Genomic DNA, 48387 nt, shown 5'->3' with positions numbered 1-48387 from the left:
CGCCAAGCCCAAGCGCAAGGCGTCCAAGAAGTCCGGCTCCGCCGCCTCCGGCGACGCCCTCGCCTCCCCCATGCAGGGCACCATCGTCAAGATCGCGGTCGAGGAGGGCCAGGAGGTCAAGGAAGGCGACCTCGTCGTCGTCCTGGAGGCCATGAAGATGGAACAGCCGCTGAACGCGCACCGCTCCGGCACCATCAAGGGCCTGTCCGCCGAGATCGGCGCCTCCCTCACCGCCGGCGCCGTCATCTGCGAAATCAAGGACTGACGCACGGTTCACAGGAGCGCCGCGCGGTCGACTTCCGCCGGTACGAGGGGCTGCTCGGCCCACATGGCCTTGCCGTGCCCCCGTACCGGCCGCGGCCGGCGCATTCAGCGCCCTCGGCTGCGAGCGAATGGCGTCAGGAAGCGGCGTCAGGAAGCAGCAAGGAGCAGATCGGAAGCCTTTTCGCCGATCATGATCGACGGGGCGTTGGTGTTGCCGGAGGGGACGGACGGCATGATCGAGGCGTCCGCCACGCGCAAACCCTGCACGCCGTGAACGCGCAGCTCGGGGTCCACGACGGCGAGGTTGTCCTGGCCCATCCTGCAGGTGCCGACCTGATGGTGGTACGTGCCGACCGCGCGCCGTACGTACTCCCGCAGGTCGTCCCGGGTGCGGGCCTCGGGGCCCGGTGCCACTTCCGCCTTGCGCCAGGCGTCGAAGGCCCGCTGGCCCCCGATCTCCCGGCACAACTCCACGGCGTCGACCAGCGCTTCGAGGTCGTACCGCTCAGCGAGGACGTTCGGGTCCAGCAGCGGCGCGGCCTCCGGGTCGGCCGAGGCGAGCCGCAGCGTGCCGCGGGACAGCGGCCTGACGATGCCCGGGGCGATGGTGTAGCCGTGCTCCGGCACGGGGTACGACTCGGCGGGGTAGACCAGGTGCAGGAACAGCGGCTGCAGGTCGGGGCCGGGGCGGCGCGGGTCGGTGGAGGTGAAGAGCTGGCTTTCGAGCAGGTTCGCCTTTCCGGGCGGCAGCGGACGGGACGCCTCGTACACGTTGCTGACGAGCAGATGGTCGTGCAGGTTCTCGCCGACGCCCGGCAGGTCAACGGCGATGTCGACGCCGACCTCGCGCAGGTGCGCGGCGGGGCCGATGCCGGACAGCAGCAGGGCCTGCGCCGAGCCGATGACACCGCCGCTGAGTACCACCTCGGCGGCGGCATGGGCGCGGTGCAGGCGTCCCTCCGCGGCGTACTCCACTCCGACCGCCCGGCCGTCTTCGAGCAGGACCCGGTGTACGCGGGCACCGGTGGTCACGGTCAGGGAAGGGCTGTCCCGCACCGGGACGACGAAGCTCTGCCAGGCGCTCATGCGGCGCCCGTCACGGACGGTCGCGTGGTTGAAACCGACGCCGACCATGTCGTCGCCGTTGAAGTCGTCCGTCCGCTCGTGCCCGAGGGCGATTGCGGCCTCGACGAAGGCGGTCGCGGTCGGGTGCGGTTCGGTGATCCTGCTGACGGGTAAGGGACCGCCCTTGCCGTGCCACGCGCTCTCGCCGTCGACATGGTCCTCCGACCGCTTGAACAGGGGCAGCACGCTGTCCCAGTCCCAGCCGGTGCACCCCTCGTACGCCCACGCGTCGTAGTCGCTGCGGTGCCCGCGTATGTAGATCATTCCGTTGAGCGAACTCGATCCGCCCAGCACCTTGCCTCGCGGCCAGAACAGCGACCGGTTGTTGGCATGTTTCTGAGGCACCGTCATGGCTGCCCAGTCCAAGGGTGATTGCAGCAGCAGCGGCCAGCCCTGCGGGCTGTGCACCCGCTCGTCGTCGTCGACCGGTCCGGCCTCCAGAACGTGGACCGAGTGGCCCGCGTCCAGCAAACGCCGGACGATCACACTGCCGGCCGACCCGGCCCCCACCACCACGAAGTCGTGCTCAGCGCGCGGCTCCACCATGACGATCCCCTCCCACAACGTCGTACCACTGCGGGAAACAGTAGAAGCGCTGGGGATCACCCGTCTCGCCAACGGCCGTACTCCGTGAGTCCGGCCGTTGGCGGGATGGGCGGTGCGTCAGCCCAGCGCCAGGGACGCGATCTCAGCGGCGGTCAGCGTCTTTCCGTACACACGGAAGTCGTCGACCGCCGCCTTGAGGTACGGGTCGGAGTACTGCGACTTGCCGATGTACGCGGCGGGGATGTGGTTGCCGAACCAACCGGGCTCGACGGTGACCTTGTCGTTGCGGCCCGCCTCGCGGCCGTCCACGTACAGCACGGCCGTGCCGTCCCCGTACGCCACGGCGACGTGCACCCACTCCCCCGTCGGCAGCGGATCGGCGTCGATGCGCTGCTCGGACCCGCCCCCTCCGGCGGTGATGGCGTACCGGAGTTTCCCGTCATCGCTGAGCGGGGTCAGGAACATGTTCGCCGTCACGCCGGTGCCGAAGTCGAAGATCCGGGACCAGGCCGCCGGCTGCCCGTCGAGCCTGACCCAGGTCGCGACGGTGTACGCGGAGGCGCCCGCGAGGAGGTCCGCCGCGAGCTTCACGTGCCCGTCCGCCCCGTTCAGGGACACCGCACTCCCGGTCTTCCCCGTGGTCCACGAGGCGCCGCCCGCCAACTGGGCGGTCCTGCCGTTGCCTGTGGCGTCGGCGGCCGTTGTCCCGGATGTCTCGTCGAAGCGGTGCCAGGCCGCGAACACCGGGGGCGGGGACGGCGGTTCGCCCGTCAGCCAGTAGACGGTGTAGTGCTGGTGGTGCGTCCGCGCGACCGGCAGGAGTGTGACGGTTTCACCGTCGGCGCGGGCGGTGAACCGCATCGGGTCGGCCGCCTGCCTTTTCACGGACTTCGTGTCCAGCCGCGGCATGCGCATCGCGTCGCGGTCGCCGTACCCCCCGGCCAGTACCACCGGTCCGTACAGCACTGCCTGCACGTCCGGGTCGTCCGGCGTCGGCTCGATCCGCAGGCGCATCGGCAGCGCCACCTCGACCCGGTCTCCCGTACGCCATGAGCGGTTCAGCACCAGCCAGGTGCCGGGTCGGGGGCGGTCCGGGAGCGTACGGCCGTTCAACTTGACCCGCGCGTCGGAGGCCCAGGCCGGGATACGGATGTGCAGCCGGTGTTCCGCCGCGCCGGAGGCGACGGTGAGGGTGGTCGAGGGTCGGTCGGGGAAGCCGGTCGTCTGGCGCCAGGTGATGCCCTTCTCCTCCCAATGCACCTCGGAGGGGAGGAAGAGGTTGACCAGCAGGGTGTCGGCGCTGTGCGTGTAGATGGTGTCCGCGAACTTGGCGTGCGTCTCCATGCCGCTGCCGTGGTCGCAGGAGAAGTTGTCGTAGTCCGTGGAGTAGGCGTTGGGGTCCTTGCCCATGAAGGACGGCTGCTGCTTGAACGCCCCCGGCGCCAGACCGGTGTAGTAGATGTTGAAGCCGTGCTCGGAATCCGGGTCCTGCTCGCCGAGCATCTGGTTGAACAGGGTGCGCTCGTAGTAGTCGAGCAGGTTCGTGCGCTCCGGCGAGTGGAAGTGCATCAGCCGGGTGAGCTTGAGCATGTTGTAGCTGTTGCAGTTCTCGCACGTGTTGTTGGACAGCTGGGAGGCGATGGCGTCCGGTTCGTGGAACGCCTCGCCGTTGCTGTTGCCGCCGATGACGTAGGTGTGATGGTCGGTGACGAGCTGCCAGAAGTTCTCGGCGATGGTGCGGTACCGGTCGTCCAGGCCCTCCTCCCACAGCCGGATGGCGCCGACCATCTTCGGGATCTGGGTGTTGGCGTGCAGGCCGGCGAGCCGGTCCTCGTTCTTCGCGAGCGGGTCGAAGACGCGGGCGTGGGTGAACCGATCGGCGACCTCCAGCCACTTCGCGTCCCCGGTGATTTCGTGCAGATCGGCCAGGACGTCGTTCATGCCACCGAACTCGGTCTCCAGCACGCGCTGCATGTGTTCGTGGCTCAGCCCGGCCGTGCGCGCGTCCACCCATGCGGCCTTGCGCAGTACGACCTCGAGGGCCTGCTCGTTGCCCGCCAGCCGGTACTGGTCGACGAGCCCGGCCATGATCTTGTGGATGGTGTAGTACGGCGCCCATACCGCGGTACCGGCCTCGAGCCGGTCGAAGAAGCTCTCCGGGAACGCCGACAGGTACCCCTTGCCGTATCCGGACTTCGGCGAGGCGGCCTGACACTCGGCGAGCGTTGCGACCAGCTTCCGTCCCTTGTCGCGCAGCGCTTCGTCCCCGGTGTTGGCACAGGTGAGGGCGAGTCCGGACAGCAGGTGGCCGGTGCTGTGGCCACGCAGCTCGCAGTCGGGGGCCTCCCATCCCCCGCACGGCTGCGCGCTGCTCGGCAGGCCGACGTTGCGGCGGAAGGTGTGCAGCATCCGGTCGATGTCGACGAAGTGCAGGTAGGCGGTGTTGCGCGCCTGGTTGTCCTGGAACGCGCCGGGAAGCAGCTTCACCGCGCCGAGAGAGAAGGGCCGTACGGGCCCGGCCAGGACCCGCTGCCCGCTCGCGGCGCCGCCCGGGGCGCTCGCGTGAGCCGTACCGCTGCTCGTCGTACTGATCACCACCGCCGCGGCGCTTCCGGCTGCCGTCGCAATGAAGTGCCGTCTGTCCAGGGAGGACTGTATGAGTCTCCGCAACGCACCTTCTCCTCACGCATCCGTCTCACGGTTCCCGCGACCTCACGTCCGAAATATCGAACGCCGTACGTGACTTCGGACTGGAAGATAGGGTCGACACGTAGAGGCGTCAACGCCCCGCGCAGGTCCTCTTTCTGGCGGGGCGTGTGCGACGTGAGTGAGGCCGGAGGACAGTCGATGGTCAGGCCCGGCCGCGGGCCCTCTGGGAGCGGCGTGTGAGTGAGTCGAGGACGACGGCTGCGAGGAGCACTCCGCCGGTGATCATGAACTGGACGGCGGCCTGGATGCCCAGGAGGGCCATGCCGGAGGCGATCGACTGGATGACCAGGATGCCCAGCAGGGCGGACCAGGTCCTGCCCCGCCCGCCGTAGAGGCTGGTGCCGCCGATGACGGCCGCGGCGATGGCGTTCAGCAGCAGGTTGCCGGAGCCGGAGGTCTGGCTCGCCGAGGTGATGCGCGAGGCGAGGAAGAGGCCGCCGATCGCGGCCATCGTCCCGGACACCATGAAGACCGAGATCCGTACCCACACCACGTTGATGCCGGCGCGGCGGGCCGCCTCGATGCCGCCGCCGAGGGAGAAGACCTGCCGCCCGTACGGTGTCCGGCGCAGGGCGAAGTCCAGGCAGACGATGATCAGGAGGAAGATCAGGAGGGCGAGCGGCAGGCCCTGGAACTGGTTCAGCACGGCGGCCGCGGCGAATGCGATCACCGCGAGCAGCGCCGTGCGCACGGCGATCTCCCTGAGCGGCCGGGACGGTACTCCGGCGGTCTTACGGCGCCGCGCCTCCTGGTAGGAGGCCAGGAAGAACACGATCGAGCCGACCGCCGCCAGGCCGTAGGCGGCCGCCGCATGACTGAAGTAGTAACTGGTCAGCGTGGCGACCAGCCCCTGGTCGTCGAGGTTGACGGTGCCGCTCGCGCCCAGGACGTAGAGCATCAGTCCGTTCCAGGCGAGCAGTCCCGCGAGGGTGACGACGAAGGACGGCACCCCCACCCTGGCGACGAAGAACCCATGGACCGCCCCGATGGCCGCCCCCGTGAGCACCGCGATGAGGAGTGCCAGCCATTCCGGCATGCCGTTGCGCACGCTCAGCACGGCAAACACGGCCGCCGCGAGTCCGCTGACCGAACCGACCGACAGATCGAGCTCCGCGATCAGCAGCACGAAGACGATGCCCACCGCGATCAGGCCCGTGCCGACGATGTCCAAGCTGAGATTGGACAGATTGCGCGGCGAGAGGAAGGCACCGTTGAGGGCTTGGAAGATGATCCAGATGACGACGAGCCCCAGGACGACCGGGACGGCGCCGAGTTCGCCGGCGCTCAGCCGGTTCCTGACGTCCTCGAGGAAGGTCCTGCAGCCCTGTGCGAGGTCGGCCGGGCGCGGCCTGCGGGCAGTGGACTTCTCGCCGTCGGCGCCCGTGGGCGCGCGCCGGTTCTTCGATGTCCCTCTCACTGCCACAGCTCGTCCTCCTCCGCCTCGCTCTTCCGCTGGCTCACGGCATGCTCCGTGGTGCCGGTGATGGAGGAGATGATCTGTTCCTGGGATGTGGTCCGCACATCGAAGACGCCGTTGTTACGGCCCAGGCGCAACACCGTGACCTGGTCCGCGACGGCCTTGATGTCGCCCATGTTGTGACTGATGAGCAGGACGCCGAGACCGCGTTCCCGCAGCCGCTCAATGATGTCGAGGACCTCGATGGTCTGCTTGACGGCCAGCGACGCCGTGGGCTCGTCGAGCAGGACGACGCTGGGGTCGCCGAGGAGCGAGCGGGCGATCGCGACGGTCTGCCGCTGACCGCCGGAGAGCGAGGCGACGGGGGCACGCAGGCTGGGCAGCCGGATGGAGAGCGTGCCCAGCAACGTGCGGGTACGGCGTTCCATCTCCACCTCGTCGAGGACACCGACCTTACTGATCTCCCGGCCGAGGAAGACATTGGCGACGACATCGAGGTTGTCGCACAGCGCGAGGTCCTGATAGACGGTCGCGATGCCCAGGTCCTGTGCTTGGTGCGGCTTTTTGATGTGCACCGCCCGGCCCTGCCACTCGATCACGCCCTCGTCGGCCGCTCCCACTCCCGCTATCACCTTGACGAGCGTCGACTTCCCGGCGCCGTTGTCGCCGACCAGGGCGACCACCTCGCCCGCGCGGATATCGAGATCGACGCGCGTGAGCGCCTGGACGGCGCCGAACCGCTTGGAGATTCCGCGCAACCTCAGCAGCGGAGCCGCCATCTGGACCATCTCCGTTCCTTCCGCGGTGAGTCCGGCCCTCTCAGCCAGTGGCTGCCAAGGCACCGCCACCACCGTCGGTGGCCTCCTGCCGGGGTGGCAGAGCGATCTCACCCCACACCTGCTTGCCGCCGCTGACCGGTACCGAGCCCCAGGACTCGGTCATCGCCTCGACGAGGAGAAGGCCGCGGCCGCCGGTCGACTCCCAGCCGACCGTCACCGGTTTGGCCGGGGCCCGCGCGGACGTGTCGGTGACGGCCACCCGCAGGCGCTCCGCGGTGAGCGTCAGGTCCAGGCGCACCTCTCCCTGGGTGTGCACCACGGCGTTGGTGACCAGTTCGGACACGACCAGCAGGACCACGTCCAGTTCGTCCTCGGCCTTCCAGGAACGCAACGTGCGCGCGGTGAAGCGGCGTGCGTGCATGACCGCGTCGGGCAGCCGCCACACCGCCCAGTTCGCCCGGATCGGCCGGACCTTCATTCCGTCGTAGCGCAGGAGCAGCAGCGCCACGTCGTCCGTTCGGCGTTCAGCGCCCCCGAGCAGTTCGTCGGCCAGCCGGCCGGCATGGGAGGGGTCGGCTGCCGAGAGGACGTCGCGGACGCGGCGCATGCCGTCCGCCACGTCGAGGCCGGACGATTCCACGAGACCGTCCGTCACCAGTGCGAGGACCGAGCCGGGAGCCAGGCCGACCATGGCCATGGGGAACTCGCTGTCCGCCAGCACGCCCAGCGGAAGGCCGCCCTCGATCTCGATCTCCTCGGTGCTGCCGTCCGGGTGGCGCACGAGCGGCGGCAGATGCCCGGCCCGGACGCACCAGCCGTTGCCCTCCTCCATGTCCAGCTCGACATAAGTGCAGGTGGCGAAGAGGTCGGTCTCCATGCCGGCGAGGAGCCGGTTGGCGTGGGAGATCACCACGTCGGGCGGGTGGCCCTCCACTGCGTATGCCTTGATCGCCGTACGAATCTGGCCCATGATCGTCGCCGCTGCGGCACTGTGTCCCTGTACGTCCCCGATGACCAGCGCCACATGGCCCTCCCCCAGCGGGATGACGTCGTACCAGTCGCCCCCTACCTCCAGGCCGACCGTGGCCGGCAGATAGCGGGCTTCGGCCACCCCGCCGACCAGCGCGGGAAGCGTCCTCGGCAGCAGGCTGCGCTGGAGCATCGTGGCCAGCTCGTGCTCGGCGTCGAGGGCGTGGGCGCGTACCAGCGCCTGCCCGACCAGGCACGCGGCGGCGGTCAGCAGGGTGCGCTCCTCGGGTCCGAACGTGTGCGGCTCGTCCCAGCCGATCAGGCACACGCCCACCACCCGTCCGTCGGCGGGCAGCGGCAGGATGGCCAGGCCGCCGGGCCCGATCTCCGCCAGGCCCGGCTCCACGGAGCTGCCCGCGGGCCGCAGGGCCGCATGCCCTTCGCGCAGCGCAGCCCGCAGCGTCGGGAGCGCCGCGATCGGGGCGTCGGACCGCTCCGAACGCCCTTCGGACCGCCATGCCTCCGGCCAGGCAGCGGAGTCCGACGGGTCGAGGGTGCTGATCACCAGCCGGTCCGCCTCCAGCACGGCCAGCGCAAGCCGGTCGGCCCGCAGCGGATGCCGCAGGGCCGTCACCACCGCCCGGCTCACCTCCCGGATGGTCGTGGCGCCCTCCAGGGTCGCCGACAGCCGGTGCACATCGGAGGCATCGTCCGCGCCGGGCCGCAGATAGGAGACTTCGGCGACCACCCCCAGCACCCGCTTCGGTCCGCCGGCCGCGTCCACCGGCGCCCGGCAGCGCAGCCGCAGCCAGCGCAGCTCACCGCCGGGCCGACGGACGCGGAACTCCAGCTCCCGGCCTCCGAAGATCATTTGTCCTGGTCCGGCCAGGGACATCAGCGCGGGGAGGTCGTCCGGAAGGGTGTGCTCGAGCAGGGTCTCCCACTGGCCGTCGAAGGCTTCGGAAGGGATGTCCAGGAGCTCCAGCGCCTGTGTGTCCGCGTCGATCCGCCCGGTGCTCGGGACCAGGGTGAAGCATCCGACACCGAGTCGGCCGAGGGCCGGGTCCGGTGCAAACCGCTGCGCCGCACGGCCCGCTTCCGTACCGGCGGCGCCCGGCTCTTCGTTGGCCTCCAGTTGTACGGCGACCTGGTCGGCGTACAGCTCCAGGAACTGCCGCCGTTCGGTGTCGAAGGCGTCCTCGGCCTCCTCCACGACGAGCAGACAGCCCAGCCGCCGGCCGCGCGCGCTCAGCGGCAGCACGCCGAGCGAGACGTCCTCCGCCGACAGCATTCCCGGGCCGCCTTCCCGGTGGCCGGCGAGCTCCGCGGCGTCGCACCACACGGGACGGCCCGTCCGGACGGCGTTGGCGAGCGGGAAGTCGCTGGTCAGCGGGAGGCTGCGGGGCAGTCCGTGCAGGGCACCGGCGCTGCCGGCCGTCTCGGCGAGCCACAACTCTTCGGTCGCATCGTCCACGAGATGGACGGCTGCGGCAGTGGCCCCGGCGAAGACCAGGGCCCACTCCGACACGGACGGCAGCGACTCCGCGTGCAGGACCCCAGCCTCCCGCGCCACGGGGGCCTCCCATGGGCGTGGGCCACCGAGCCCCGGAGTGTTCTGCGCCGGCCGATTCGTCACGCTTCACATCCTGGTCCTGCTGCAACGTGCCGACACCTGGACACGTTCCCGGTGTAGGCCAAACGTGCGCTTGAAGCCGGCAGGCCGCAGGCGGACAGGATGCTGATGCCCTTACGAGCGCGGAGTCGGGCGTCGTGCGCGTACGGCCTGTGCCACAGGGACCCATGCGCCACAGGGGCCCGGGAGCGTCATCCGACTCGCCGGTCGCTGCGCCCCCGGCGATCGGCGCGGATATCAACGGCAGCCCGGCACCCACCATGCCGCCGGTCCAGCGGCCCAGAGGCGGGAGGGCCCGCACAACATCAGGATGGCACGGCCCGGGGCGCGTCGCCCTGTTACGGCACCCCGCCGCCGGGGCGGCGGCGCGCCTGGCTGCGGGTCTCGCCCCGTGCGACATGGCCGGCGAGGCAGGCGCCGCCCGCGGGAGAGCCGGTCGGCGGCCCGATCGACGAGCTGCCAGGCAGACTCTCCCCAGCGCCTGGTGTGCGTGGCTGTGCCATTCTGACCGTGTAGGAATCACCCCTTTCCGGGTACTTACGGGAGAAAACGCCTGCCGGCGTTGCCGCCCTCGGCATCCACCAGGACGCACCGGGACACACCGGTGCAGTGCCCACCCCACTTCGAACCGCTGCGGCGCCCGGCCGGCGCGGAAGGAGGCCCGGCCAGTGACCTCGTATCGATGCGGAGCCGCCGTCGTCGCCGGCGCGGCGTGCCTGGCCCTCGGCCTCGGCGCCTGCGGGCAGCCGGGCGAGTCGAGCGGCAGCGGCCCCGGCAAGGGCGGACTGAGGATCGGCCTGCTGCTCGTGGAGAACCAGACCGCCCGCTACGAGGGGTACGACCGGCCCCTGATCGAGAAGAAGATCAAGGAGCTGTGCCACACGTGCACGATGGAGTACGCCAACGCGCACGATGATGCGGCCATCCAGCGGCAGCAGCTCGACTCCATGATCACCAAGGGGGTCGACGTCCTGATTCTCGACGCCGTCGACGTCCAGGGGATTCGCTCCTCGGTCACGGAGGCGAAGAGGGCGGGCGTCCCGGTGGTCGCCTACGACCGGGACGCCCAGGGCCCCATCTCGGCGTACGTCACGCACGACGTCGAAACCATCGGCACGCTCCAGGGTGAGGCGCTGCTCAAGGCCATGGCTGCCAAGCGCCACGGTGGCCTGGTCATCAGGCTGGAGGGTCCCTCGAAGTCGTCCAGGCTGCGCAGCCCGTACACCCAGGGCACGAAGTCCGTCCTCGAGGGCAAGGTGAAGACCAGCAGGATGTACCGCGCCGCGGAATGGGACGGCGGCAGCGCGCAGATCGCGATGTCCGCCGCCATCGCCGCCGAGGGCGTCGACCACGTCAACGGCGTCTGGACCGGAAACGACGTCCTCGCCGGTGGCGCCATCGCCGCCCTCAAGCAAGCGCACATCACGCCACTGCCGCCCGTCGTCGGCCAGGACGCCGAGCTGGCGGCCGTACAGCGCCTCGTCAGCGGCGAGCAGTACATGACCGTCTACAAGCCCTACAAGCCCGAGGCGGACGCGGCGGCCCGGATCGCCGTCGCCCTCGGCCGCGGCGAACGGATCGACCACATCGCCGAGGACAAGGTCGACACACCCACCACCGAAGATGTCCCGGCCGCGCTGTTGCCTTCGATCCCCATGACCAGGGCCAACATCAAGGACACCGTCGTCAAGGACGGCGTGTACACGATCGACCAGATCTGCATCCCCAAGTACCGGGCCGCGTGCGACAGGGCCGGCCTCACCGGATGAGGACCGGCCGCACCGGATGAGGACGTGACGAAGGCGGACGGCCGAGGGAGGTCCTTGCAGATGAAGATCCGTCTGCGGGTCACCGCTGCCGCCATGGCGGCAGGCCCCCTGGCCTTCGGTCTGGCCGGCTGCGGAGAGACCGGGCAGCCCAGCGGCCCGAGCGGGCCCGCCACCGGCAAGGGCGGCATGAAGATCGGTCTGCTGCTCCCGGACAATCACACCCCCCGCTGGGAGACGTTCGACCGGCCGCTGATCGAGAAGAAGATCAAGGAGCTGTGCGGCAACTGCACGGTGGAGTACGCCAACGCCGAGGGCGACGTGGCCACCCAGCAGCACCAGGTGGACGCCATGATCAGCAGGGGCGTCGACGTCCTGGTCCTCAGCTCCGTCGACGCGACATCGTCCGCCTCCTCGGTCGAGGAGGCGAAGGAGGCGAACATCCCCGTCGTCTCCTACGACCACCTCTCCCGCGGCCCGATCTCCGGCTACGTCTCCTTCGACGGCAGGCAGGTCGGCCGGCTCCAGGCGCACGCGCTCCTCGAAGCCATGGGCCGCGAGGCGGCCAACGGCGGACAGATCGTCATGATGAACGGCGACCCCTCCGACCCGAATACGGTCCAGTTCAAGAAAGGCGCGCTGTCCGTCCTCAAGGGCAAGGTGAGGATCGGCAAGGCGTACGACACCGTCGGGTGGCGGCCGGAGAACGCGAACGTCAACATGTCCGGCGCGATCGCGGCTCTGGGGGCGGACAGCATCGACGGCGTCTACGCCGCCAACGACGGCCTGGCCAGGGGCGTCATCTCCGCGCTCAAGGCCGCCAAGATCAAGCCGCTGCCGCCCGTCACAGGACAGGACGCCGAGCTGGCGGCCGTACAGCGCATCGTCAGCGGCGAGCAGTACATGACCGTCTACAAGCCTTTCCGGCCCGAGGCGGACGCCGCCGCCGAAATGGCCGTCGCCCTGGGCCGCGGCGAAAAGCTTGACCGCATCGCCACGAGCAAGGTCAGCGGCCCCTCGGGCGAGAACGTCCCCGCCGTCCTGCTCACCCCGGTCTCCGCGACCCTCGCCCACATCAAGGACACGGTCGTCAAGGACGGGATGTACACAATCAAGCAGATCTGTACGGACAAGTACAAGGCCGCTTGCGACCGGGCCGGGCTCACGCCCTAGCCGAGTCGTATCGGCACGTGGACTCCCGCCGCACGGACAGCGGCACCATGGGACCTTCACGAAGTTCACACATGCTCTTCGTTGTGCGCCGATAGTGTTACTGACCGCGCTCGATCCGACGCACAAAGGCAAGATCATCGCCGAGTCCCTTCCGGCGTCCGTACAGAAAGTTCGCAGATGGATTACTGCTCCTCGTGCCGTCGGCACCTCAACGGGGCCTTGATATGCCCGGGGTGCGGCGACTACGCGCCGGACATCGCCCAGTCCGCTCAGCGCTCCCGCGACGCGGCTGCCACGACCGTGACGGCAGCGGCGGCGTACGCCGACGAGGAGTTCTCACCCTGGGAGCCCCGCTCCGGCCGGATACGGCCCGAGACCGCGGCGGCGGCCGGCGTCGTATCCGCGGAAGCGGCGAACGCATCGAGCGCGGACCCGGCCGCCGACGAGGCGCACGCCGCTGCCGCCTGGCAGGGTCGCGCGGCCCGGCGCCGACAACTGGCGCGCTGGAAGAAGAACCGCCGCCGGGCAGCGGCCGTGACGGCGCTCGCGCTCGTGGGCGGCGGTCTGGCCCTCAGCGCGATGTCGAACGGATCGCCCAAGCCCCACTCGGACGCCGCCGCATCGCCGGCCACTCACCGGGAGACCACCAGGCCGGACTCCCGCGAATCCGCTCCGGCCGAGCCCGGCGAGCACACTTCGCGGCACCGTGAGTCGCGCCCTGCCGAGACCGGCACCCCGCGGAAGAAGACCGCTGGCCCCGCGCCCTCCACCACAAGCGCGCCGCGTCACACCCCGGCCGCCACGCCGTCGAGTCCGGCACCGCGCAACTCGGCCCCGGCGCCCCGTCAGACGCACACCGCCCCCTCCGGGACGAACGCCGCCCCCTCCGGCACGGACGCCGACTCCGAGGACACCACGGCCCCGCGAACCGCCACCCCGACGGCCGCCCCCACGAGCACGCCCACCTCCGCGCCGACGGACAGCTCCGGCGACACACCGGCGACAAGCCCGGAGAACGGCGGTACGGATGCGGGTACCGGCGACACGAGCACCGGGGACACGACCCCCACGCCCGCGAAGTCATCCCCGGTCGAGGTGTGCCTGATCGGCTTGTGCATCGGCTGACCCTGCACTGGCAGGCCACGGACGCCGGCTGTTCGGTCAGCTTGCCTTCGGCGATGTCGACCGCGAGCCGGAGGTACTGGGTGTGCGCCATGGCGGCGAGCTGTCACGCGCCCCGACGGTGTCGTCGGCGACCAGGGCTGTCGGGCTGCCGCCCCGGTCTGTAGGCCAGAACGGCCCACGACCGGCTACGGGTTGCAGTTCGTCAGGACGTCACCGCCATTGAAGTCGCCGGTGAGCGGGTCAGTGCAGCGTCCCAGGCACTCGGCCACGTCACCGCTCTTCCTTCACGCCCACAGCTGCGCCTTCATCAGCAAGTGGCCGTGGAACAGCGCGAGGTCGGGCCGGGACAGCTCACCTTGGCGGACCGCGAGGTAGAAGGTATTGAGGGGCGGGATCTCGGGTTCGAGGAGCGGGACGACCTCGCCCGCGGCGAGCTCCTCCACGCACAGGTACGTCGGCAGGACGGAGATGCCGGCCGACGACTTCACCGCGGCGAGCGCGCCCCGCAGGTCGGGGACGACGAGGGCGGGCCTCACGGTAGGCAGGGTGCCGAACACGGCGAGCCAGTAGCGGCGAATGATGGGCAGGGCCTCGGCGTAACTGAGCAGCGGGTACTTCTCCAGGACCGTCGGTCCTTCCGCCGCAAGCCGGTGCCGGGGAATGCGCTCGGCGAGTTCCTCGGAGGCGAGGAGCACGAACTCCTCGTCGACGAGCGGCGTGGCGGCGATGCCCCGAGCCCGCGGCCGTACGGTCGACAGGACCATGTCGAGCTGTCGGTCCATCAGAGAGGCGAGGAGGTCATCCGCAAGGCCGAAACAAAGCCGGACCTGCATGCCGTCCGCGATGAGGTCGCTGATTGCGGGGATCACCCGGCTGGTCATCAGCTCGACGGGCCCGCCGATCTGCACCGGCCTGCCCGCCGGCTCGTCCCCGAAGTGCCGTTCGATGGCGTGCCCGAGGGCGTCGATCGGGCCCTGCACCTCGCGGATGAGGGCCTCGGCGGCGGCAGTGGGCTGTACGCCCTGCGGGAGCCGTTCGAAGAGCGGCCGTCCCAGTTCCTTCTCCAGGTTGCGCACCTGGTGGGTGACGGCCGGCTGGGAGAGTTCCAGGATCTGGGCCGCTTTGGTGAACGACCCGAGACGGTAGACGGTGACGAACGTGCGCAGCCAGCCCAGTTGAATCGCCATGGCATTTCCCCCCGTACCCCGGCCCGGTCGCCGAGGGCGACCGGACATGTACCGGGTCTACTCTGCCATCGTGGGGTCCCCGGAGTGCCAACCCCGGGGCGCCTGGATCCGGACGCGAACGGGATCAGGCGGTCTCGAGTTCGGCGAGGGCGAGCTCGGCGACCTTGACGGCCGACGCCGGGTTCTGGCCGGTCACCAGGCGCTGATCGGCGACGACGTGCTCGGCGAAGACGGCCGCCTTGGTGTGCTTGGCGCCGCGCTCCACGAGCTTGCTCTCCAGCAGGAAGGGAACGACGTCGGCGAGGCCGACGGCCGCCTCCTCCTCGTTGGTGAAGGACGAGACCTGCTTGCCGTCGACAAGGTACGAGCCGTCGCTCAGCTTGATGTTCACCAGGCCGGCCGGGCCGTGGCAGACGGCTGCGACGACACCACCACGCTCGTAGATGACAGCCGCCAGGCCGGCCAGCTCGGACGCCTCGGGGAAGTCCCACATGGTGCCGTGGCCGCCCGCGTAGTAGATGATGTCGTAGTCCTCGGCATTGACGTCGGCCACGGTGCGCGTCGACTTGAGAGCGGCCTTGTTGGCGGCGTCCGCGAGGAAGTCGGTGACGACCTTGTCGTCCGGGTTGACGCCGTCCTGCGGGGCCACGCCGCCCTTCACGGACACGAAGTCGATGTCGTAACCGGCCGCGCGGAACACCGCCGCGGGGTAGGCGACCTCCGGGACGTAGAAACCGGTCTTGCGGCCAGTGCCGCCCAGCTCACTGTGACTGGTGAGGGCGAATAGAACTTTTTTGGCCATGATGCGTTTCTCCAGAACAGGTGATGTGCCGTGTGTGTTTCCGGCGAGAAATTTAGACGCGCGCCGAGCCGGCATCAAATAGCGCTCTTCATTCCCCGGATAGGGATTGCTATAGGCTGTCTCCGGACCGAGCCGGGGTTGATGCGTCAGGGCGGGGATATGTTCTTCCCAGCTTCTTCCTCTCCCGCTGAAGGCGAAAGTGAGGCAACAATGCCCACACACCACCGCAAAGGTCTCATTGTGCTGAGCGCGGTTGAGCGCCTTTCCAACGGCCGCCTGGCCGGGTACTGGCTGCCGGAGGCGGCTTATCCCTGGCGTGCACTGCGGGCCCTGGGCTGGGACTTCGAGTTCGTCAGCACAAGTCCGGGCGTGCCGCCGGTAGGCGGGGTGGACCGCTCGGACCCGCCGCAGCGTATGTTCCTGGGCGACCCCGTGGTGAACGCCCGGCTCGCGCAGACGACGACCGCGGACCACAAGGATCCGGCCGGTTTCGATGTGGTGTTCGTGGCGGGCGGGCACGGCGCGGTCCTCGACCTGCCGGGCGACAAGCGGCTGAGCGACTTCCTCGCCGCCTTCCACCTGCGTGGCGGGGTCATCGCCGCTGTCTGCCACGGCGTGGCTGCGCTGCTGGAGGTGGAACTGCCCGGCGGGGTGCCGCTGGTCGCGGGGCGCCGGGTGACCGCGTTCTCGGCGTGCGAGGAACGGGCCGTGGGCCTCGCGGACGTGGTGCCGTTCTTCCTGGACGAGGCGCTCATTGCAAAGGGCGCCCGGTACGAGGCGGGGGAACGACTCAAGCGGCATGTGGTGCGGGACGGGACCCTGGTCACTGGCCAGAATCCGGCGTCCGCGCCCGAGGTCACGGAAATCGGCATGGCGCTCGCCAGTGGCCGGGAGGACCTTCCCGCGAACTGGCTGCGGCGCGCGGCCTGACCAACCGGATCACGGAGAGAGGAGTTCCACGATCCTGACGCCCAGCTCACGTGCTGACGCCGGGTTCTGAGCGGTCACGAGCCGCCCGCTGACCACCACGTGCGGCATCTTGTCGGGGGCGTGACTGAAGACGGCGCCGCGCTCCTCCAGTGTGCGCTGGAGCGGGAACGGCACCAGACCGTCCAGGCCGCGCGCCTGCTCGTGCGCGTCCGCGAAGGAGGTCAGCGCCCGGCCCGCCACAAGATGGCTCCCGTCCGAGAGCCGTACGTCGACGAGCGCGGCGGGACCGTGGCAGATCGCGGACACGACCCCGCCGGATTCGTGGAGCCGACGGGCGAGGGATTCGAGCGCCGGATGCCCGCGGAAATCCCACATGGTGCCGTGGCCGCCGACGAAATACACCGCGCTGTAGTCGTCCGGATCCACTTCTTCCGGTGTACCCGCAGTATCGAGGAGCAGCCCGCCCGCCGGGTCCTTGAGAAAGGCGTCGTGCGCGGGATCGTCGGGGTCATATCCGATCATCGGCGACCGCCCGCCCCGTACGGAGACGAAGTCGATCTGGTGTCGGGCGTCCCGGATGATCTGCCACGGCTCGATCGTCTCCCCGAGGTGGAAGCCGGTCGGCCGTCCGCTGTCGCCGAGTTCGCCGTGGCTGGTGAGGACGAAAAGAACTTTTTTCATGTCAGGTCCAGTGCGATGCGTCGGGTGCGGAAAGCACGGTTTCGAATACCGGGTCAGCAGACAGGTACCGCAGCTTCTCCCGCAGGGCCTCCACGACTCCCCTGCGGGGCAGGACGATCCTCCGAGGGCGTCGTAGGCATTCTCCTCGTCGGTGGCGATGACGAGGGTGAGGACCATGCCGACGGCCGGGGAGCCGATGGCGCGCCGGCCCTGCACCAGCGCCGCGTTGATCCTGCATGATGTGGTGTCCGTCGGATCGATCTTCATGGCCGACGCCGGCTCCGTCCGTCTCGTGCCGGCATCTCGTCCGGCTGCACACGGATCACCACCGCGATCTCGGTGACGCGGCGGCCGAGCCGCTTGCCGGTGCGCAGGAGAACGGCACCCCGGCCCAGCGCCGGTTGTCGATCTGTGGCCTGATCGCCGTGGCGGTGCCGGTCTTCGACGTGGCGTCGATGCCCTCTTCCCCGAGGTAGCCGACGACTTTCTCGCCGCCCTGCCTGCCGACCAGGCCGCGAGCGGCCGGATGGTCCCGGCCGGTCACCGCGCGGCAGCCGGCCGGGTGAGGGCAGCCGTCGCGCACGCAGCCGCCAGCGTCGCGACCGCCAGTGCGGCCAGCAACGGCCGGTAGCCGGTGTGCGCGGCCGCCAACTGCCCCAGAGACGACCCGACGAAGAGCATGAACGTGTTCAACGAGACCGCCGCGCCCGACGCCTGCGGCGCGAGCGTGTGCAGGAGCCCCACCAAGCCCGGTACGACCAGGCTGATCCCGCCGACGAACACCACGGTCCCCGCCAGCAGTACCGCGGGCACCGCCGTCACCTGCGCCAGCAGCAACCCCGCCGACGCCACGGAGAACCCCACCACTGTCAGCGGGCGCGGCCCGCGCGTCCCTGCGAGCCGGTTCACCACCGGAGCGGTCATCAGGCCCAGCGCGCCCAGCGCCTGGACACCCAGCAGGTCCTCAGCGTCATATCCGGCTGCCGATCGCAGGTGCGCGTTCAGCGCCGCGTAGAGCGCCACAAAGCTCCCGAACACCGTGAGCGCCGACACGAACACCGCTGCCGCGCCCCGATTCCGTACCAGCCCTCCCATCGCGGCGACCACGCCGCGCATGGACGTCGACGGGCGGCCCCCGGCGGGCGGCAACAGCAGCCAGAAGGCAGCCGCCGCGACCGCGTACACCAGCGCAGCCGGCCAAAACGCCAGGCGCCACCGGTCCGCGACCGCCTGCCCGAAGACCTGCCCGGCCACCCCGGCGCCCAGCAGCCCGGTGGTGAGGAACGACAGGGCCAACGCGCGGCGCGCCGCCGGGGCGTACTCCGCGACATGGGCGAGGGCAACGGGCGCGAAACTCGCCGCCGCCAGGCCCTGCACCACGCGGAAGGCGAGGAACCAGCCGAAGCCCGGGCTCAGCGCCACCGCCCCGGTCGCGACCGCCGTCGCCAGCGTGCCGAACGCCAGGACCGGACGCCGGCCCACCCTGTCCGACAGCGGCCCGAAGACGAGGAAACCGACGGCGTACGCCAGCGAGAACGCGCTGCCCGTCCACGCCGCCGAACCCGCGCTCACTTCGAACGCGTCCTGGATACCGCCCGCCACCGGAATCGCCAGATACAGCTGCGCCGGAATCGCGAACGCCATCACCACCAGCGCGGCGAGCTGCACGGTGAACCCCGTCCGCGCCTCCACCCGGCTGGGCAAGGGCGCGACGGACTGTGTAGTGCCCATGAGCATCCGCTCCTGCTCAGATCTGAAGGACTCCGGAAATACAACGGGGTGGGACAGGCGAGAGCTCACCTGCCCCACCCCACCGTGTTGGCAGTGCCGTCACACGGCCACGGGAGCGAGGCGCACCACCTCGGACAGGTCCAGCGCGGCCACCGCGAAACGCTCTGCCTCGGCCCGGTGTTCGGGCGTCCCGTACCCCCACAGGGCCCACCGGGCCCGGGCACCGGTCTCGGCCACCTTGCGCACGTTGGTGAGGTTGTCGTCGATGAACGTGATGTGCTCGACCGGCACTCCCCACCGCGCGCTGACGTCCAGAACCGCTTCGGCCTTGCGCCCGCACTCGCCGAACACCTCGCGCACACTGTGCTTGAGGCCATGCCGGACCAGGATGGCGCGGACGGACCCCTCGTCCTTGGCCGTGACGACGACCACCGAACCGCTGTAGCGGTGCAGCAGGTCTGCCATGCCCGGGTAGAGCGTGTGGAGGTCCAGCCAGAAGTCCGGCTCACTTGTCCGCAGCCACTCCCGGGCCGCGGTGGCCCGGGCGGTGAAGTCACGGACGTACTCCGGCTCCAGTCCGGACAACAGGACGTCGAACTCGGCCTGCGAGTCGACCGTCGCAGCCATGGGCAGATGCGCCACCACGAAGTGTTCGAGCAGGCGCGAGTAGTTCCGGATGTGCCGGAACCGCTCGATGAACTCACCTGGTACCCGCTTCAGTTGCTCGGCGCCGGGGACGGACGTGTCCAGTCCGCGCACACCGAGCCACGTGACAAGCGCGCACTCTTCCAGCCCGTCGGCGATGACTCCGTCGAAGTCGATCGCCAGCGCACCCTTTGGCTGTGCCATCAGGCGGCCTGCTTGTCGCCGGTGAACTTCTCGGCGGTCTCGAAGACCGCGCGCATGAAGGCGCCCATGTAGCCGTAGTACGAGCAGGTGATGATGTTGCCGTCGACGATGACGTCGCTGTCCACTACGTCGGCACCCGCGTTGATCACGTCGTCGCGCAGACCGATGTACGCGCACGCCTTGCGGCCCTTGAGGACGCCGGCGCTGATCATGATCCATGGGCCGTGGCACAGACCTGCCACGACCTTGCCGGCCTTGTCCATGCCCGCGACAAAGTCCAGCACCTTACGGTCCTGCCGAACTCGGTCCGGGGCCTCGTGGCCGCCGGTAAGGATGACGACGTCGTAGTCCTCGACGGCGAGGTCCTCGAAGGAGATCAGCGGACGGGCGGTCTTGTCCATCGGCAGCGGCACTCCGTATTTGCCGGTGACCGGGTCGGCGTTCTTCGTCGCTACGTCGACGTTCCAGCCCTCCTCCAGGAGGCGGTAGTACGTGAAGACGACGTCGTGGTCCTGGAAACCGGGACCGGTGATAATGACGGCATTGCGAGACATGCTTCCCCCCGCGATTTCTTACTTTTGGACTTTCAGAGGTTGCGACTGACGGACAGGTACTGCCTTTCTGTCTGCGGACGCTGGATTTCGGCCGGGCGCCCGGTCAGGATCTCGACGTCGGACTCCACCACACCCGAGACGCACAGCGGAATGTGGAAGAGGTCCTCCTTGCGCCGCCGGTAGAAAATGTCTGTCCCGGTCCTGAGTTCGAAGCGGAACCGACGGTCCGGGCTCTGCCTGCGCATACGGGCGTTCGGGAAAGAGCGAACGACCCGCATGGCGTTCTGCGGCTGCTCCACCGATTCCGACTCGTATGCGGTACCGACGCGGTTGTAGTCGTCCTGCAGCCGGATGAGGTCGAATTTGTTCCTCGGGACCTCGACCTCGATCAGCTCCAGCGGCTCGTCTCCCGCGTTCCGCGTCCCGTGGAACGCGCCCGGCGCGATGCGCAGGATCGAACCCGCGCCGATGCGGATGTCTTCCCGGCGCAACCCCGAAGTGACCCCCTGCCCGCCGAGGCAGAGGAGGTACGTCAGCTTCCTGGGGTGCACGTGAACCGAGGTGCCGTGAGGGGCATCGATGCGCAGCGACCACAGGTCGAAGAAGTCATCGACATACGCCCGGTACTCGTAACCCCATGGCTTCGGAATTATCCGGTCCAGGTGTGATTCCTCTTCGAACTGCTCGTTGAAGATCCTGGAGCCGGAGCGCACCAGCTTCTTGAGCTGCGCGATGTCGGACTTTCCCGCGTCCATGCGGATGATTCCGGTTTCGGTTGCGACCCCGGCATTGTGCGTGACGGTCATTACTCCCCCGTGTTCTACAGTTACCGCATCACTTAACCATTCCGTTCGCCGGGCTTCAAATAAACAGACCTAGGGGGGGTATAGGGTATTTAATTCGAGGACTGGAATCCTCCGCTCGGACACTTTATCGTTGAATTCTCATCATTTACGTTGAAGAACTTGGGGAGGCTGGACGCAGCACTCCTCAGGAGTAAGGAATGTACGAATCCGCCGTGGCGGCGGGGCGGCACCACAAGGCCGCGGGTGATTTTCTCGCTGGTGTACCAGCCAATGCGGAAGCTGCTCTCACGAGAACGCGATGCTGCGCAGGCAGCTCGTGCGTCCGGTGTGGTGCCGATGGTCTGGTCACACCACGGGCCGCTCCGAACACCCCGCGACGACTACTGCACACTCGCGTCCTCTGCGGCCTGATCAACGAGTGCAGACATGCGGCCTGACCGGCCGCGATGGGCTTCTGAACGGCACAGGTTCTTACGGCGGTGGAGCGACGGGAGCACGGGGTGGGAGCAGTAGAGCCCTGCCCACTTGCCTTGAACACGTCTCAGGGGCCATCCGTAGATAGCCCCTGAGGTGCGGAAACATCCGACATCGCTGTCGGGACGACAGGATTTGAACCTGCGACCCCTTGACCCCCAGTCAAGTGCGCTACCAAGCTGCGCCACGTCCCGGTGCTGGGCCGGCTCGGGGATCCCCGGGCGGCCGTGCACGAGAACAATACCCCATGTCAGAGGGTGCGCGCTGCGGAATGGCGGGAGGGGTGGGTGAGGTGAGTGGGATGGCCGGGGCGGGGTGAGTAGCTCTACTCATGTTGCGCGGGTCACCGGGCGGCACGCTGCTTCTCATGAGCACACCATCCATTCAGCGTCCGACGACGACCGCCTTCTTCGTGCAGGCGGCACTGTCCTTCGGGCTGTCGCTCGTGGCCCTGGTCATCGGGATCGCCAAGCTGCCCGTCGGGGCGTGGGAGCGCGGCTTCCTCGGGCTCGGGCTGGTCTTCGTGGTGTCGTCGGCCTTCACGCTGGCGAAGTGCATCCGTGACCGGCAGGAGGTCGTGGAGGTGACCAACCGGGTGGACAAGGCCCGGATCGACAAGCTGCTGATCGAGCAGGATGTGTTCAAGCCCGGTGTTTGATCGATTGAGCTTGAGCGCACGATTGACGTCCATCGGCCCGGCCGCCTCACGGATGACGCCCATCGGCCCGGACTGCCTTGCGGACGATGCCCACCGCCCTTGACCCATCGGCCTCGAGCGACCGTCCGTAACCCATCGCCTTGACCTCAAGTTTGGTTGAGGTTGCAGGGTGGGCGGCATGACGGATGTGATGAGCGACCTCATGAGGGAGCGGGGCGGGTACGTGCCGCTTTCGTACGACCGGTTTCCGTACCTCATGGGGCTGATGACCGGGGACGAGAAGCACGACCCCGCGGCGACCTCCACGCTCGACGCGCTCTGGGTGCTGTACGACCGGGTGCTGAGGGTCTCGCCGGAGACCACCGACGCGCCGGACCGGGACCGGTTCCTGTTGTCCAAGGGGCACGGGCCGATGGCGTACTACGCGGTGCTCGCCGCGAAGGGGTTCTTCCCGGTGGAGTGGCTGCCGGGGTTCGGCGGGTACGACTCGCCGCTCGGGCACCATCCGGACCGGCGGCTCGTGCCGGGCGTGGAGATCGGCAGCGGGTCGCTCGGGCACGGGCTGCCGCTCGCGGTGGGTACCACGCTCGGGCTGCGGGCACAGGGGCTGACCGGGGCCGCGGTATGGGTGCTGATCGGCGACGCCGAGCTGGATGAAGGCAGTAACCACGAGGCGATTGCTTATGCGGGGCCGGCGGGACTGGACAGGTTGCACACCGTCGTCCTCGACAACGGGTCGGCGTCGTACCCGAGGGACGGTGGGATCGCCGCGCGGTTCGAGGCGGCGGGGTGGTCCACGCGCACGGTCGACGGGCGGGACCACGATGCGCTGTACGCGGCGTACACCGCGCCGCACCCGGGACGGCCGCACGCCGTCGTCGCCCGCGTCGAGCCGAAGGAGGCATGAGCCATGGACACCATGCGGGAACGCTTCGCCACGGTCGCCTCGCGGCTGCTGGACGACGATCCGCGGCTGGCCGTCGTGCTCGCCGAGATCGGCGTGGACGGCTTCCGGGCGGCGATGGACCGGCACCCGGACCGCGTCCTGAACGTCGGTATCCGGGAGCAGTTGCTCGTCGGCGTGGGCGGCGGGCTGGCGCTGACCGGGATGCGCCCGATCTTGCACACCTTCGCCAGCTTCCTGGTCGAGCGGCCCTTCGAGCAGGTGAAGCTGGACTTCGGGCATCAGGGGGTGGGCGGCGTGCTGGTCAGTGCCGGTGGGTCGTACGACTGGCCTGCGGGAGGCTTCACCCATATGGCGCCGGGGGATGTGGCACTGATGGACACGCTGGACGGGTGGACCGTGCATGTGCCAGGGCATCCGGACGAGGCGGAGGCGCTGTTGCGGCACGCCGCGGCGGCCGGCGACGACAAGGTGTACGTACGGCTGTCCCTGCAGACCAACGAGGCGGCGCGGGCGGTGGACGGCCGGCGGTTCCTGACGGTGCGTGAGGGGCGGGCGGGGACCGTCGTCGCGGTCGGGCCGATGCTCGACGGTGTGCTGGCGGCGACCGAGGGGCTGGACGTCACGGTGCTGTACGCCACGACCGTACGGCCCTTCGACGGCGCGGCGCTGCGGGCCGCGGCCGGGGCGGCGGACGCCGCCGACGTCGTACTGGTCGAGCCGTACCTGACGGGTACGTCGGCGGCGGCCGCGGGCGAGGCACTGCAGGACACCCCGCACCGCGTGCTGGGCCTCGGCGTACGGCGCGAGGAGCTGCGGCGCTACGGGGACATGGCGGCACATCTGGCTGCGCAGGGGCTGGACGCGGCGTCGCTGCGGGGGCGGATCGCGGGGTTCTTCGGGGGGTGATCGGGCCGGCACGCGTGTTCTTGGGCAGGGCCCCTCCCTCTCCCCATTCAGTGACGAGGCCCCTCCCCCACCGCCGCCACACACTCGTCAAGCTAGCGGCCGCCACTGACAATGTGCTTGTCCAGCCACCCCACCAAATCCCGCTGCACCTCCTCCCGGTTCGTCTCATTCAGGATCTCGTGGCGGGCGTTCGGGTACGCCTTCCAGGTCAGGTCCTCGGTGCCCAAGTAGCGGAAGTCCTCCAGGAGTTCGTAGACCAGTGTCATCCGCTGGTTGCAGGGGTCCTGGTCGCCGACCGCGAGGTGGACGGGCAGATCGCGGGGCGTGCGGGCCAGGTTGGCCGGGTCGTTGACCTTGCGGGCGGCGCGTACCCAGTCCAGCGCGAGCCCGGCGCAGAAGGGGAAGCCGCAGTCCTCGTCGGCCACGTAGGCGTCGACCTCGGCCTCGTCCCGGGAGAGCCATTCGAAGCCGGTGCGGTGCGGATAAGGATCGTTGAACGAGCCGAAGAGGCGCGGTATGAAGTCGGAGAGCGCGGTGCGGCCGCGCTCCGCCGCCTCGGCCTCCAATGCGCCGATCGAGCCCTCGATCTCGGCGCCGGGCAGCGTACGGAAGGTGCCCGAGAGGATCAGTCCGGCCAGTCCGTCGGCGTACTCCTGGGCGTAGTCGCGGGCGAGCATCGAGCCCATGCTGTGGCCGAGCAGCACGAAGGGCACGCCGGGGTGCAGTCCGCGCGCCGTGTCGCCGATGGCCTTGAGGTCGTCGACGATGCGGCGCCAGGCGTCCTCGCCGACGACGCCGCGGCCGCCGGTGGACGCGGCGGTGGCGCCGTGCCCGCGGTGGTCGGAGGCGAGCACGCCGTATCCGTGTGCGGTCAGGAAGCGGGCGAAGCGGTCGTAGCGGCGGGCGTGTTCGGCGGCGCCGTGCGCGATCTGTACGAGGGCGTGCGGGCGACCCGACTCGGGGAGCCAGGTGTAGGTGGCCACTCGGGTGCCGTCGGGCGCCTCGTGGAAGTCCTGCTGCATGGCGTCGTCTCCTGACTGCTGACGCGGGTGGGCGGACCAGGACACCTTCTCCTCCGGTGGCCGGGCGCGCCAAGGGGCGGTGTGCGCGGTGTTGACCTGTCCGGTCCGGTGCGTGGAAAGATCAGCGGGTTCCTGACCGGTTGTGCACCACACGTATCCCCTGTCGTAGGAGGACCGTTGGACACCACGGACAGCTCCCCGGGCGCCACCGCCGCCCCCTCCCCCTTCTCCCGCCGCCGCTTCCTGCAGGGCACCGCGACGGCCGCGGCTGCCGTGGGTCTGGTGGGCGTGCCGGTGCCGGCCGCCGCCCGGGCCGCCGACACCCTCTCCTTCACCGCCGCCACCAATGGCGCGGCCACCCTCGCCCCCGATGGCGGGCGGCTGATCGCGGAGATCCAGAACGTGCTGTGGTCCGTGCCGCGCGCGGGCGGTACGGCGACGGCGCTCACCCCGCCCCTCCTGGAGCCGACCCGCCCGGTCTTCTCCCCCGACGGCTCGCGGCTGGCGGTCTGCGCGTACCAGGGCGGCGGCTTCCATATCTGGACGCTGGCCCCGGACGGCTCGGCGCTGCGCCAGGTCACCGACGGTCCGTGGGACGACCGGGGGCCCGCCTGGTCGCCGGACGGCACGCGGATCGCGTTCGCCTCGGAGCGCGGCGGCGATCCGGTGGCGGGCAGCCCGTACCGGATCTGGGTGCTGGAGCTCGCGAGCGGGAAGCTGACGCGGGTCACGGGGGTGCCGGACCAGGACGGTCCGCATCAGGGCGGCGCGTGGGAGGACTTCGACCCGGTGTGGGCGCCGGACGGTGCGCGCATCTGGTTCGTGCGGGGCCGGATGGCGGGAGCCTTACTGGAGTCCCGTACGGTCGCGTCCGTGCCGGCGGACGGCCGCGGGCCGGTGGTCACCGAGCACACCGAGACGGCGAAGGCGCAGGTCATGGTGCCCGCACTGTCACCCGCCGGACGGCTCGCCTACGTGCGTACCACCGCGGCCCCGGGACCCACGTGCACGCTCGTCGTGGACGGCGCCGCGGTGCCGGTCGAGGGCGATGTGATGCCCGTACCGCCGCGCTGGGTCTCGCGCGAGGAGCTGCTGGTGACCGTGAGCGGGCGATTCACGCTCGTACGGCCGGAGCGGCCGGACGCCGCCGAGGCCATCCCGTTCACCGCGGCGATGCCGGTGGAGCGGCCGCGGTACCGGGTCAAGGACTACGGCTTCGAGCGGGACGGCGCGCGCCCGGTGCGCGGCGTGCACCTGCCCGCGCTCTCCCCCGACGGCCGCCACTTCGCCTTCGCCGCGCTCAACGGGCTGTGGGTGGCGCCCACTTCGGGTGGCGCGCCGCGCCGCATCGTGAAGAGCGGCCCGACGCGTTATCTCCTGGCGCCGTCCTGGACCCGGGACGGCCGGGCGCTGGTGTACGCGGACGACCGGGACGGGCTGTACGCGGTGCGCCGCTGTGATGTGGCGACGGGCGAGGAGAGCGTGCTCGCGGAGGGCGGCCGGGTGCATCCGGCGCTCTCCCCCGACGGGCGGCGGCTAGCAGCGCTGGACATGTCGGGCAATCTCGTGGTGCGGGACCTCGACGCCGGTACGGAGCGGAAGCTGGCGGCGCCGCTCGGTGCGGGCGGGCTGCCGGGGCGGCCCAGTTGGTCGCCGGACTGCCGGTACCTCGCGCTGTGCGACCGCAACCGGCTCAACCAGCGCTTCCGCGAGGGCTACAACCTCATCCGGGTGCTGGACACGACGACGGGCGCGAGCCGGCTGCACGCGGCCGGGGAGCATGTGTCGCTCTCCGACCGGTACGACTCGGGGCCTGTGTGGTCGCCGGACGGGCGGTGGCTGGCGCTGGTCGCCGAGTCCGCGCTGTGGCTGCTGCCGGTGCGGCCCGACGGCACTCCGGACGGCGCGCCACGGCAGCTCACGGAGGAGCCGGCGGACCATCCGTCCTGGTCGGGCGATTCCCGTACGCTGCTCTACCTTTCGGCCGGGCGGCTGCGGGTCATCGACGCGGCCGGCGGTGCGCCGCGTACGGTACCGCTGCGGCTGGACCACCGGCGCGCGCCGACGGCGGACACGGTCGTCCATGCGGGCCGGTTCTGGGACGGCGTGGGCGAAGGCGTACGGGACGACGTGGACGTGGTGATCCGGGACGGGCGGATCGCGGCCGTCGCGCCGCACCGCGCCGGGCGCCGCGCGGCGAGCCGGGTGGACGCTTCCGAGCGCACGGTGATCCCCGGCCTGTGGGATTCGCATACACATCCGTGGCAGTTGACGTACGGCGGGCGGCAGACGGCGCTGCAGCTCGCGTACGGGATCACCACGGCGGTGTCGTTCGGCGGCTTCTCGTATGAGCAGGCGCGGCTGCGGGAGGCGGTCGCCGCCGGGGTGCTCGCCGGGCCGCGGCTGCTGAGCTGCGGGGAGCTGCTGGACGGGGCGCGGGTGGCGTACAGCATGGGGCGCGCCCACCGGACGCGCGCGGGGCTGCGCCGGTCGCTGGCCCGGGGCGCGGCGCTGGACTGGGACTTCGTGAAGACGTATGTCCGGGCGCCGGGCTGGATCATGCAGGAGGCGGCGGAGTTCGCGCACGAGCGGCTGGGGGTGCGGTCCGGCAGCCATCTGCTGACGCCGGGCGTGCAGTTGGGCCAGGATCTGACGACCCATCTGCAGGCGACGCAGCGGCTGGAGTTCGGGCACGCGACGTCGGCGGCGGCCCGTACGTACAGCGATGTCGCCGAGGTTTACACCGGGACAAATTTCCATCTGGTCGCCACTCCCTTCACGGCGGGGGCGCTGCTCGGTGTCGATCCGGGGCTCGCGGAGGACCCGCGGGTGACGACGCTGATGCCGCCGTGGGACGTGGCGCTGGTCGAGGAGGACGCGGCGCACCGGCCGACCGAGACGGAGCTGGCGGACGTCGCCCGGGAGACGGCGTTCTACCGGCGGGTTCTGGCGCAGGGCGGGCTGGTCGCGCTGGGCACGGACGCGCCACTGATGCCGATCGGGCTCTCGCTGCACCTGGCGCTGCGCGCGCTGCACGGCTCCGGGCTGACCGTCGCGCAGACGCTCCGCACGGCGACGGCGCTGCCGGCCCGGGTGTTCGGCGCCGAGCGGGACCTGGGGACGCTGGAGGAAGGCAAGCTCGCCGACCTGGCTCTCGTGGACGGCGATCCGTTCCACGACTTCGACACGCTGGTCCGTACGACGGGAGTGCTGCGCGGCGGGCGGCTGTACGAACAGGCGGACCTGGTGGGCGCGTTCGCGGCGGATCGGCCGCGCGCGGCGCGGGCGGCCGGGGCTGAGGACTGGCGGGCGGTGGGGCGGCAGCTCCGGCGGGACTCCTGCTGCGGGCCCGACCACTGACCGTACGCAGGACCATCGGGCGTACGTGGGGGGAGGCGTCGGGTGGCGCGGACGGCGTGCACGGGTGTACGGCACCGGCAGACCGTCGCCCGCCGCCACCTGACGCGCTCTCGATCCCCCTGGGCGAGTGGCGTACGTGCGTGCGCTACGCCTTCAGGGGGTGACGAGACCACGATGAAATTCAGTCACACGTACCCATTCGGCGAGCAACTCTGATCACTCCTGCCTCAGTTCTGCATTTCCGCATGTGGCACCCCCACAGGGTGGTGAAGGATCAATGCGCACTCCAATGTCTTCGCATAAATGCGGCGAGTAGAGGTTTTATGCGTCCTGCACCAGGTATGCCAACGGGTATTGCACTCCGGGTAACCGCAGAACAACTGTCCGGATTCGATCGAGGAATGGCACGTACCTGATGACACAGAGCAACTAGCGCAGACGCATCGCGGAGGAGGGCTCGTCTTGCATCGCTACTTCACCGACCAGCGGCATGAGGCACTCCGGAACAGGGTGCGCGACTTCGCCGAGCGCGAAGTACGCCCCCGCATAGCCGATATGGAGGCAAGTCGTTCCGTTTGCCATGCCCTGTCGCGCCGGATCGCCCGCCAGGGGTGGATCGGCGCGACCGTTGAGCGCGGTTACGGCGGCATGGGGGCCGGCCACCTGGCCAAGACAGTGATCATTGAGGAGCTGTCCCGGGTCAGCGCCGCCATGGGCGCGATGGTGCAGGCATCCCAGCTCGGCGTCGCGAAGATCATCCACTTCGGCAGCGAGGAGCAGAAGAAGACCTGGCTGCCCGCCATCGCCGCGGGCGAGTGCCTGCCGACCATCGCGGTCACCGAGCCGCACTCCGGCGGTCATGTGCTCGGCATGAACAGCAGCGCAATCCGCGACGGCGACGACTACATCCTCAACGGCCGCAAAATATACGTCGGCAACAGCCACGTCGGTGACCTGCACGGCGTCGTCGTGCGCACCGGCGAGGGATCGCACGGCCTCTCCGCCTTCCTCGTGGAGCACGACCGCCCCGGCTTCCGGGTCGGCCCGCAGGCGGCCACGATGGGTCTGCACGGCTTCAGCTTCGGCGAGCTCTTCTTCGACAACTGCCGGGTCCCGGCGGCGAATCTCCTCGGCCGGGAGGGCGACGGGCTGGCCGTCGCCTACTCCTCCAGCGTGCTGTACGGCCGGCCGAACCTCACCGCCGTCTCCCTCGGCATCCACCAGGCGGTCCTGGAGGAGACCGCACGGTTCTGCGCGGAGCGGCACCGCTACGGCAAGCCGCTGCACGCACTGACCAACATCAAGCTCAAGCTGGGCCGGATCCAGTCCCGGCTGCTGACCGCGCGGCTCGCGGCGTACCACGCGGTGCATCTGCTGGACCGGGGCGAGAGCTGCGACGCGGAGCTGATGAACGCCAAGCTCGTCAACGTCGAGTCGGCGATCGAGTCGGCGCGCGACGCGATGGACATCCACGCCGCGTGCGGGCTCTTCACCGACCGCCCGGTGGAGCGCTATCTGCGGGACGCGCACCACATCTTCGCGCCGGCCGGCACCTCCGACGTCCAGCTGCTGCGGCTGGGCGAGCTGGCCCTGGGCACGGCGCACGGCGAATGGTCCGGCCGGCTCGCGGACCGGGTCCGCACGGAGGACCGGACGGAGGAGTACGACCACCACCACGCGTACGCGGGAGCGGGCCTGCTCACGGGGTGACCTCACAAGGCTTACTGCGGGAGAGCACGCACAACGGGCCGGTGGGGCCTCGCTGTCACAGCGAGGCCCCACCGGCCCGTCGGTCCAGGAGCACGGGCGGGCTCACAGCCCTTCCGTCCGCTCCTGCTCCATCAGGTGGATCTGGTCGACCAGCCGGGACGCCATCGACTTGATGGTGGCCAGGCCCTCACGGCCCCACGGGCGCGGTTCGAGGTCCACGACGCACACGGTGCCCAGCGCCATGCCCGTACGGTCGATCAGCGGCGCGCCGAGGTAGGAGCGGATGCCGATCTCGTCGACGACCGGGTTGCCGGCGAACCGCGGGTAGTCACAGACGTCCTCCAGGACCAGGGCCTTGCGGCGGACGATGACGTGCGGGCAGTAGCCGTGGTCGCGGGCCATCACCCGGCCCGGCTGCGCGCTGGCCGGCGCGGGCCCCAGCTCGACCGGCGCCTGCTCCTCGGCGGGGGTGTAGAGCCCGGCGAAGTACTGCCGGTGCTCGTCGATGAAGTTGACCATGGCGTACGGGGCCTGGGTGGTCCGGGCGAGGTTCCGGGCGAAGTCGTCGAAGGCGGGCAGCGGCGCCTCGCCGATGCCGAGGGTGCGCAGCCGGGCGACCCGCGCCGGCGCCTCGTCGTCCTGGGGCGTCAGCAGCAGGTGCCGGGTGGGGTCATAGGTGGGGGCGGGCAGGCGGGACGCGGGCCGGTTCATGGCAGCTCCGTAGCGAAGGCAGGGGTCAGAAGGTGCTGGACGAGGGAGACCAGGACGTTGGTCGCGGAACTGCAGTGCCGGGCGTCGCACAGCACGACCGGGGTGCTGGGTGAGAGGTCTATGGCGGCACGCACCTCGTCCGGTTCGTAGTGGAAGGAGCCGTCGAACTGGTTGACCGCGACGATGAATTCAATGCCGCGGCGCTCGAAGAAGTCGACGGCGGAGAAGCAGTCCTCCAGGCGCCGGGTGTCGGCGAGGACCACGGCGCCGAGCGCGCCGGCCGACAGCTCGTCCCACATGAACCAGAAGCGCTGCTGGCCCGGCGTGCCGAAGAGGTACAGCACGTGGTCGGTGCTGACGGTGATCCGCCCGAAGTCCATCGCGACGGTGGTGGTGGTCTTCTGCTCGACCCCGTCCAGGCAGTCGGTGCCGATGCTGACCTGGGTGAGGAGTTCTTCCGTGCACAGCGGTTCGATCTCGCTGACGGCGCCGACGAAGGTCGTCTTGCCGACCCCGAAGCCGCCCGCGACAAGGATCTTCAGGGCGGAGGGAAAGGGGTCGCCATTGGGTGTGGTGTCCGGAGCATACGGTTCAAAAGTACTGGGCGCTTCAAAGGCGCTGTCGGAGTCCATGCAGCACCGCCTCCAGGAGTGCTCGGTCGGTACGGGGCGACGCGCCGTGCGGAGTCTGCGCGGGGGCCCGGGCGGTGAGGGCTCCGCAGTCCACGAGGTCGGCGAGGAGCACCTTGGTGACCACCGCCGGCAGCCGTATGTGGGCGGCGACCTCGGCCACCGAGACCGGGCCGCCGCACAGACCGAGGACCTGCATGTAGTCCGGGCCCTGGCACGTCACCGGCGGCTTGCCGGTGGCGATCACCATCGTCAGCAGGTCGAAGTGCGCGGTCGGGCGGGTCCGTCCGTTGCTGACCGTGTACGGACGGACCAGGCGGCCGGCCTCGTCGTCGAGCCAGAGCGGCTCCGACCCCTGCCGTCTCCGGCGACGTACCGCCATGTTCAGCGCCCGCCCGCCTGCACGTGATGCCGCGCGGGCGTGGCGAGGTAGGGCCGTACGCTCTTGACCAGCATGCCCATCTCGTAGCCGAGGACGGCGACGTCGGCCTCGCGGGAGGCGAGTACGGCGAGGTTGGCGCCGGAGCCGGCGGTGGAGACGAAGAGCAGGGTGGACTCCAGCTCGACGACGACCTGGAGGACGTCGTCGCCGTCGCCGAAGCGGACGCCGGCGCTGCGGGCCAGGCTGTACAGGCCGGAGGCGAGCGCCGCCATGTGGTCGGCGCTGTCGGGCTCGAAGCCGTGTGCGGCCTTGACCAGCCCGTCGGAGGAGAGCAGCAGGGCGCTGCGGGCGTGCGGTACGCGCTGGACGAGTCCGGTCAGCAGCCAGGACAGGTCCGTCGTCGGCCGGGCGCCATGTCGCTGGGACTGTACGTGAACGTCACTCACCATGGTTTTGGTCGTCTCCTCGGGAGCGGCCCGGGGAAGGGCCGGTGCCGGTGTTGTCGTACGGGGCGCCGCCTTCGTAGGCGGCACTGTCGTAGGCGCTGTTGCTGTCGTAGGCGGTGCCCCGGTCCACTGCCGCGTCGTAGGCGTCGTCGGCGCGGGTGATGCCGCGCCGGAAGGCGGCCATCAGGTCCGGGTCGTGCTCGGGCTCGGGGCGCCCCGCGGTGCGGGTGCCGCCGGGCGGGGTGGGATCGGCACGCAGTTCGGGGACGAGGTGCTCCTGCTTGCGGCGGCGCGGCAGCCGGGGCCGGTCGCCGGTGGTCACGGGCGGGGCCGGGGGCAGGACGACGGGGCCGGGGCCGGCCTCGGGCCCGGGGGCCGCGGCGGCGGTGGGAGCGTCCGCCGCCGCGGTCCGGCCGCTGCCGGGGGCGCGCGCATCGGCGTGAGCGGCGTCCCGGCGCGGTTCGGTGGGCCCCGCTGCGGCGCCTTCCGGGGCGCCCGTCGCGGTGTGGGCGCCCGTCGCGGTGCGCGCGCCGATCGTGGCGGGGCGGGCTGCCGGTGCGGGCGGGGCGGCGGGCGGTGCCGGGCGGTCCGGCCGCGGCGGGGCTGCTGCGGGCGGCAGCAGGCCGGCGTCGGCGTCGGTGTGGCCGTTGGCGGTCCGTACGACGCGGCGGCGCGGGGGCTCGGCGGGCGGCGCGGCGGCGACGGCGGGCCGGGCGGCACTGTCGGCCACGTCGTCCTCCTCCCCGGCCTGCTCGTCGCCCAACAGGCCCTGCGGCAGGATGAGTACGGCCTGTACGCCGCCGTAGATGTTGCTCTGCAGGCGGACGACGACGCCGTGCCGGCGGGCCAGCGAGGAGACCACGAACAGGCCGATGCGGCCGTCGTTGAGCAGCTCGGCGACGTCGACGTGGTCGGGGTCGGCGAGCAGCGCGTTCATTCGGTCCTGCTCCTCGATGTCCATGCCCAGTCCCCGGTCCTCCACCTCGACGGCGAGGCCGGCGGTGACCAGTTGGGCGCGGAGCAGGATGTGGGTGTGCGGGGCCGAGTAGACGGTGGCGTTCTCGACGAGTTCGGCGAGGAGGTGGATGACGTCGGCGACGGCGTGGCCGCGGAGCGTGCCCTCGATGGGCGGTACGAGCTTGACGCGCGGGTACTGCTCGACCTCCGCGATGGAGGAGCGCATGACCTCGGTCATGGTGACCGGGCGGGACCACTGGCGGCGGGAGATGGCACCGCCGAGGACGGCGAGGTTCTCGGCGTGCCGGCGGATGCGGGTCGCGAGGTGGTCCACGTGGAAGAGACCTTTGAGCAGGTCGGGGTCCTCCACCCGGTTCTCCAGCTCGTCCAGCAGCTCGATCTCGCGGTGGACCAGGGACTGCAGGCGCCGGGCGAGGTTCACGAAGACCTCGACCTTCTGCTCGCTGCCGCTGGCGTTGCCGCGGGCGATGGCGACCGCGTCGATGACCGCGGTCTCCGCGGCGCGGCCGGCGGCGGCGACGTCGTGGACGAGGAGGTCGAGGGTGTCGCCGGCCGGCCGGGACAGCGGCTCGGGGGCGCGCTGCTGGAGCCATTCGCCCTGGCGTACGCGGTGCACGAGGGCGTACAGGTCGGACTGGCTGCGGGCGCACACCTCCCGCAGCCGGGCGTAGCGCTGGATGGTGGCGCGGGCCTCGGAGGTGGCGGCGGCGCAGGCGACCGCGGTGATGCCGCACACGAGGGCGAAGCCGCAGCCGAGGACGGTCCAGGCGGCCCCGCTGAGCGGCTGGTCGCCGGACCGGGCGATGAAGGCGGTCACGGCCGAGCAGGTCGCGGCGACGAGCAGGCAGGGCACGGCCGCGAGGCGGACGAGGCGGACGCGTATGACGGAGTCGGCGGCCGTCTCGCGGAGCGGTGCACGGCCGTGCCGGGCGCCTTCGCGGTCCCGCCGCCGCCCGGGCAGCGGTGCGGGAACCATTCCCCTCGTCCCCCCGGTCCCATGGGATTCGGGGGAGTCATGGGACACATCGGTCCCCGTCCCCTGGGGAAATGCAGCAGGCATCGGCGCCCTCCGGATCGGCCGTCGGCGGTTCGCGGAGCACGCACGCTAGTTGTTGCGGAGGGGCCGATCAGACGGACTTCGAGGTTTCGCTACCCCGCGCCACCTCCGTGAGTTACCGTCCCTCGCACGACAGTACGAAGTGGTACGAACTGCCGTTCGCTGCCCGGGTGTTCATTCCTTCCGGCTCCGCTTCCGCCGCAGCTCACTCCCCGGCGGCCGGCGCGCTGCCCGCCCCGCTCGCCATCGCCGCGGGCCCCTTCGGCGGCCAGGCCGGCCAGCCGTGCACCGGCGGCACGGCGGCGGCCCGCCACCACGGCTCCACGGTCAGCTCATCGGCGGGCTCGAACGGCTTGCCCGGAATCGGCGCCGCGAGCTTCGCGCCGGCCGCCATGGCCGCCGCTGCCGTGCGCTCCGCCGGCTCCGCCCACGGGTGCGGCGCGAGATTGAAGGTGCCCCAGTGGATCGGCAGCAGGACGCCCGCGGGGCGGCCGCCGCCGAGGTCGAGGTGAGCACGCAGGCCCTCTTCGGGCGTCATGTGGATGTCGGGCCAGAACTCCTCGCTGTACGCGCCGATCTGGATCATGGTGAGGTCGAACGGGCCGTGCGTCTTCCCGATCTCCGCGAAGCCGCCGAAGTAGCCGGTGTCACCGCTGTGGTACACGCGGTGCTCGGGCCCCGCGATCACCCAGGACGCCCACAGCGTGTGCTGCGGGCCGCGCAGCCCGCGCCCGCAGAAGTGCTGGGCCGGGGTGGCGGTCAGCGTCAGCTCGCCCACGCGCGTCGATTCGTGCCAGTCCAGTTCGGTGATCTGCTCGGCCGGTACGCCCCAGTACTCCAGGTCGGCGCCGATGCCGAGCGGCACGACGAAGGCGGTGCCGGTGGCGATCAGGCCCTGGATGGTGGGCATGTCGAGGTGGTCGTAGTGGTCGTGCGAGATGACGACGGCGTCGACCGGCGCCAGCTCCGTCAGCGGCAGCGGCACCGGGTGCAGCCGCCGCGGCCCGACCCAGGTGAACGGCGAGCAGCGCTCACCCCAGACCGGGTCGAACAGCACCCGCTGCCCGTCGATCTCCGCCAGCACGCTCGAATGGCCCATCCAGGTGATGCGCAGCCCCGAGGCGGGCGGCCGGGCCCAGTCGGCCGCGGTGGGGTGGTGCACGGGGATCTCGCCCACGGGTGCCCTGCGCAGCCGGCCGTCCCTGTTGAGCTGCGTACGGACCATGGGCAGCGTGGAGCCGTGGAGCAGCTGCCGGGTGGCGACCGGGTTGCGGAACTGCCCGTCCACGAACTGCGGGGAGCGGCGGATCCTGGCCAGGCGCTCTCCTGTGGGCACGGCGCCGAATGCGGCGGTGCGCCACGAGCCAGTACTCATGCGCCAAGAGCGGGGAGCGGTCACGACACCTCCAGGTTCGGGACGGTCGGCGGTCTGCGGGCCCGGCGGCCGGCCGGCTGCCGGCCCCTGGGGACCGGGCGGTCGGCCACGACCGCGGTGTCGCACCGCCCGGACACAACACCATCACCCTCAACGGGCAACCGCGCGACCGGCCCGGGCATTCCGCGTACCGCCGGACGGGGGACGGCTACCCAGCCGGACGGCGGAGAACTCGCGGCACGCGGTGCCCGGTGTGTCGCCCGCGCCACATGAAGAGACCACCGCGACCGCCATCTGCAGCGCCCGGCCGTTACGCGAAGTCGTAGCGGCGGTGGTCGCCGACGGGCCGATAGCCGAGCCGCTCGTACAGAGCCGTGCTGGTGGGATTGGCGGTGTCCGCGAAGAGGAGCACCTGCTCGGCGCCGTCCGCGAGCGCGCCGCGCGTCACCGCGGCCGTGGCGCCCGCCGCGTAGCCGTTACGGCGCAGCGCGGGCGGGGTGTAGACGGGGCCGACCCTGGCCATGCCGCCGACCGTACGGGTGAGGCCGGCGAGGGATGCCGGGCGCCCGTCGGCCTCCCAGAGCGTGAGCCCGCCGTAGGACAGCCGGTCGTCGACCGCGCGGTCGTGTCCGTACGGCTCGCCGCCGCTCTCGCGCGCGAACGCGCCCCACCAGTCCACGAGGAGGCCGCGGTCGGCGGCGGTGGCGGCACGGGCGCTGCCGCGCGGCGCCGGGTCCGGCGGGGCCGGCTCCTCCAGGCGGTAGAGCCGGAGGTGCGTCCGGAGCCGCGCGGCGCGGCCCGTGCGGCGCTCCCAGGCGGCGGTGAACGCGTCGGCGGCGGGCCGCGCGCCGTTGACCCCGCCGACCGGCAGCGGCCCGGCGGCGAGGACGTCCAGGAGCTCGGCGGCGGCCCGGTCCGGCATCGGCGAGAGCACCGGCGGGCGCGGCGCGGTCCACAGAAACGCGCCCGCGGTCCGGCCGTCCGGGCCGCACCACCAGCCGTACCGGGGCGGCTCGTCGCCATAGGCCGCCGGGCCCGAGGCGGCCAGCGTGGCCGTGACCCCGAGGAGCACCGTGTGCTCGGCGGGGCGGGCGCGCAGGAAGCCGCCCGCGCTGGTCAGGAACGTGTCGAGGTCGTCCGTCGTCGTCCAGCTCATGCTCCAGCGTGCCGCCGGTTCCGGCGGGCGCGCATCCGGTTTTTCAGGGCCGCGGGGCGGGCCGGTCCAGGGCGCCGACGCGCAGCGTGAGGTTGACGCGGCCCTTCAGGCCGAGCGCCGCGGGGGCGGTGCCGGGTGCGGTGCGGGGTACGCCGTGGTACGCCCACCGGGACGGGCCGCCGAACACGAAGAGGTCGCCGCTGCGCAGCTCGGCATCGGTCCAGGGCCGGTTCCGGGTCTCGGTGTTGCCGAACCGGAAGACGCAGGTGTCGCCGAGGCTGACGGAGATCACGGGTGCGGCGGAGCGCTCGTCGATGTCCTGGTGCATGCCCATCCGGGCGTCGTCGCCGTAGAAGTTGAGCAGCGCGATGTCGTACGGCGCGTCGGGCGCGTACGGTGCCGCGCCGGCTCCGCTGCCGTACGCCGCCGTCAGCGCCCGGCCGGCGAGCGCGCGGAGCCGTTCGGGGAAGGGCTTCACGGGCGCGCCGTCGCCGTCCACGACGGTACGGGAGTAGGCGTAGGGGTAGGAGTGCCGGCCCGGGCAGTCGGGGTTCGCCCGGACCGCGCGGCCGCAGTCCGGGCAGCGGGGCACCGCGCTCCAGTGCCATCCCAGGCAGACCTGACGGACGGACATCACGCCGCCACCCGGGGTCCGCACGGTCCGCAGCCCGGCCGGCGGCCCGGCCCACTCCCGGCACGCCGCCAGCAGCTCCCGCTGCTCCTCCATGTCCAGCCAGTCCGGCACATGTACCGCGCCGGGCGCCACCTCCGTCCGCTCGCGCGGGAACACCTCGCGCGGGAACAGTCCGTCCGCTTCGCCCTCCATGTCTCCATCATCCCCCGGGCCGCGCGCCGTCGGGTATCGGCCAAGTGACGCCGCGCCCGGCGGACCGCGGAGGCGGGTCCCGCGGGCTGAGCAGCACGCGGAGACGCGCCCGCCGGGCGGACCGCACGGGGCGGGTGCGGCGCGCGGGCTGTCCGGAAAGCGGTGGTGGGAGCGGTGCCGGGCACGTCCCGGCGGGTGACGGGGTAGTGACTTGCCGTTGCGCGGGGTGCGTGGCGTCTACACTCCCCGAAGCGGCCCCAATGGGCCGTTATCGGTCTCACCAGCCAGGGATTCAAGGACACTTGTGACATTCCAGCAGGGACTCCACCAGGACACCCGGCCGACGCAGCCGTACGACGTGCTGGTCGTCGGCGGATCGGGTGTGGACACGATCGTCCGGGTCGGCGCACTGCCGGTTCCGCAGGCCGACTCCTTCGCCGTACCGCCGATCCGGGAATGGGCCGGGCATACGGGCACGGGCGTCGCGCTCGGCTGTGCGGCGCTCGGGCTGTCCACCGCGTTCGTGGACTTCATCGGTGCGGACCACGAGGGCGAGCTGGTCAGGGAGCGGCTGAAGGGCACCGGCGTCGACTTCGATCCGATGGTCTCCCCGCACGGGACCCGCCGCGCGGTCAACCTCGTCTCCCCCGACGGCCGCCGCACGTCCTTCTACGACGGCCGGGACCCGCTCGAACTGCGGATGCCGCCCGAGCACTACTTCCCGTACCTCCGCAGGACCCGGCACGTGCATCTGTCGATCATGCACTTCGCCCGCTTCCTCTTCGACGACATCGCGGAGCTGGGCGTCCCCGTCTCCACCGATCTGCACGACTGGGACGGGCTGGCCGACCACCACCGGGAGTTCGCGCTCCGCTCGGACCTGGTGTTCCTCAGCGCGGCGGGCGCCGGGGAGCGGATCGGCGCGGTGATGCGGGAGATCCTGCGCGAGGGCCGCGCCGAGGCCGTGATCGCCACGGCGGGCGCGGGCGGCGCGTATCTGCTCACGCCGGACGACTCCACGCCGCGGCACGTCCCCGCTGCCGTGCCGGCGGCGCCGGTGGTGGACAGCAACGGCGCGGGCGACGCCTTCGTGTGCGGCTTCCTGCACGGCCGGCTGGCCGGGCACGAGCTGGAGGAGTGCGCCCGGCTGGGTACGCTCGCGGGCGCGCACGCCTGTACGTCGGAGGGCACGCACACCGCACTCATCACGGCGAAGGAGCTGCGCGCGGCAGCGGCGGAAGAGGAGGAGCCCGCCGCTGAGCTGCGGGCCCCTTCGCTCACCCCGTGAGGTTCACCGCCGTGCGCTTCATCCCTTGATGCCCACCCCGCCGTAGAAGATCGTGTTGTTGATCTCTTCGGCGGTGGGCACGGGACCGTCCGGGCGCCACAGCGGTACCCGGACGACGCCCGGCTCCTGGAGCCGGAACGGGCCGAAGAGCCGCTCGACCGCGGCCCGGTCGCGGAGGTTGAGCGTGGCGGTGGCGTTCTTGTAGACGTTCAGGACGCCGTCCCGCGCCACCTCGTCCGTGCGGCCTTCCGCGTACTCCTCGTACGGCTCGCCCGTGGCGTGGGAGAGGATCAGCCGGCTGCCGGCGGGCAGCGCGTCGGCGAGCGCCGCGACCACCCCGGCCGGGTCCTCGTCGTCGCGCACGAAGTGCAGTACGGCGACGAGCAGCACGGCCACCGGCTGCGCGAAATCGATCAGCGAGCGGACCGCCGGGTCGGCGAGCAGCGTCTTCGGCGCGCGGACGTCGCCGAGGACGAAGCCGGTGCCCGGCGCGTTGGTGAGCCGGGCGCCCGCGTGGGTGGCCACGATCGGGTCGTTGTCGGCGTAGACCACCCGCGCGTCCGGCATCTCCTCCCGCGCCACCTCGTGGGTGTTGGGCGAGGTGGGGATGCCGGTGCCGAGGTCGAGGAACTGCCGGATACCGGCGTGTGCCGCGTCCCGGACGGCGCGCTGCATGAAGGCGCGGTTGGCGCGGGCGCTGTCGCGGACCTGCGGGTGGACGCGGATCACCTCGTCGGCGGCCTCGCGGTCGATCTCGTAGTTGTCCCAGCCGCCGAGGTAGTAGTCGTACATCCGCGCGGGATGCGGCTTACTGGTGTCGATCTCGTCCGCCGTGAAGCCCTGCTCCGCCGGAAGGCTGTGGTCCGCGAGCGGACTGTGCTCCGCCGGGAAGGTCCGGTCGCTCATGCGCTCCTCCGGTCCCCGCACACACAGGGCACCCCGTGCAGCAGGAAGTCCGCCTCGCCGGCCTTCGCGCCCCGGATGAAGCTCTCGATCTCGCCGCGGGTGTAGATCAGTGCCGGGCCGTTGGGATCGGTGGACTGACGCAGCGCCACCCGGCCGTCCTTGAGTCTCATCGCCTCGACGCACTCGCCGCCGTTGCCGCCGCTCCACGGCTTGTGCCAGCCCTCACCCAGTTCGTTGGCGGGCATGCCGTTGTAGATACGTGTGCGATCCATGGGGGGTTAGATCTCCTTGCGAAAGCCACTCAGAAGGGCTGCGGTGCGGTGTGCGGGCGCGGCCTGCGCGCACATCCGGTCCAGCGCCTCCAGGAACTGCGAGACATCGCCGCGCTGGTCGAAGTACACGGCGCCGACCAGGCTCTCCACGTACGCGATGTCGGGCAGCTCCGGGATGGGGAACCGGAAGATGTGGAACGGTCCGTACATGGCTGGGTGCGGGCCGGTGGCGAAGGGGATGATCTGCAGCCGTACGTTGGGCAGTTCGGTGGCCTCGATCAGCCGGTCGAGCTGCTCGCGCATGACGCCTGCGCCGCCGACCGGGCGGCGCAGCACCGTCTCGTCCAGCACGGCCCACAGCATGGGGGCGTTGTCGCGGCGGAGCAGCGACTGGCGTTCCATGCGCAGGGCGACGGAGCGGTCGATCTCCTCGGGGGCGGCGTGCGGCATGCCGGAGCGCAGCACGGCGCGCGCGTAGCCCTCGGTCTGCAGCAGGCCGGGTACATAGTGCGGCTGGTAGGCGCGGATGAGGTTCGCGGCGCTCTCCAGGCTGACGTACGCGCTGAACCAGTCGGGCAGTACGTCGCGGAAACGGTGCCACCAGCCGGGGCGGTTGGCCTCCCGGGCGAGTGCGATGAAGGTCTCGCTCTCCTCCGCGTCGGTGACGCCGTAGGTGGCGAGCAGCTTCTCCACGTACGGGATCTTCAGGCCGACTTCGGCCTTCTCCATGCGGCGTACGGTCGCGTGCGTGACGTCCAGTGCCTCTGCGGCCTGTTCGAAGGAGAGTCCGGCCTTCTCGCGAAGGTCCTGCAGCCTCTTGCCGAGGACTACCCGCAGGACGGTCGGAGCCCCGCCCGACCGTGCGTCCACCACTTGTGATCTCCTCCAACTGAGTTACGTGCTCAGCAGTGTGTCATGCCATCAGAAGCGCCAACAGACTGTCACGACGATTCTGCAATTTACAGGTTGGTCCTTGCCAACCTTGTTCAACATCGCACATAGTTGCGGAGTGCCTTCCTCCCACAACGCGGAATCGTTAAGGGGATGCGGCGGCGTCGCCGTCCAACTCCTCAGCGACGCCTTCCATTTGCCGGCGCTGCGCACCTCCGTTCCGGAGGCCCGCCGAAGAGTCACCACCGCGCTGCGGGCATGGGGCGTCACCGAGCAGTTGCGCGACGACGCCGAGCTGGTGGTCTCGGAGCTCTTCACCAATGCCGTGCGGCACACGGACAGCGAGCGGGTCTCCTGCGAGCTGACGCTCGACGGCGCGCGGCTGCGCGTGGCGGTCACCGACCAGGGGCACAGCGACTCCCGTCCGCAGGCCCAGCCGCGCAGCACGGACCGGGAGTGCGGGCGCGGCCTGCTGCTGGTCGGCGCGGTGTCGGAGGACTGGGGCGTACGGCCCGCCGACACCGGCCGGGGCCGGGTCGTGTGGGCGGACCTCGCGTACTAGCGGACCTCGCGCACCACTCGCGTACTAGCGGATCGAGGCGGCCGCCTGGGCGAGCGCTGCGGCGTCGGCCTCCAGCAGCGCCAGCTCGGGCCGCTTCGCCGTGACGCGGTCGCCCGAGGACTCGCCGCGCAGCCGCCGCCCGATCCACGGCACGAGGTGTTCGCGCGCCCAGTGGATGGTCTCGCGACGCGCGTCGGCCGCGCTGCGTGCGGCCTCCGGCGGCCAGGGCTGGTCCGGCTCGGCCGGCACGTCCAGGCCGAGCACCTGCCCCGCACGGAGCGCCACCCGGGTGTGCCCGTCGGGCGAGAGGTGCAGCCGGTCGTCGCTCCAGGCGCGGCGGTCCTGCACGGACTTCAGCGACCACAGGTCCAGGACCGGGCAGCCGTGCTGGTCGGCGATGGCCCGCACGTGGGCGGTGTACGTCGCGATCTTGCCGCGCAGGTGCTTGAGCACGGGGATGTCGCGGGTGTCGAAGCCGGTGCACACCAGGACCGTGCCGACCGACTCCTTGAGGTCGGCGACGGCGGCGGCGTAGCGCTCGGCGACGTCGTCCGGGTCGGAGCCGGGCCGGAGGATGTCGTTACCGCCGGCACAGAAGGTCACCAGGTCGGGGCCGAGCTCCTTCGCGCGCGGGACCTGTTCGGCGACGATCTGGTCCAGGAGGCGCCCCCGCACGGCGAGGTTCGCGTACCGGAAGTCGTGCTCCGGGCGGCGGTCGGAGAGCAGGACCGCGAGCCGGTCCGCCCAGCCGATGAACGTGCCGTCCGGACCGGGGTCGCCGACGCCCTCGGTGAAGCTGTCCCCGATGGCTGCGTACGACCCGAACGGGCCACTTTCTTCACTGCTGCTTATCTTCTTCGAATCCTCTGCCACGTCAGGACATACTTCACCTTCAGGAGTGACCTACGCCACCGTAACCATGGGTTGACGGCAGGTGATGATCGCCACTCAGTCAAATTCTGCCCAAGTCGGAATACAAGTGGACAGCAGCCCCACTCCGAGACGGACGCCGAGCAACGGCACCCGACCGCGCCGCCACCACATCCCGACCACATTCCGCCCGCGTCCCGACCGCATACGGTCACGATCAGTGGCCGGACGAGCTAGTTGCCTATTGCACCAGTGCCGTATGGTCGAAACAGCCCGCTCGCCGGCGAGCAGCGTCGGCGGCCGACGTAAAAGGAGCGCGCCCGTGACGACGCAGCAGCCGCCCCAGGTCCGGTCGACCGAGCCCCTGCTCACCGAGGTGCGCAACTTCCGGGACGTCGGCGGGCTGCCGACGGTCGACGGGCGGCGGGTGCGGCAGGGCCGGCTCTTCCGCAGCGGTCACCTGGCGCACGCCACGGAGGCGGACGCCGCCTTCCTCGGCACCCTCGGCCTGCACACCATCTTCGACTTCCGCAACGCCGCCGACATCAAGCTCGAGGGCCCGGACGTCACCCTCCCCGGCGTGCGGCACATCAACATCCCGCTCACCGACCCGGCCGACGGCGCGGAGTTCTGGGCGATGGTGCGCGACGGCGAGCTGGACCAGCTCCGTGCGGCGCTGGGCGACGGACAGGCAGCGGGCCGGATGGCCCGCACGTACCGGCACATCATCTCGACCCGCACCGCCGACCACAGCCGGGTGCTGCACTCCATAGCCGAGGAGAGCGTGCCGGCGCTGATGCACTGCGCTGCCGGCAAGGACCGCGCGGGCCTGTCGATCGCGATCACGCTGCTCGCGGTGGGCGTGGAGCGGGAGGCCATCGAGGCGGACTACCTGGAGTCCAACGACCCGCGCCGGCGGTACAAGGTACGCCGCTCCAACCGCTCGGCGGCCGGCATGTCCGAAGAGGTCATGGCGCTGCTCGCACCGCTCTTCGACGCCCGCGCCGAGTACCTGCACGCGGCCTTCGACACCATCGAGTCCACCTGGGGCTCCACGGAGACCTACCTCACCGAGGGCCTGAAGCTCACCCCGGAAACCCGCGGCCGCCTCCGGGAACGCCTGCTGGAGGACTGAGGGCCGCACGGCGGCACATCCGAAGGGCCGGTACCCCCAGAGGGCCCGGCCCTTCAGCGTGTGCCGGGGTCGGCCACCCAGCCGGCGGCGATGACCAGGCCCGTGGCCCGCTGCACGGCCAGGAAGCCGAAGGGGCGGTCGAAGCGGGCCTCGACCTGCCGGGCCCGATGTGACGGGGGCATCGGCGCGCCACCGGGCGCCGCGGCGACGGCGGTGACCGCGGCGGCGCGGAACCCCAGAGAGCCGAACGTAGCGGTGGCGGACTGGCGGGCCGCGGAGACCGCCAGCGGGTACGCGCTGATGCCGGGAAAGTGACCGTGTACGGCGTTCCGCGCGCTCTCCAGACCGAACAGCGCCGCGTGGTCGAGCAGGTCGTGTTCGGCATCGACCGTGAAGGCCACGGAACGGACCGCCAGAGTCGGCTCCGTGTCCCGGCTCGGCACGGTGGTGACGGTGACGCCCGGAGCGACCGCTCCCCCCTCGGGCAGCTCGTCCCCGTACGTGGTGGGACACGCGCCGCCCAGAGTCGCGATCCCGGCCTCCAGCACCTCTCCCGCCGAGCGTTCCTCGGGCCCGAGCAGGAGATGGACGTCGAGCCCCTCGTCGCCCTCGACCCGCAGCCGGGTGAGCAGGCCACACCGCGTGCCGTGCACCGCGAGGAGGTCGCCCAGGGGCCCGAAGCGCACCAGGCCGGCCAGCCGGCGCCCCGACCATGGTCCGGCCTGCGGATCGAGCAGGGTCTCGGTGAACGGCCACGCCCAGGTCGTCCGGGCCACCAGCGCGGAGGCCAGCACGAAAAGCGTGTCCCGGCCGATGACCGGCGGCATTTTGTCGATCATGCCCTCGGTACGCCGCGCGGCCCAGGCGTTCAGCTCCGCCAGGTCCGCCTCGACGTCCCCGGTGAGCTCCCCGTGGGTGTCCAGGGGCAGTTCGGCGCGCCACTCCGGGCGCAGCTCCAGCATGCGGCGGGCCCACAGGCCGACCGCCGTCCGGACGCCGGGCGCAGCGTCCAGCGCGGCCAGGACCTCCCGGCCCGCCGCGGCGGCGGATTCGGCGGGCACGCCCAGGGCGGCGGCCAGCTCCGCACGGGCCGGGCCGTGCGCCGGGCCCGCGAGCATGGCCAGCAGCGGCCAGACACCGGCCGCGGCAAGGACGGTGCCGCGCTCCTTGCCGCTGCCGTCCCCGGCCGCGGCCCGCGCCCAGCGCGCCGTCATCGTGTTCACGGCCCGTACCGTCGTCGGTGCGACCACCGTCCGCCCCCGTAGTCAGCTCATCTGTTCGCCATCGCCTGCTTCACCAGCGTCCGGCCGAAGTCCCAGATCAGGCCGCCGCCCGCGTGGGCGTCGTCCATGACGGCGGTGAAGGCCGCGACGAAGCGGTCCACCTCCGGCTCGCCGATGATCAACGGCGGGATCAGCTTAATGACTTCCAGGTGATCGCCGGAGACCTGGGTGAGGATGCGGTGCCGCTGGAGCAGCGGTACCACGACCATCTGCGCGAACAGGCCCTTGCGGGCCGCCTGGAGCATCGTCCAGCGGCTCCGCAGCCCCAGCGACTTCGGGCGGCCGAACTCGATGCCGATCATCAGGCCGCGGCCCCGCACGTCGTGCAGCAGCTCGTACTTCGGGATCAGCTCGGTCAGGCGGGAGCGCAGCAGGTCGCCCGTCGACCGCACTCCGGCGACGATCCCTTCGTCCTCCATGACCGTCAGGACCGCCAGCCCCGCCGCCATCGCCTGGGCGTTGGAGCCGAAGCTCGCGGAGTGCACCAGCACCCGGTCCATCGAGGAGTAGACCTTCTTGAAGACCGACTCCTTGCCGAGCGTGGCGCCGACCGGCACATAGCCGCCGGAGAGCGCCTTGGCCACGCAGACCAGGTCCGGTTCGACGCCGGGCTCGTGCTGGTACGCGAAGAAGTCGCCGGTGCGGCCGAGGCCGGTCTGCACCTCGTCGGCGATGAGCAGCGCCTTGTGCTTGTGCAGCAGCTCCTGTGCGGCGCGCAGGAAGCCGGGCGGGGTGGGGTGCACGCCCTTGCCCTGGATCGGCTCCACGACGAAGCCCGCCACGTCGCCGCGCCTCAGCTCCCGCTCCAGCGCGTCCAGGTCGCCCATCTCGATCGCGGTGTCCGGCAGCAGCGGCGCGAAGCCGTCGCGGAAGCCGGCCTCGCCGTTGACCGACAGCGAGCCGGTGGTCAGCCCGTGGAAGGCGTGCGTGCAGTACAGGATGCGCGGGCGGCCCGTCGCGTACCGGGCGAACTTCAGGGCCGTCTCGACCGCCTCCGTACCGCTGTTCCCGAAGAAGACCCGGTCCAGATGCGGCGCGTACCGGAGCAGCTTCTCGGCGAGCAGCCCCGGCAGCGGCGGGCAGTCGAAGCGGGTGAGGTCGGCGAGCCCGGCGTCCAGTACGTCGTGCAGCGCCTGCCGGACCACCGGGTGGTGCCGGCCGAGGCCCATCACACCGAACCCGGCGAGCATGTCCAGGTAGTCCTGCCCCTGGTCGTCCCAGAAGTACGCGCCCTCGGCCCTCTCGTAGACCTTGTCGAAGCCGATGGTGTGCAGCATCCGCGGCAACTGGTGGTTCAGGTACTTGGCGTGCAGGTCGTAGCGTTCGGCGCCGCGCTCGGCGAGCAGCTTGGTGAGGTCGAATCCGCTCATACGTCGTTGGTCTCCTTGACGACCGCGACGGCCGCCGCGCGGTCGTCCGTACGGGTCAGGCTCTCGGCGATGCGGCCCGCGATCTCCGCCGGGGTCAGCCCGATGTCGGCCAGCACCTCGCCCCGCTTGGCGTGCGCGAGGAACTGTTCGGGGATGCCGAAGGTGCGCAGCGGCAGGTCGACGTCGGCGTCGCGCAGCGCCTGGCCGACCGCCGCGCCGACGCCGCCGGTGCGGCTGCTGTCCTCCACGACGGCCACCGCGGCGTGGCGCGCGGCCAGCCGCGGGATCTCCGGGTCGACCGGCTTGACCCAGCGGGGGTCGATCACGGTGGTGCCGATGCCGCGCGCCGCGAGCAGTTCGGCCGTCGCCAGGCAGACCGGCGCCATGACGCCGACCGCGACCAGCAGCACGTCCTCCCGGTCGCCGCGGGCGAGGACGTCCACTCCCCCGACGCGTTCCAGCGCGGGGATCGGGTCGCCGACGGACTCCTTGGGGTAGCGCACGACGGTCGGCGCGTCGTCGACGTCGACGGCCTCGCGCAGCTCGGCGCGGAGCTGGTCGGCGTCGCGCGGCGCGGCGATCCGCAGGCCCGGCACGACCTGGAGGATCGACATGTCCCACATGCCGTTGTGGCTCGGCCCGTCGGTGCCGGTGACGCCGGCCCGGTCCAGGACGAAGGTGACCCCGCACTTGTGCAGCGCGACGTCCATGAGGATCTGGTCGAAGGCGCGGTTGAGGAACGTGGCGTAGACCGCGAAGACCGGGTGCAGGCCGCCGGTGGCGAGCCCGGCCGCGGAGACCGCGGCGTGCTGTTCGGCGATGCCCACGTCCCAGACCCGGTCCGGATACGCGGCGGCGAACCTGCCCAGTCCCACGGGCTGCAGCATCGCCGCGGTGAGGGCTACGACGTCCGGCCGCTCGGCCCCGATGCGGACCATCTCGTCGCCGAAGACGGAGGTCCAGGACGGCGGGCCGGGCGGCGCGACGGGCGCGCAGGTGAGCGGGTCCATCACGCCGACCGTATGAAAGCGGTCGGCCTCGTCCTCCAGAGCCGGCTGGTAGCCGCGACCCTTCTCGGTGAGGCAGTGCACCAGTACGGGGCCGTGGAAGCGGGCGGCGCGGCGCAGCGCGGACTCCACCGCCTCGATGTCGTGGCCGTCGATCGGGCCGACGTACTTCAGGCCCAGGTCCTCGAACATGCCCTGGGGCGCGAAGGCGTCCTTGAAGCCCTTCTTCGCGCCGTGCAGCGATCCGTACAGGGGCCTGCCGACGACCGGTGTGCGGTTCAGTACGTCCTTGCCCCAGGACAGGAAGCGTTCGTAGCCGTCGGTGGTGCGGAGGGTGGCGAGGTGGTCGGCGAGGCCGCCGATGGTGGGCGCGTAGGAGCGCTCGTTGTCGTTGACGACGATGATCAGCGGCCGGTCCTCGGCCGCGATGTTGTTGAGCGCCTCCCAGGCCATGCCGCCGGTGAGCGCGCCGTCGCCGGTGACCGCGACGACGTGGTCGCGCTTTCCCAGTACCTGGTTGGCCTTGGCGAGGCCGTCGGCCCAGCCGAGCACGGTGGAGGCGTGGCTGTTCTCGATGACGTCGTGGACGGATTCCTCGCGCGAGGGATACCCGGACAGGCCGCCCTTGCCGCGGAGCTTGGAGAAGTCCTGCCGGCCGGTCAGGATCTTGTGGACGTACGACTGGTGCCCGGTGTCCCACAGGATGCGGTCGGCGGGCGAGTCGAACACCCGGTGCAGGGCGATGGTCAGCTCGACCACGCCCAGGTTGGGTCCGAGATGGCCGCCGGTGCGGGCGACCGCCCGGATGAGGAACTGGCGGATCTCCGCGGCCAGTTCGCCGAGGCGGTCGGTCGGCACCTCCTTGAGGTCCTGCGGTTCCCGGATGTATTCGAGCATCGACATGCTGGGTCCCCCTCCTCTTTGTTCTGCCGACGGAGCCGTCGGGGTTCGTTCAGCCGACGGTGACGTCGGGGGCGCCGGTCGCCGCTCCCTCCGCCGCCATGCGTTCGGCGATCTTCATGGCCTCCTCGATGAGGGTCTCCACGATCTTCGACTCCGGGACGGTCTTGATGACCTCGCCCTTGACGAAGATCTGCCCCTTGCCGTTACCGGAAGCCACACCCAGGTCGGCCTCGCGGGCCTCACCGGGACCGTTCACG

At 71.2% G+C, this 48387-nt stretch carries 41 protein-coding genes, 1 tRNA gene and 2 pseudogenes; 13 read left to right on the top strand and 31 right to left on the bottom strand.

The window, feature by feature from the left end:
- Nucleotides 1–265, top strand: a 265-nt coding sequence (locus IG84_RS0135305; RefSeq protein WP_031066898.1) for an acyl-CoA carboxylase biotin carboxyl carrier protein subunit, incomplete at its 5' end; no start/stop codon positions are given.
- 146 nt (nucleotides 266–411) lie between these two features.
- Here IG84_RS0135305 and IG84_RS0135295 read toward each other — a convergent pair.
- The 5 genes from IG84_RS0135295 to IG84_RS0135275 form a co-directional block, all read right to left on the bottom strand.
- The gene (locus IG84_RS0135295) at nucleotides 412–1935 is read right to left on the bottom strand and encodes a GMC family oxidoreductase (RefSeq protein WP_031066897.1); all 1524 of its coding nucleotides are present in this window, start codon (nucleotides 1933–1935) and stop codon (nucleotides 412–414) included.
- A gap of 117 nt (nucleotides 1936–2052) precedes the next feature.
- Entirely contained in the window at nucleotides 2053–4605 is a 2553-nt protein-coding gene (locus tag IG84_RS0135290) for a glycoside hydrolase family 127 protein (RefSeq protein ID WP_382467498.1), read from the bottom strand.
- Nucleotides 4606–4786: 181 nt separating this feature from the next.
- Complete coding sequence (locus IG84_RS0135285) at nucleotides 4787–6061, bottom strand: sugar ABC transporter permease (RefSeq protein WP_031066891.1); 1275 nt, start codon at nucleotides 6059–6061, stop codon at nucleotides 4787–4789.
- The gene (locus tag IG84_RS0135280; protein ID WP_031066888.1) at nucleotides 6058–6849 is read right to left on the bottom strand and encodes an ATP-binding cassette domain-containing protein; all 792 of its coding nucleotides are present in this window, start codon (nucleotides 6847–6849) and stop codon (nucleotides 6058–6060) included. The genes IG84_RS0135285 and IG84_RS0135280 overlap by 4 nt, the downstream gene beginning before the upstream one ends.
- Before the next feature lie 31 nt (nucleotides 6850–6880).
- Nucleotides 6881–9382 (bottom strand): SpoIIE family protein phosphatase, encoded by a 2502-nt coding sequence (locus IG84_RS0135275; RefSeq protein WP_078649826.1) that lies wholly within the window; start codon nucleotides 9380–9382, stop codon nucleotides 6881–6883.
- 728 nt (nucleotides 9383–10110) lie between these two features.
- Between IG84_RS0135275 and IG84_RS0135270 the strand changes: the two genes are divergently transcribed.
- The 3 genes from IG84_RS0135270 (at nucleotide 10111) to IG84_RS41390 (ending at nucleotide 13506) form a co-directional block, all read left to right on the top strand.
- Nucleotides 10111–11211 carry a substrate-binding domain-containing protein gene (locus IG84_RS0135270; protein ID WP_031066882.1) on the top strand — a complete coding sequence of 367 codons (1101 nt, stop codon included), beginning with the start codon at nucleotides 10111–10113 and terminating at the stop codon, nucleotides 11209–11211.
- A 60-nt stretch (nucleotides 11212–11271) separates the two neighbouring features.
- Entirely contained in the window at nucleotides 11272–12381 is a 1110-nt protein-coding gene (locus tag IG84_RS0135265; RefSeq protein WP_031066880.1) for an ABC transporter substrate-binding protein, read from the top strand.
- Between the two features lie 177 nt (nucleotides 12382–12558).
- A complete protein-coding gene (locus IG84_RS41390; RefSeq protein ID WP_157848998.1) occupies nucleotides 12559–13506 on the top strand; it encodes an SCO2400 family protein in 948 nt (315 codons plus the stop codon).
- Between the two features lie 284 nt (nucleotides 13507–13790).
- Here IG84_RS41390 and IG84_RS0135250 read toward each other — a convergent pair whose 3' ends face one another.
- Together IG84_RS0135250 and IG84_RS0135245 are read right to left on the bottom strand one after the other, a co-directional pair.
- Entirely contained in the window at nucleotides 13791–14693 is a 903-nt protein-coding gene (locus tag IG84_RS0135250; protein ID WP_031066873.1) for a LysR family transcriptional regulator, read from the bottom strand.
- Nucleotides 14694–14817: 124 nt separating this feature from the next.
- A complete protein-coding gene (locus IG84_RS0135245) occupies nucleotides 14818–15495 on the bottom strand; it encodes a type 1 glutamine amidotransferase domain-containing protein (protein ID WP_031066870.1) in 678 nt (225 codons plus the stop codon).
- Between the two features lie 240 nt (nucleotides 15496–15735).
- Here IG84_RS0135245 and IG84_RS0135240 point away from each other — a divergent pair, with 240 nt between their 5' ends.
- Nucleotides 15736–16425 carry a type 1 glutamine amidotransferase domain-containing protein gene (locus tag IG84_RS0135240; protein ID WP_051862817.1) on the top strand — a complete coding sequence of 230 codons (690 nt, stop codon included), beginning with the start codon at nucleotides 15736–15738 and terminating at the stop codon, nucleotides 16423–16425.
- 9 nt (nucleotides 16426–16434) lie between these two features.
- On the opposite strand, the gene IG84_RS0135235 is transcribed toward IG84_RS0135240, so the two are convergent.
- From IG84_RS0135235 to IG84_RS0135205, 7 genes and pseudogenes are all read right to left on the bottom strand, one after another.
- Entirely contained in the window at nucleotides 16435–17373 is a 939-nt protein-coding gene (locus IG84_RS0135235; protein WP_245659712.1) for a type 1 glutamine amidotransferase domain-containing protein, read from the bottom strand.
- A gap of 41 nt (nucleotides 17374–17414) precedes the next feature.
- Nucleotides 17415–17644, bottom strand: a pseudogene (locus IG84_RS42475) (glucose-6-phosphate dehydrogenase); the annotation flags it as partial.
- A 2-nt stretch (nucleotides 17645–17646) separates the two neighbouring features.
- Nucleotides 17647–18774 carry an MFS transporter gene (locus IG84_RS0135225; RefSeq protein WP_157848997.1) on the bottom strand — a complete coding sequence of 376 codons (1128 nt, stop codon included), beginning with the start codon at nucleotides 18772–18774 and terminating at the stop codon, nucleotides 17647–17649.
- Between the two features lie 162 nt (nucleotides 18775–18936).
- Nucleotides 18937–19686 (bottom strand): HAD family hydrolase, encoded by a 750-nt coding sequence (locus IG84_RS0135220; RefSeq protein WP_031066855.1) that lies wholly within the window; start codon nucleotides 19684–19686, stop codon nucleotides 18937–18939.
- The gene (locus tag IG84_RS0135215; RefSeq protein ID WP_031066852.1) at nucleotides 19686–20240 is read right to left on the bottom strand and encodes a DJ-1/PfpI family protein; all 555 of its coding nucleotides are present in this window, start codon (nucleotides 20238–20240) and stop codon (nucleotides 19686–19688) included. The genes IG84_RS0135220 and IG84_RS0135215 overlap by 1 nt, the downstream gene beginning before the upstream one ends.
- A gap of 32 nt (nucleotides 20241–20272) precedes the next feature.
- On the bottom strand, nucleotides 20273–21046 hold the full coding sequence (locus tag IG84_RS0135210) for a cupin domain-containing protein (protein ID WP_051862815.1): 774 nt from the start codon (nucleotides 21044–21046) through the stop codon (nucleotides 20273–20275).
- 594 nt (nucleotides 21047–21640) lie between these two features.
- Nucleotides 21641–21714: transfer RNA gene (locus IG84_RS0135205), tRNA-Pro, on the bottom strand.
- Between the two features lie 173 nt (nucleotides 21715–21887).
- Between IG84_RS0135205 and IG84_RS0135200 the strand changes: the two genes are divergently transcribed.
- The 3 genes from IG84_RS0135200 to IG84_RS0135190 all read left to right on the top strand — a co-directional run bounded on the left by IG84_RS0135200 (nucleotide 21888) and on the right by IG84_RS0135190 (nucleotide 23991).
- Complete coding sequence (locus IG84_RS0135200) at nucleotides 21888–22178, top strand: YiaA/YiaB family inner membrane protein (protein ID WP_031066846.1); 291 nt, start codon at nucleotides 21888–21890, stop codon at nucleotides 22176–22178.
- Between the two features lie 202 nt (nucleotides 22179–22380).
- Entirely contained in the window at nucleotides 22381–23085 is a 705-nt protein-coding gene (locus IG84_RS0135195) for a thiamine pyrophosphate-dependent enzyme (protein ID WP_107054030.1), read from the top strand.
- Between the two features lie 3 nt (nucleotides 23086–23088).
- Nucleotides 23089–23991 (top strand): transketolase family protein, encoded by a 903-nt coding sequence (locus IG84_RS0135190; RefSeq protein WP_031066841.1) that lies wholly within the window; start codon nucleotides 23089–23091, stop codon nucleotides 23989–23991.
- A 92-nt stretch (nucleotides 23992–24083) separates the two neighbouring features.
- Here the strand turns inward: IG84_RS0135190 and IG84_RS0135185 are convergent, their stop codons facing one another.
- The gene (locus IG84_RS0135185) at nucleotides 24084–25013 is read right to left on the bottom strand and encodes an alpha/beta fold hydrolase (protein WP_031066840.1); all 930 of its coding nucleotides are present in this window, start codon (nucleotides 25011–25013) and stop codon (nucleotides 24084–24086) included.
- A gap of 177 nt (nucleotides 25014–25190) precedes the next feature.
- Here IG84_RS0135185 and IG84_RS0135180 point away from each other — a divergent pair, with 177 nt between their 5' ends.
- Together IG84_RS0135180 and IG84_RS0135175 are read left to right on the top strand one after the other, a co-directional pair.
- Nucleotides 25191–28373 carry an amidohydrolase family protein gene (locus IG84_RS0135180; RefSeq protein WP_031066837.1) on the top strand — a complete coding sequence of 1061 codons (3183 nt, stop codon included), beginning with the start codon at nucleotides 25191–25193 and terminating at the stop codon, nucleotides 28371–28373.
- Between the two features lie 462 nt (nucleotides 28374–28835).
- The gene (locus tag IG84_RS0135175; protein WP_051862814.1) at nucleotides 28836–30083 is read left to right on the top strand and encodes an acyl-CoA dehydrogenase family protein; all 1248 of its coding nucleotides are present in this window, start codon (nucleotides 28836–28838) and stop codon (nucleotides 30081–30083) included.
- A 102-nt stretch (nucleotides 30084–30185) separates the two neighbouring features.
- Here IG84_RS0135175 and IG84_RS0135170 read toward each other — a convergent pair whose 3' ends face one another.
- From IG84_RS0135170 to IG84_RS0135135, 8 genes are all read right to left on the bottom strand, one after another.
- Nucleotides 30186–30794: a GAF domain-containing protein gene (locus IG84_RS0135170; protein WP_031066832.1), complete on the bottom strand. Its 609-nt coding sequence runs from the start codon at nucleotides 30792–30794 to the stop codon at nucleotides 30186–30188.
- Nucleotides 30791–31426, bottom strand: coding sequence for a GTP-binding protein (locus IG84_RS0135165; RefSeq protein ID WP_078649820.1), 636 nt, complete (start codon nucleotides 31424–31426; stop codon nucleotides 30791–30793). The genes IG84_RS0135170 and IG84_RS0135165 overlap by 4 nt, the downstream gene beginning before the upstream one ends.
- Entirely contained in the window at nucleotides 31404–31805 is a 402-nt protein-coding gene (locus IG84_RS0135160; protein ID WP_031066826.1) for a DUF742 domain-containing protein, read from the bottom strand. The genes IG84_RS0135165 and IG84_RS0135160 overlap by 23 nt, the downstream gene beginning before the upstream one ends.
- Nucleotides 31806–31807: 2 nt before the next feature.
- Nucleotides 31808–32254 carry a roadblock/LC7 domain-containing protein gene (locus tag IG84_RS0135155; RefSeq protein ID WP_031066905.1) on the bottom strand — a complete coding sequence of 149 codons (447 nt, stop codon included), beginning with the start codon at nucleotides 32252–32254 and terminating at the stop codon, nucleotides 31808–31810.
- The gene (locus tag IG84_RS0135150; RefSeq protein ID WP_211266559.1) at nucleotides 32244–34205 is read right to left on the bottom strand and encodes a sensor histidine kinase; all 1962 of its coding nucleotides are present in this window, start codon (nucleotides 34203–34205) and stop codon (nucleotides 32244–32246) included. Before IG84_RS0135150 ends, IG84_RS0135155 begins: the two co-directional genes overlap by 11 nt.
- Nucleotides 34206–34491: 286 nt before the next feature.
- A complete protein-coding gene (locus IG84_RS0135145; RefSeq protein WP_078649818.1) occupies nucleotides 34492–35661 on the bottom strand; it encodes an MBL fold metallo-hydrolase in 1170 nt (389 codons plus the stop codon).
- Nucleotides 35662–35971: 310 nt separating this feature from the next.
- Complete coding sequence (locus IG84_RS0135140; RefSeq protein ID WP_031066816.1) at nucleotides 35972–36817, bottom strand: GNAT family N-acetyltransferase; 846 nt, start codon at nucleotides 36815–36817, stop codon at nucleotides 35972–35974.
- 43 nt (nucleotides 36818–36860) lie between these two features.
- Complete coding sequence (locus IG84_RS0135135; RefSeq protein WP_031066814.1) at nucleotides 36861–37643, bottom strand: alpha-ketoglutarate-dependent dioxygenase AlkB family protein; 783 nt, start codon at nucleotides 37641–37643, stop codon at nucleotides 36861–36863.
- A 361-nt stretch (nucleotides 37644–38004) separates the two neighbouring features.
- Between IG84_RS0135135 and IG84_RS0135130 the strand changes: the two genes are divergently transcribed.
- On the top strand, nucleotides 38005–38931 hold the full coding sequence (locus tag IG84_RS0135130) for a carbohydrate kinase family protein (RefSeq protein WP_051862820.1): 927 nt from the start codon (nucleotides 38005–38007) through the stop codon (nucleotides 38929–38931).
- Between the two features lie 18 nt (nucleotides 38932–38949).
- On the opposite strand, the gene IG84_RS0135125 is transcribed toward IG84_RS0135130, so the two are convergent.
- The 3 genes from IG84_RS0135125 to IG84_RS0135115 are packed head-to-tail and all read right to left on the bottom strand — an operon-like array spanning nucleotide 38950 to nucleotide 40982.
- Nucleotides 38950–39837: an SAM-dependent methyltransferase gene (locus tag IG84_RS0135125; RefSeq protein WP_037801305.1), complete on the bottom strand. Its 888-nt coding sequence runs from the start codon at nucleotides 39835–39837 to the stop codon at nucleotides 38950–38952.
- Nucleotides 39834–40109, bottom strand: coding sequence for a DUF397 domain-containing protein (locus tag IG84_RS0135120; protein ID WP_031066902.1), 276 nt, complete (start codon nucleotides 40107–40109; stop codon nucleotides 39834–39836). The genes IG84_RS0135125 and IG84_RS0135120 overlap by 4 nt, the downstream gene beginning before the upstream one ends.
- Before the next feature lie 6 nt (nucleotides 40110–40115).
- Nucleotides 40116–40982, bottom strand: a complete 867-nt coding sequence (locus IG84_RS0135115) for a helix-turn-helix domain-containing protein (protein ID WP_031066806.1) — start codon at nucleotides 40980–40982, stop codon at nucleotides 40116–40118.
- A gap of 136 nt (nucleotides 40983–41118) precedes the next feature.
- On the opposite strand from IG84_RS0135115, the gene IG84_RS0135110 reads away from it, so the two are divergent.
- Nucleotides 41119–41562 carry an ATP-binding protein gene (locus IG84_RS0135110; protein WP_245659711.1) on the top strand — a complete coding sequence of 148 codons (444 nt, stop codon included), beginning with the start codon at nucleotides 41119–41121 and terminating at the stop codon, nucleotides 41560–41562.
- Nucleotides 41563–41586: 24 nt separating this feature from the next.
- Here IG84_RS0135110 and IG84_RS0135105 read toward each other — a convergent pair whose 3' ends face one another.
- Nucleotides 41587–42435 (bottom strand): SGNH/GDSL hydrolase family protein, encoded by an 849-nt coding sequence (locus IG84_RS0135105; RefSeq protein WP_051862813.1) that lies wholly within the window; start codon nucleotides 42433–42435, stop codon nucleotides 41587–41589.
- Between the two features lie 319 nt (nucleotides 42436–42754).
- Here IG84_RS0135105 and IG84_RS0135100 point away from each other — a divergent pair, with 319 nt between their 5' ends.
- Nucleotides 42755–43567: a tyrosine-protein phosphatase gene (locus tag IG84_RS0135100; protein WP_031066797.1), complete on the top strand. Its 813-nt coding sequence runs from the start codon at nucleotides 42755–42757 to the stop codon at nucleotides 43565–43567.
- A 53-nt stretch (nucleotides 43568–43620) separates the two neighbouring features.
- Here IG84_RS0135100 and IG84_RS0135095 read toward each other — a convergent pair whose 3' ends face one another.
- From IG84_RS0135095 to IG84_RS0135080, 4 genes and pseudogenes are all read right to left on the bottom strand, one after another.
- Nucleotides 43621–44781, bottom strand: a complete 1161-nt coding sequence (locus tag IG84_RS0135095) for a serpin family protein (protein ID WP_051862819.1) — start codon at nucleotides 44779–44781, stop codon at nucleotides 43621–43623.
- A gap of 56 nt (nucleotides 44782–44837) precedes the next feature.
- Nucleotides 44838–46220 (bottom strand): aspartate aminotransferase family protein, encoded by a 1383-nt coding sequence (locus tag IG84_RS0135090; RefSeq protein WP_031066790.1) that lies wholly within the window; start codon nucleotides 46218–46220, stop codon nucleotides 44838–44840.
- Nucleotides 46217–48130, bottom strand: coding sequence for a 1-deoxy-D-xylulose-5-phosphate synthase (dxs, locus tag IG84_RS0135085; protein WP_051862812.1), 1914 nt, complete (start codon nucleotides 48128–48130; stop codon nucleotides 46217–46219). The genes IG84_RS0135090 and dxs overlap by 4 nt, the downstream gene beginning before the upstream one ends.
- Nucleotides 48131–48179: 49 nt before the next feature.
- Nucleotides 48180–48387 (bottom strand): annotated as a pseudogene (locus tag IG84_RS0135080) (flavodoxin-dependent (E)-4-hydroxy-3-methylbut-2-enyl-diphosphate synthase); the annotation flags it as partial.

This window comes from Streptomyces ochraceiscleroticus, assembly GCF_000720485.1.
GTDB classification, from domain to species: domain Bacteria; phylum Actinomycetota; class Actinomycetes; order Streptomycetales; family Streptomycetaceae; genus Streptomyces; species Streptomyces ochraceiscleroticus.
This window is presented reverse-complemented; position numbering and strand designations above follow the sequence as displayed.

Excerpts from the sequence above, each read along its gene's own strand:
- IG84_RS0135200 (WP_031066846.1), top strand. The coding sequence starts at position 21,888 with ATGAGCACACCATCCATTCAGCGTCCGACGACGACCGCCTTCTTCGTG.
- IG84_RS0135125 (WP_037801305.1), bottom strand. The coding sequence starts at position 39,837 with ATGAGCGACCGGACCTTCCCGGCGGAGCACAGTCCGCTCGCGGACCAC.
- IG84_RS0135165 (WP_078649820.1), bottom strand. The coding sequence starts at position 31,426 with ATGGACTCCGACAGCGCCTTTGAAGCGCCCAGTACTTTTGAACCGTAT.
- IG84_RS0135160 (WP_031066826.1), bottom strand. The coding sequence starts at position 31,805 with ATGGCGGTACGTCGCCGGAGACGGCAGGGGTCGGAGCCGCTCTGGCTC.
- IG84_RS0135170 (WP_031066832.1), bottom strand. The coding sequence starts at position 30,794 with ATGAACCGGCCCGCGTCCCGCCTGCCCGCCCCCACCTATGACCCCACC.
- IG84_RS0135090 (WP_031066790.1), bottom strand. The coding sequence starts at position 46,220 with ATGAGCGGATTCGACCTCACCAAGCTGCTCGCCGAGCGCGGCGCCGAA.
- IG84_RS0135190 (WP_031066841.1), top strand. The coding sequence starts at position 23,089 with ATGGACACCATGCGGGAACGCTTCGCCACGGTCGCCTCGCGGCTGCTG.
- IG84_RS0135295 (WP_031066897.1), bottom strand. The coding sequence starts at position 1,935 with ATGGTGGAGCCGCGCGCTGAGCACGACTTCGTGGTGGTGGGGGCCGGG.
- IG84_RS0135140 (WP_031066816.1), bottom strand. The coding sequence starts at position 36,817 with ATGAGCTGGACGACGACGGACGACCTCGACACGTTCCTGACCAGCGCG.
- IG84_RS0135185 (WP_031066840.1), bottom strand. The coding sequence starts at position 25,013 with ATGCAGCAGGACTTCCACGAGGCGCCCGACGGCACCCGAGTGGCCACC.
- dxs (WP_051862812.1), bottom strand. The coding sequence starts at position 48,130 with ATGTCGATGCTCGAATACATCCGGGAACCGCAGGACCTCAAGGAGGTG.
- IG84_RS0135120 (WP_031066902.1), bottom strand. The coding sequence starts at position 40,109 with ATGGATCGCACACGTATCTACAACGGCATGCCCGCCAACGAACTGGGT.
- IG84_RS0135215 (WP_031066852.1), bottom strand. The coding sequence starts at position 20,240 with ATGTCTCGCAATGCCGTCATTATCACCGGTCCCGGTTTCCAGGACCAC.
- IG84_RS0135210 (WP_051862815.1), bottom strand. The coding sequence starts at position 21,046 with ATGACCGTCACGCACAATGCCGGGGTCGCAACCGAAACCGGAATCATC.
- IG84_RS0135155 (WP_031066905.1), bottom strand. The coding sequence starts at position 32,254 with ATGGTGAGTGACGTTCACGTACAGTCCCAGCGACATGGCGCCCGGCCG.
- IG84_RS0135220 (WP_031066855.1), bottom strand. The coding sequence starts at position 19,686 with ATGGCACAGCCAAAGGGTGCGCTGGCGATCGACTTCGACGGAGTCATC.
- IG84_RS41390 (WP_157848998.1), top strand. The coding sequence starts at position 12,559 with ATGGATTACTGCTCCTCGTGCCGTCGGCACCTCAACGGGGCCTTGATA.
- IG84_RS0135145 (WP_078649818.1), bottom strand. The coding sequence starts at position 35,661 with ATGAGTACTGGCTCGTGGCGCACCGCCGCATTCGGCGCCGTGCCCACA.
- IG84_RS0135095 (WP_051862819.1), bottom strand. The coding sequence starts at position 44,781 with ATGACGGCGCGCTGGGCGCGGGCCGCGGCCGGGGACGGCAGCGGCAAG.
- IG84_RS0135135 (WP_031066814.1), bottom strand. The coding sequence starts at position 37,643 with ATGGAGGGCGAAGCGGACGGACTGTTCCCGCGCGAGGTGTTCCCGCGC.
- IG84_RS0135265 (WP_031066880.1), top strand. The coding sequence starts at position 11,272 with ATGAAGATCCGTCTGCGGGTCACCGCTGCCGCCATGGCGGCAGGCCCC.
- IG84_RS0135250 (WP_031066873.1), bottom strand. The coding sequence starts at position 14,693 with ATGGCGATTCAACTGGGCTGGCTGCGCACGTTCGTCACCGTCTACCGT.
- IG84_RS0135235 (WP_245659712.1), bottom strand. The coding sequence starts at position 17,373 with ATGAAGATCGATCCGACGGACACCACATCATGCAGGATCAACGCGGCG.
- IG84_RS0135245 (WP_031066870.1), bottom strand. The coding sequence starts at position 15,495 with ATGGCCAAAAAAGTTCTATTCGCCCTCACCAGTCACAGTGAGCTGGGC.
- IG84_RS0135195 (WP_107054030.1), top strand. The coding sequence starts at position 22,381 with ATGAGGGAGCGGGGCGGGTACGTGCCGCTTTCGTACGACCGGTTTCCG.
- IG84_RS0135150 (WP_211266559.1), bottom strand. The coding sequence starts at position 34,205 with ATGGTTCCCGCACCGCTGCCCGGGCGGCGGCGGGACCGCGAAGGCGCC.
- IG84_RS0135280 (WP_031066888.1), bottom strand. The coding sequence starts at position 6,849 with ATGGTCCAGATGGCGGCTCCGCTGCTGAGGTTGCGCGGAATCTCCAAG.